The organism is Paracoccus homiensis, assembly GCF_900111675.1.
Lineage (GTDB): Bacteria > Pseudomonadota > Alphaproteobacteria > Rhodobacterales > Rhodobacteraceae > Paracoccus > Paracoccus homiensis.
This window is the reverse complement of the sequence record NZ_FOHO01000008.1, coordinates 1-55,611: the sequence shown is the minus strand read 5'-3', so window position 1 is coordinate 55,611 and position 55,611 is coordinate 1. Positions and strand designations below refer to the sequence as shown.

Genomic DNA, 55,611 nt, shown 5'->3' with positions numbered 1-55,611 from the left:
CCGCGGTCAGCCGGTCCCATTGACGCAGGGTATAGCCGGCCACGCGGATCTGCCCGTCGCGTTCGGCAAAGGTCAGCACCTCTTCCCAAGGGGAACGCCCGACACCGATCTGTTCGGCGCGCAATTGCAGGCTGCCCGTCGCGGACACGGTCAGGGTCGGGATCTGTCCGGCCATCGACCCCATCCAGACCAGGTTGCGGCCGATGGCGATGGGCTGACCCGCAGCCTCGTCGGGCGATGACGCCAGGATCACCAGATCCGCGCCGCCCGCATCCGCGGGATCGCCCGCGACAAGAATGGCGCGTTCCTCACCGATGTGATCGGCAGATATCTCGACCGTGACGGCCTGCAACACGCGCGGCAGGACTGCCGCCTCTTGCGGTGTCAGCCCGTCCGCAGCCGCCTGCCCCGCGGTCAGGGACAGGCACAGCGGCACAAGATGGTGCCGCAGCGGGCTCACAGGGCTTTTGCGGCGGCGCTTTCGGGCAGTTCCTCGTCGAACAGGCGCTGATAGAACTCGGCCACCGTCTGGCGTTCCAACTCGTCGCATTTGTTCAGGAAGGTCAGGCGGAAGGCATAGCCGATATTGTCGAAGATGCGCGCGTTCTGCGCCCATGCGATCACGGTCCGCGGCGACATCACCGTCGACAGGTCGCCCTGCATGAAGGCGGTGCGGGTCAGATCGGCCAGCGTCACCATCTGACCGATGGATTTGCGCCCCTTTTCCGTATTCCAGGTCGGGTTCTTCGACAGCACGATCGCGGTTTCGGCGTCATGCGACAGGTAGTTCAGCGTCGAGACCAGCGACCAGCGGTCCATCTGACCCTGGTTGATCTGCTGCGTGCCATGGTAAAGACCCGTCGTATCGCCCAGACCGACGGTATTCGCCGTCGCGAACAGCCGGAAACAGGGATGCGGCGTGATCACTTCGTTCTGGTCCAGCAAGGTCAGCTTGCCGTCGGTTTCCAGAACGCGCTGGATCACGAACATCACATCGGCGCGACCTGCATCATATTCGTCGAATACGATCGCGGTCGGGTTGCGCAGCGCCCAGGGCAGGATGCCTTCGTGGAACACCGTGACCTGCTTGCCATCGACAAGCTTGATCGCGTCCTTGCCGATCAGGTCGATCCGGCTGACATGGCTGTCCAGGTTCACACGTACACAGGGCCAGTTCAGGCGGGCGGCGACCTGTTCGATATGGGTCGATTTGCCGGTGCCGTGATAGCCCTGGATCATGACGCGACGGTTATAGGCAAAGCCTGCAAGGATCGCCATCGTGGTGTCGGGATCGAACTTGTAGGTGCTGTCGATTTCCGGAACGCGATCGGTGCGTTCGGCAAAGCCTTTCACCTTCATGTCGCTGTCCAGACCGAACACCTCGCGCAGGTCGATCTCTTCGGTAGGTTTCGCGTTCGCGTCCAGCATCCTCGGGCCCTTTCCTCGCATCCGCGCCTTGATCGCGCATTCGCAGCCACAGTGCAAGCCGTGGTCGCGTTGACGCGTGCCGGGACGGTCCATAAGGTAGCCGCAACAATCCCGGAACCACGAGGTTTGGCGTGCAGGATGCCCGCAGGCTAGAGCTGGAAGAAATGATCGCGCGGATCGCGCTTGGCGACCGCGATTCGTTCGAGGCGCTGTATGACGCGACTTCGGCCAAGTTGCATGCGGTCTGCCTGTCGGTCCTGAAGGATCGGCCCGAGGCCGAAGAAACCCTGCAAGAGGTCTATATCAAGATTTGGCAGAACGCGACGCGCTATGCCTCGAACGGGTTGTCGCCGATGACCTGGCTGATCACCATCGCCCGCAATCGCGCAATCGACAGGCTGCGGGCCCGCAGTTCGCGCCCCGCGACCGCCCCGACCGATGCGGCGGCCGTCCTGCCCTCGGGCGAGCCCAGCCCCGAGGCTGCGACGATCCGTGCGCAGGAATGGGAAATGCTGGATGAATGCCTTGCACAGCTGGCCGATCAGCAGGCCGGTGCCGTGCGCGCGGTCTATCTGGAAGGCGTGACCTATGCCGATCTGGCCGAACGCGAGGGCAAACCCGTCAACACCGTCCGCAGCTGGCTGCGCCGCAGCCTTCTGCGCCTGAAGGACTGTGTCACCAGATGACCGAAGACACCCCCCTGACCCCGGATGAACATGACAGCGCCCTTGCGGCCGAGCTGGCGCTTGGACTGCTGGAAGGTCCCGAAGCCGAGGCCGCGACGACCCGCATGACCGAGGATGCGGGCTTCGCGCAGCAGGTCCGCGACTGGCAGGAACGGCTGGCCGGTCTGGCGATGCAGTTGACGCCGGTCATGGCTCCGGCCCGCGCCAAGCAGGGCATCCGCGAAAGGCTGGGCTTCGGGATGGCGCCGCTGGCCGAGGATCCGACCGAAACCCGCCCTTGGTGGCGCGGGCCTATCGGCGCGCTGGCGGGGCTGGTCGCCGTGGCGGCGGTCGCGGCCTTCCTGTGGCTGCCCGGCAACGCGCCGATCACCCCGACGGGCGCGCAGCCCGATTATCAGGCACAGCTGCAATCCGAGGCCGGCGATCTGCGTGTCGCCGCCCGTCTGGATGGACGCGAGATGGAAATCGACCTGCAGGATGGCGCGGCCGGCGAAGGCCGCGACCTGGAGATCTGGTGGATCAAGCCCGATGGCAGCGCGCCGATCTCGATCGGGCTGGTCCCGCGCAGCGGCAATGCCCGGATGGAGCTGCCCGCCGATCTGGACCCCACCGAGGGGATCAAGATCGCGCTGACGGATGAACCCGCCGGTGGTTCGCCCACAGGGCAGGCGACAGGCCCGATCGTCGCCGTCGCGGACCTCACACGTTTGTGATGTCGGTTTTTCAGGGCGGGCAGGCAACTTCTGCCCGCCTTCCTGCGTGGTTGTTGGCATCCGGACCCGATCGGTCCGCTGAAATGCCACACGGAGGAACTTCACATGAACCGTATTTTCACCGCCCTGGGCGCCACTGCCGTCACCGCAACCCTGTCGGTCGCAGCCTTTGCCGCCAACACCATGGTCGGCGGCGCCGAGATGTTTCCCAACAAGAACATCGTCGAGAATGCCGTGAACTCGGCCGATCACACCACCCTGGTCGAGGCCGTCAAGGCTGCCGGGCTGGTTGATACGCTGTCCGGCCCCGGCCCCTTCACCGTCTTTGCGCCGACCAATGCCGCCTTCGCCAAACTTCCCGAAGCCGCGGTGGCGGACCTGCTGAAGCCTGAAAACAAGGATCAGCTGGCCAAAGTGCTGACCTGCCACGTCGTCGCGGCGGATGCGATGTCGCCGGCCATCGGCAAGATGATCATGGATGACGGCGGCCAGCATCCGGTCGAAACGGTGGGCGGCTGCGTTCTGACCGCCTCGATCAACCCCGACAACAACGCGCTGCAACTGACCGATGAAAACGGCAATGTCGCCACGGTGAACATTCCCGATGTCGATCAGTCGAACGGCGTGATCCACGTCATCGACACCGTGCTGATGCCCAAGATGTAAGTCACGCACGGACGCGCCTGCCAGTCCCCGGCAGGCCACTGGCCCGCGCCACCCCTCGGCGCGGGCTTTTACGTGGGGTGAACCGGGTTGCGCCAGCCTGCGTTGCAGTGAAAGGTCGGGTAACTGCGATGAACGGGACAGGTAGGACTGATGAGCGGGCTAATCGCGCTGCTGGACGACGTTGCCAGCATTTCCAAGGTGGCGGCGGCATCGATCGACGATGTGGCCGGACAGGCGGCCAAGGCCGGGGCCAAGGCGGCCGGTGCGCTGATCGACGATGCGGCGGTCACGCCGAAATACCTGCACGGCTTCAAGGCCGAGCGAGAGTTGCCCATCGTCTGGAAGATCGCCAGAGGGTCGTTTTTCAACAAGCTGGTGATCCTGCTGCCCGTCGCGCTGATCCTGTCGGTCTTTGCGCCCTGGCTGATCACGCCGCTTCTGATGATCGGCGGCGCCTATCTGTGCTTTGAGGGCGCCGAGAAGATCGCCCATGTCTTTGCCCATCGCGGCGACCGGCATGACAGCGAAAAGCACACCCATCCCGAAGGCGGCGGCGCCGCGCTGGAGGAACAGCGCGTCGCAGGGGCGATCAAGACCGATTTCATCCTGTCGGCTGAGATCATGACCATTGCCCTGTCCACCATTCCCGCGACCGATACCCTTTTGATGAAGGCGATCATTCTGGCGGTGGTCGCCGTCGGCATCACGATCGCGGTCTATGGCGCGGTGGCGCTGATCGTGAAGGCCGATGACGTGGGGATGCATCTTGCGACCGAACGTGGCGGCCTTCTGGCGGCGCTGGGGCGCGGGATCGTCAAGTTCATGCCGGGCTTCATGAAGGCGCTGACCATCGTCGGCACCGCCGCGATGCTGTGGGTCGGCGGCAATATCGTGAGCCACGGGCTGGCCGATCTGGGCTGGCACGCGCCCTATGACTGGATCCACCACATGGCCGAAATCGCGGGCCATGCCGCAGCCGGCATCCAGGGCCTTGCCGCATGGGCCACCACGGCGTTTTTCGACGGCGTCTTCGGTTTGGCGCTTGGCCTGATCCTGATCCCCGTGGTCGAGCGGGCGATCAACCCGCTGCTGGCCGCGACGGTGCTGCCGCTGATCGCGCGCTTCAAGGGCGGTGACGCGGCGGAATGATCCCCCGTCGCACGGTTGCGCGCTGAACATGCGCGCAACCCATACGAATATCAGGGAAAATTTTCGAAACCCGCCGCAACACAATTCGCACCCAAGCGTTGACCATCCGATCAAATACTGTCACATTTCCTTCACAATAATGTTGTGTGTTCGTCACGCTTGACCGCTAGGCCAGCGTCCGAAACGCAACTCCATTGGGAGGGAACCTTATGAACCGTCTGATCACCGCATCCGCGGTGGCGCTTGTCGCGTCGCTGTCGGCCGCCCATGCCAAAACCGATATCCAGTGGTGGCACGCCATGGGTGGCGAACTGGGCGCCAAGCTGGAAGAAATCGTCAAGGGCTTCAACGACAGCCAGGACGACTATAACGTCATCCCGTCCTACAAGGGCACCTATCCCGAAACGATGACCGCGGCGATCGCGGCGTTCCGCGCCAAGGAACAGCCCGCCATCGTGCAGGTCTTCGAGGTCGGCACCGGCACGATGATGGCCGCCGAGGGCGCCATCGTCCCGGTCTATCAGCTGATGCAGGACAATGACGTCCAGTTCGATCAGAACGCCTTCCTGCCCGCCGTCGTGGGTTATTACACCGATACCGATGGCAACATGCTGTCGATGCCGTTCAACAGCTCGACCCCGATCCTGTATTACAACAAGGACGTGTTCGAAAAAGCCGGCCTCGATCCGGAACAGCCCCCGAAGACCTGGGGCGAGATGGAAGAATTTTCCAAGAAGATCATGGAAAGCGGCGCGGCCAGCTGCGGCTTTACCACTGGCTGGATCAGCTGGATCCAGACCGAGAATTTCAGCGCCTGGCACAACCAGCCCATCGGCACCAACCAGAACGGCTTCGGCGGTCTGGACAGCGAGCTGACCGTCAACGGCCCGGCCCAGGTGCAGCACTGGACCACGCTGAAGAAATGGGCCGATGAAGGCATCTTCAAATATGGCGGCCCGGTCGGCGGCGACAACGCCCCCCCGATGTTCTATTCGCAGGAATGCGCCATGATCATGAACAGCTCGGCCAGCCGCGCCGGTGTCATGGCCAACGCCCAGGACTTCGAAGTCGGCTTCGGCATGCTGCCCTATTACGACGATATCGAGGGCGCACCGCAGAACTCGATCATCGGCGGCGCGACCCTGTGGGTGCTGTCGGGCAAGTCGGACGAAGAATATGCCGGCACGGCCAAGTTCTTCGAATACCTGTCCAGCCCCGAAGTTCAGGCCGACTGGCACCAGTTCTCGGGCTATCTGCCGATCACGCAGGCGGCCTATGACCTGGGCAAGGAACAGAACTACTATTCCGAAAATCCGGGCGCCGAAGTCGGGCTGCAGCAGATCACGCTGAACGCGCCGACCGAGAACTCGAAAGGGCTGCGTTTCGGCAACTACGTCCAGATCCGCGGCATCATCGACGAAGAGTTCGAGCAGTTGCTTTCGGGTGCCAAGGACGCGCAGGGCGCATTGGACGGCGTTGTCGAGCGTGGCAACAAGCTGATCCAGGAATTCGCGGCGCAGAACCAGTAAGCCCGTCTTACCCCACAAAGGGGGCCGCGCAGCCGCGTGGCCCCTGTTCCTATTCTTCCGACCGGACATCCGATGAAGCGCACCATCTTCAGCAACCAATTGCTGCCCTGGCTTTTGCTGGCGCCGCAGCTTGCCATCACCTTCATCTTCTTTCTGTGGCCGGCGGGTCAGGCCATCTGGCAAAGCTTTCTTCGCGAGGACGCTTTCGGCATCAAGACCAGCTTTGTCGGGCTGGCCAATTTCCGGGCGCTGGTCGACAGCCCCGAATACATGAATTCCCTTCAGGTGACGGCCGTCTTTGCGGTGTCGGTCACGCTGTTGTCGATGGGGGTATCGCTGCTGATGGCGGTCTCGGTCGACCGGATGCTGCGGTCTTCGCGCATCTATACGACGCTGCTGGTCTGGCCCTATGCGGTCGCGCCGGCCGTTGCGGGTATCCTGTGGTGGTTCATCTTCAACCCCACCATCGGCGTCCTGCCCTATGCGCTGGACCTGATCGGCTATGACTGGAACCACATCCAGAACCCCAATCAGGCGATGGGCCTGGTGGTGATCGCCAGCGCGTGGAAGCAGATCAGCTATAACTTCCTGTTCTTCGTGGCGGGTCTTCAGGCGATCCCGGCGTCGCTGCGCGAGGCTGCGGCGATCGACGGCGCAGGCCCGATCCGGCGCTTTTTCGACATCACCTTCCCGCTTTTGTCGCCGACGACCTTCTTCCTGCTGGTCGTCAATATCGTCTACGCCATGTTCGACACCTTCGGCGTCATCGACGCCACGACAGAAGGCGGACCGGCGCAGGCCACCAACATCATGGTCTACAAGGTCTATTTCGATGGCTTCGTGGGTCAGAATATCGGCAGTTCGGCGGCGCAATCGGTTGTGCTGATGCTGCTGGTGATCGCCCTGACGGTCGTGCAGTTCCGCTGGGTCGAAAAGAAGGTCGAATACTGATGATCGAGAACCGCCCCGGACTGAACATCCTGTCCCACCTGGTGCTGATCCTTGGCGTCGTCGTCGTGGGTCTGCCCCTGTGGGTGGCCTTTGTCGCCTCGACCCATACGGCGACCGACTTCATGTCGGGCACCATCCCCCTTTTGCCCGGCCCGCATCTGATCGAGAATTACAGCCGCATGCTGGATTCCGGCGTCTCGACCAGCGGCACGCCCCCGGTCGCGCGGATGATGCTGAACAGCCTGATCATGGCGCTGGCCATCGCATTGGGCAAGATCGCCATCTCGATCCTGTCGGCCTTTGCCATCGTCTATTTCCGCTTTCCGCTGCGCGGGCTGGCCTTCTGGTGCATCTTCGTGACGCTGATGCTGCCGGTCGAGGTGCGGATCGTGCCGACCTTCCAGGTCGTGGCCGGTCTGGGCCTGTTGAACAGCTATGCCGGCCTGTCGATCCCGCTGATCGCCAGCGCCACAGCGACCTTCCTGTTCCGGCAGGTGTTCCTGACCATGCCGGACGAGCTGGTCGAGGCCGCACGCATCGACGGCGCGGGCCCCATGAAATTCTTCCGCGACATCCTGCTGCCATTGTCGCGGACCAATATGGCGGCGCTGTTCGTCATCCTGTTCATCTATGGCTGGAACCAATATCTCTGGCCGCTGCTCATCACCACAGACGCGCAGTACTATACCATCGTCGCGGGCATCAAACGCATGGCCGACGCGGTGGATGGTCTGCCGCAATGGCATCTGGTCATGGCGACCGCTGTCATGGCGATGCTGCCGCCCGTCGCGGTCGTCATCGGCATGCAAAAGCTGTTCGTCAAAGGTCTGGTCGAGACGGAGAAATAAGAACGTGGCCTCAATTACCCTCGACAATGTCGGCAAGGTCTATCCCGGCGGCACCCGCGCCATCGGCGATGTGAACATCCAGATCGCCGACGGCGAATTCATCGTGCTGGTCGGCCCCTCGGGCTGTGGCAAATCCACGCTGCTGCGCATGGTCGCCGGTCTGGAAACCATCACCGACGGCGAAATCCGCATCGGCGACAAGGTCGTGAACAAGGTCGAACCGGCCGATCGCGACATCGCCATGGTGTTTCAGAACTATGCGCTTTACCCGCATATGTCGGTGCGCCAGAATCTGGCCTATGGCCTGAAGAACCGCCGCACCCCCAAGGCCGAGATCGACCGCCGCGTCAATGACGCCGCCGAGATCCTGCAAATCGGCCAATTCCTTGACCGCAAGCCGCGCGCCCTGTCGGGCGGTCAGCGTCAGCGCGTGGCGATGGGCCGCGCCATCGTGCGCGAACCGGCGGCGTTCCTGTTCGATGAACCGCTGTCGAACCTTGACGCCAAGCTGCGCGTGACCATGCGCCTAGAGATCAAGGAATTGCAGAAACGTCTGGGCACGACCTCGCTTTACGTGACCCACGACCAGCTAGAGGCGATGACGCTGGCCGATCGGCTGGTGGTCCTGAACGCGGGCCGGATCGAACAGATCGGCACCCCGCTTGAGGTGTATCGCAAGCCGGCCTCGACCTTCGTGGCAGGCTTCATCGGTTCGCCCGCGATGAACCTGATCGACGCCCGTGCCGTCCCCTATCTGCCGGGCACCGCCCATGCAGGCACCGTCGGCATCCGCCCCGAGGATCTGACCGTCGCCGCCGATGGCCCGATCGAAATGCAGGTGCAGGCGGTCGAGGAACTGGGCGCACAGCGACTGGTCCACGGCCACACGGCGGGCGAGGCGATCACGATCACCATGCCCCCGACCGCTCCCCTGTCCGACACGCTGCGACTGACCGCGGCGCAGGACAAGCTGCATCTGTTTGATCGGCAAAGCGGCGCGCGGATCGAATAAAGGGCGTTCGTTCTCGATGTGTTCCGTGCTACCATAGCGCGAACCATCTGGAACGGAGTTGCCCATGTGCCTGTCCCTTGGCTGTTCGTCGCCGCACAACCCGCTGAACTGCATCGTCCCGCCGCATATGCTGCGGGTGATGGCGCTGCGGGGCGATGACAAGACGGCGCGCATGGCGCGGTCGCTTCTGAAACAGAATGCCGCCCTGCGCGACGAACGCGCCGAACATGTCAGCCCGCCGCCACCCGCGCAGGATGGCGGCACCTTTGCCCCCCACGCCGTCAGCCCTGCCGAGGGGCTTTGCTGTCCCGACCGCCGCATTCACGATGGCGACGGCAAGGCCGCCCTGCCTGGCAGGCTGGTGCGGGCCGAAGGTGACGACGCGACCGGGGATGCGGATGTCGATCTGGCCTATGACGGCGCGGGTCAGGTGTTTTCGCTGTTTGCCGATGAATATGGCCGCAACTCGCTGGACGGGGCGGGCATGCCGCTGATCGCGACGGTGCGGCACCGGCGCAATTACAACAACGCCTTCTGGAACGGCGACCAGATGGCCTATGGCACCGGCGACGGCGAAGTGTTCCGCACCTTTCTGGAACTGTCGGTGATCGGCCATGAAATGGCCCATGGCGTGATCCAGCATTCCGGCGGTCTGATCTATGAAAACCAGTCGGGCGCACTGAACGAAAGCATCGCCGACGTGTTTGGCGCCCTGTCGTTGCAACGCAGCCTGGGCCAGCAGATCCACGACGCCGACTGGCTGGTCGGTCGCGGCATTCTGGGCCCTGGCATCAACGGCGTCGCGCTGCGCAGCATGAAGGCCCCCGGCACGGCCTATGCCGACGATCTTCTGGGCCAGGACCCGCAGCCCTGGCACATGGACCATTTCGTGACCACGACCGAAGACAACGGCGGCGTGCATATCAATTCGGGCATTCCGAACCACGCCTTCTACCTGTTCTGCAACTATATCGGCGGCAAGTCCTGGGAACTGCCCGGTCAGGTCTGGTACCGTGCCCTGCAACAGCTGAACAATCCGATGGCCAGCTTTCAGCAATGGGCCGATCAGACGATGGATGCCGTCACCGCCATCGCCGGGCGCGGCACGATCGAGGCGGTCTTGCTGCGCCGTGCGTGGAAACTTGTCGGAATCGCGATCTAGCCCTATTTTACGGGGATGAGCAGCTTACTTGGTGGATGCGTTGCCATGATCATCGACATCACGGCGCAGGGCGGCTTTGGCGGGATCACCGCCGCCGCGATGAAAAAGACCATCGACGTGGATCAGCAACCCCGTCAGATGCAGCAGGAACTGTGCGACGCGTTCGAACCCCGCGAATTGCAGCGTCTGACACGCACGCCCTGCCCCGATTGTGCCGACCGCCTGACCTATCGCATCACCGTGACCGAGGGGCAGGAAAACCCGCAGGTCTTTACCCTGCGCGAAGATCAGTTGCCGCCCGAAATGCTGGACCTGATCGACCAGATGTAGCGCGGGCTACAGCCATTTCCGCCAGCGCAGCACGAACCAGACGGCGGCCGCCGTGGCCGCCATCAGACCCAGAGCCATCGGATAACCCCACGGCTTGTCCAGTTCCGGCATATTGGCAAAGTTCATTCCGTAGATGCTGGCAATCAGGGTCGGCGGCAGGAACAGCGCCGCGACCACCGACAGGATCCGGACCGTGTTGTTTTGCTGAAGGTTGATCATGCCAAGCGTCGTGTCCACGCCCAGACTGACGCGCGAGGACAGGAAATCGGCATGCACCTCCAGCGCCTGAACATCGCGCAGCTGTCCCTTGATGACCGGGCGCAGGCGCTTGGCCTCGGGGCGTTCGTCGATGATCGAGATATAGAAGGCCAGGATCCGCTCGATCGTCAGCAGGCCAAGGCGCACCCGCGACAGCAATTCGGCCTCGCGCCCGATCTCCTGCAACGCCTCTTGCAGCCGGTCCGAGGCGGCGCTGCTGGCGCCGCGCTCGAACACACTGGCCATCGAGCGGTCCAGAACCCGCCCCGATCCTTCCAGAATGTCGGCCAGCCGGGCGATGATTTCGTCGATCAGGCCCATGAACAGGCGATCGGGGGTCGAACAGCCCAAGGTCGAACGCTCGGCACGCTCCGGGAAGGTCAGAAATGGCCGCGGCGAGTGGTGGCGCACCGTGACCAGACGCTGATCGGACAGGATAAAGCTGACGGGCATCGCCTCGCGCCCGCCATCCGCCCGTTCGCCGGGGATCACCCCGGTCATGTAGTCCAGCCCGTTTTCGCGATACAGACGGTTCGAGATCTCGATCTCTTCCATCTCGGCAAGGCTGGGCACATCGACGCCGATCTCGCGCAGCTGGCGGATCTCGGCATCGCCGGGCTGCACCAGATCGATCCAGATCGCGGATTGCAGTTCATCGCCCGGCTGAAGCCGCACGATCTTTCCCGCACGGGTGGTATAGGCATACAGCATCGACATCTCCTGACCCGGACGGGAATCCTGCCCGCCCGGCATAGCACCAGCCCTGTCCGAAGTGCCACCCGCGACGTGAAAGGGGCGCCCGTTGCCGGACGCCCCCGAATGATCTGACATCCGCGACCTAGACCTTGTCGCGGAAATAATCGTCGACCTCACGCTCGGCCTCGTTCTTGGTCCAGCCATAGCGTTCCTGCAGCTTGCCGACCAACTGATCGCGGTCGCCCTCCATCTGGGCGACCTCATCCTCGGTCAGTTCGCCCCATTTTTCCCGGACGGCGCCGGTCATCTGCTTCCATTTTCCTTTGACGATATCCCAGTTCATGTCATCCCCTTTCGGATGTCTGCCTGTGTATGGTCAGGAAACAAGCGCGCAGGGCCGACAGTTCCGGGATATTGCCTTTGTTAAGTCACAAGATCCTGAGGTCGCTGCCCCTCCAGAAATGCCAGCAGGTTCTGCATGGCCCGCATCGCCATCTCGGTCCGGACTTCATCGGTGGCGGTGCCCAGATGCGGCAGCAGCGTGGCATTCGGCGCGTCGATCAGCGCCTGCGGCACCTGCGGTTCGCGTTCATAGACATCCAGCCCGGCACCGGCGATGCCGCCCGCGTTCAACGCCTGGATCAGCGCCGCCTCATCGACGACATCGCCGCGGGCGATATTCACCAGATAGCCGCGCGGACCCAGCTTGCGCAGTTCCTCGGGGCCGATCAGGTGGCGGGTGCCCGCCCCACCCGGCACGGCGATGACCGCCACGTCGCAGGCATCAAGCATCTGGGGCAGATCGGCCATCTGCCGCGCCGGCACGTCCAGCGCGGACACGTTCGAGCGGTTGTGAAACACCACCCGCATGCCAAAGCCGAAATGACAGCGGCGGGCAATGGCCTTGCCGATCCGGCCCATGCCGATGATGCCGACCGTGCGACCGGTGACATTGCCCCCCAGAAGCTGCGTCGGGTTCCAGCCGGTCCATTCGCCCGCGCGCAGGATCCGCTCGCCCTCGCTGGCGCGGCGCAGGGTCATCAGGATCAGCGTCATCGCGATATCGGCGGTAGCATCGGTGACGACATCGGGGGTGTTGGTGACCGTCACCCCGGCCTGCCGCGCGGCCTCGATATCGATATGGTTGAAGCCCGCGCCGAAATTCGCCAGCACCTTGCAGCGCAGATCGCCCGCAAAGGCGGCGGCGGCAAATCCGTCGCCCAGGGTCGGGATGATCGCGTCGTAATCGCGCATCGCCTGCGCGGCCTGTTCCACGGTCAATGGCGTGTTGTCACGGAAGGTCACGTCAAAGCGTGCGGCAAGCGCGGTGGTGGCCGTTTCGGTCATGGGCCGGGTAACAAGCAGCTTCATCAGAACAACCTTCCGCCATTCGGCACATTCAGATCGGGCCCGATCAGCACCACCTCGCCATCCTCGTCGGGCACGCCCAGCACCAGAACCTCGGACCGGACGGGGCCGATCTGGCGCGGCGGGAAATTCACCACGCACAGGACCTTCTTGCCGACCAGCGATTCGGGATCGTAATGTCGCGTGATCTGGGCCGAGGATTTCCGCTCGCCCATCTCACCCAGATCGACCCACAGCTTGATGGCGGGCTTGCGGGCTTCGGGGAACGGCTCGGCGCGGGTGATCGTCGCGACGCGGATATCGACCTTCAGGAAATCATCGAAACTGATCGTCACGCGTTGCCCTTTCCCAATTCGCGGCCACGTTCGGTCGCCGCCGCGACGGTGCGCGCCATCAGGGGCGGCAGACCCGCATCCGCATCCATCAGCACCGACAGCCCTGCCGCGGTCGTTCCGCCGGGCGAGGTGACGTTCTGGCGTAGAACGGCGGGATCCTCATCGGCATCGATGGCCAGCGCCCCTGCCCCGGCAACGGTCATCCGCGCCAGTTCCAGTGCCAGATCGGCCGACAGGCCCTGCGCCTCGCCCGCCTTGGCCATCGCCTCGATCATGTGAAAGACATAGGCGGGGCCGCTGCCGGACAGCCCGGTCACGGCGTCCATCTGATCCTCGCTGTCCAGCCGCACGACACGCCCCACGGCCCGCATCAGCGTTTCCGCCAGATCCAGATGCGCCGCGCTGGTCTTGTCATTGCCGATCATGGCGGAAATGCCCTTGCCGATGGCGGCGGGCGTGTTGGGCATCACGCGCACGATCGGCGCGGTGGGAAAGCTGTTCTGGAAGGTCGCGATCGTGGTGCCCGCGGCCACCGACACGACCAGCGTGTCGATCAGGACGGGCACCTCGCCCAGGGCCTCGGCCATCATCTGCGGCTTGACGGCCAGCACCAGCACGGCGGGATTTTCGGGCAGTTCGGCATTCACGCGCAGGCCCTTGTCCTGCCATTCGGGCGCAAGCCGGGGGTCGATCACCGTGACCGCGCCGGGTTCCAGCCCGCGTGCCAGCCAGCCCTTCAACATGGCCCCGCCCATCCGGCCGCACCCGACCAGAACCAGACCGCGCGTGTTGATATCGTCGAAATCGCTCATCAGACCCCCCATGCTGCATTGCCGGGGGCGACGGCCCCCTATGCCCGTCCGTAGGCCTCGCCCAAGGCGATGTCCAGCGCGGCGGCCGGTTCGGTATTGCCCCAGCCGACCAGCTGGAACGAGGGATAGAAGCGTTCGCAGGCGATCAGGGCGTTGCTGATCATCTGGTTGATCTGCTCGGTCGAGGCGATGGCCTCGCCCGCCAGAACCAGGCCATAGCGCCACACCATCAACCGCTGCTGCGCCCAATAGGTGAAGCCGCCGTCCCAGACCTGATCGTTGGTCAGGTTCAACACCTCATAGATCTTGGGCAGACGGTCGGCCGGGGGCTCCATGTCGAAGGTGCAGATCAGGCGCAGAACCTCTTCGCGCGCCGACCAGGCCAGCGTCAGCGAATAGTTGCGCCACTGCCCTTCGACAACCATGGCGATCTGATCATCGGCCAGCCGGTCGAAATCCCATTCGTGATGGGCCGCGACGGCCTCGACGATGTCGATCGGGTGGATCTCATCGCCGGCGATGAAATGATCGGTCTGAGCCATGCCTGCATCCTGCCTATGTCTAAGGACGCGGTTCTGCCGCCGCTATTCCTTGTGGGTCACACTAGACCGGGCATAGGTGCCCGAATGTTCTTACCAGATATCGTGGTCGTGAATTGCCAGCGTGTAAAGTGAAATTTCCATGCCGGATTGCGGAAAGCAGGGGATAAATCTACCAGATAGCGAAGAAACTTGGGGATAAGATACAAGATGCAGCGCGACCACGGCGGCGATATCGACAGGGCAAGGGCGATTTTTGGGGCGGGCGACTGGATCGATCTGTCCACCGGCATCAATCGCAGACCCTGGCCGGTCCCCGTTCTGACGCCCGAGGCATGGACCGCCCTGCCCACCCGCGCCGCCGAAGAAAAGTTGCAACAGGTCGCGGCGACATGGTTCGGCTGCGATCCGGCGCGGGTGCTGCCGATGGCCGGCGCATCGGTCCCGATCCAGCTGTTGCCGCAGATCCTGCCCACGGGGCGCGCAGCGGTGCTGACGCCCAGCTATAACGAACATGCCGCCAGCCTGCGCGCGGCGGGCTGGCAGGTCGGCGATGCGGCGGGGATCGACCAGATGGCCGGTGCCGATCTGGCGGTGGTGGTGAATCCCAACAACCCGGATGGTCGCGAGTGGCAACCACAGGCGCTTGCCGATCTGGCGCGTCAGGTCGGGCATCTGATCGTCGATGAAAGCTTTGCCGATCCGCGCCCGGATCTGTCCCTTGCCCCCACCGCGCCCGACAACGTGCTGATCCTGCGCAGTTTCGGCAAGTTCTGGGGGCTGGCGGGCGTGCGGCTGGGCTTTCTGATCGCCGCGCCGGACCTGATTGCCCGGTGTCGTGCGGCCATACCGCCCTGGTCGGTCAGCGGCACCGCGCTGGAAATCGGCACCCGCGCCATGGCCGATCTGGACTGGGCCGACGCCGCCACCGTCTATCACGCCGAGGCCGGGCTTCGGCTGGACCGCCTGGCCAGCCTTGCGGGATGGCATCCGGTCGGTGGGACGCATCTGTTCCGGCTGTACGACACTCCGGACGCAAAGGCCGCGCAGGACCAACTGGCCGCCGCCCATGTCTGGAGCCGGATCTTCCCTTATTCCGACCGTTGGGTGCGGCTGGGGGTTCCCGGCACGCGGGCCGAATGGGACCGGATGGAACAGATCATATGCTAGGCGCTGTTCGGTCGCGATGCGATTTGGCATGATGCGCCCATGCAGCCCCGAAAGGATATCATGCGCGCCGCGACCCTGCTGACCTGCCTGTTCCTGATCGCCCCGCCCGGCCCGGCAATGGCGGACGTCCCGCTAATCATCCTGGACCCGACGCAACTGCCCTTCGATCTTGGGCCGGGCCATCCAGCCAACAACCCCGCGAAGGCCGCCAATTCGCCCAATGCGGCGTGGAATTCATCGGGAAACACCGCCAATTCCGGCGCGGCCTGGGAAAACAGGCCCACCAATCCGGCCAATGAAAAGCGGCTGATCATCACCGCCGATGGCGGCGTTCTGGGCTATTACGCGACCAATGCGGGGGGCGTGCTGAACCTGTTCGACATCAATGGCAACCGCATCGCCTATCGGCCCGCACGCGGCACCCGCAGCCTGTTCACCACCAAGGGCAGCTGGTGCGGCACGGTCGATGGCAATCGCGGCGGCATGGTTCTGGCCGTGACGCGCAGTTGCGCACAGGCTTTTGGCCGGTAGCGACGCAAAAGCCGTAATTCCGTTACATATCTGTCCTAAAGGGGGCGCAACAGGCGGAGAGATTCATGGACGATACACCCAAGGACTGGTTGCAGGCCGAACTTCAGGACACGCTGGACGAGGATATCGAGATCGAGATGGAGGACGCGACCCTGTCCGCCGAGATCCGTCGCATCTATCGCAGTCACCATCCCAACCAGATGGACCGCAAGCTGTATTTTCAGGATTTGCTGCGCCTGCAGGCCGAACTGATCCGCCTGCAGGACTGGGTCAGCTATTACAAGGAAAAGGTCGTCGTCATCTTCGAGGGCCGCGATTCCGCAGGCAAGGGTGGCGCGATCAAGCGGATCACCCAGCGCCTGAACCCGCGCGTGGCGCGTGTGGTGGCCCTGCCCGCGCCTTCGGACCGGGAAAAGACGCAATGGTATTTCCAGCGCTATGTCCCGCACCTGCCCGCCGGGGGCGAAATCGTGCTGTTCGACCGCAGCTGGTACAACCGCGCCGGGGTCGAGCGGGTCATGGGCTTTGCCGATGAGGATCAGGTCGAACAGTTCTTCCAGGACGTTCCCGAATTCGAACGGATGCTGGTGCGGTCGGGGATCAGGGTGATCAAATACTGGTTCTCGATCACCGACGAGGAACAGCAGATGCGCTTTCTGATGCGCGTTCACGACCCGCTGAAACAGTGGAAACTGTCGCCGATGGACCTGCAATCGCGCGTGCGCTGGGAAGGCTATACCAAGGCCAAGGAGGACATGTTCGAGCGCACGAACATCCCCGAGGCGCCCTGGTATATCGTACCCGGCAACGACAAGAAGCGCGCCCGCCTGAACTGCATGAGCCATCTTCTGGGGCTGATCCCCTATACCGACGTTCCCCATGAAGAGGTCAAGCTGCCCGAACGGGTCTTCAATCCCGACTATGAACGCGAGGTTCTGCCACGCGAGCTTTACGTGCCGCAGAAATACTGATCCATTGCCCGACAGGCAGCGTTGCGGGGGCTGTCTGCCCCCGCAACGCTGACGCGCGACTCCCCCGAGGGGTATTTCGCCAAAGGAGAAGCGCAGGGTGCTGGAATTTCACATCTACGACGTGTTCACCGACCGCCCTTTCAGCGGCAACCCCCTGGCGATCGTCATGGGGGCCGACGATCTGAGCACGGGGCAGATGCAGATCATCGCGCGGCAGTTCAACCTGTCGGAAACGATCTTCGTCATGGCCCCCCGCAATCCGGATCATGATGCGCGGGTGCGGATCTTCTTTCCGACCGCCGAGATTCCCTTTGCCGGTCATCCCACCATCGGCTGTGCCCTGCATCTTGCACAGGGCCAGCCGGGTCGGATCGTTCTGGAGGAAGAGGCCGGGCTGGTGCCCGTGACCATCGCCGATGGCAAGGCCGAGCTGGTCGCCCCGAAGCTGCCGGTGCCGCATCCGGGCGAGACCGAGCGCGGGTTGATCGCGCAGGCCCTGGGGCTGCCAGTGGATGCGATCGGCTTTGACGGGCATCAACCGATGATCTGGCAGGGCGGGCCCGCCTTTCTGTATGTACCGCTGCGATCGTTGCGGGACCTGGCGGCGGCGCGGCCGATCCAGCCCTACTGGGCGCAGCTGATGCAGGCAGCCCATGTCGACAGCGCCTATTTGTATCTGTGCGAGGGCAGCGGTTACCGGGCGCGGATGTTTTCACCTGATGCGGGGATCCCCGAGGATCCGGCAACCGGGTCGGCATCGGCCATTCTGGCGGCGCAACTGCTGGCCTCGGGCGCGTTGCCCGAGGGCGAGACGCAGCTGCTGTTGCAGCAAGGGATCGAAATGGGCCGCCCATCGCGCATCGGCTTGACGGCGGTCGTCCGGCAGGGGCGGCTGGTTCAGGCGCGTGTCGCCGGGCGCGCGGCGCATATCGCCAGCGGACAGATCAGGATACCGGAGAAACCATGAGCAAAGCCTATTGGATCGGGCATGTCGATGTCACCGACCCCGCCGCCTATGAAGCCTATCGCAGGGCCAACGCCGTGGCATTTCAGAAATATGGCGGGCGGTTTCTGGTCCGTGGTGGCGCGCAGGATGTGGTCGAGGGCGCGGCAAGGGCCCGCACCGTCGTGATCGAATTTCCGTCGCTGCGGGCGGCGCAGGACTGTTATCACAGCGTCGAATATCAGCATGCCAAATCGTTGCGCGCACCGGTCAGCGATGCCGATCTGGTGATCGTGGAAGGCTGGGACGGCTAGGCATTGCCGCTTGTGACGGGCCGCAAAGCCATTATGTTGGACCCATGTTCAAGAACCTGATCGCAAACCTTTTCGCGGATGACCGCCAGCAACCCTTGCTGGACGCGGAGGATGCCGAGATCGCGATCGCGGCGCTGCTGGTGCGGATTGCCCGTGCGGACAACCATTACGAGCAAAGCGAAAAGGACCGGATCGACCTGGTTCTGGCCCGCCGCCGTGGCCTGTCGCAGGCCGAAGCAACCGCGCGGCGTCATACGGCCGAGGCGATCGAGGCCGAGGCCCCCGATACCGTGCGCTTTACCCGCCAGATCAAGGATCGGATCGCGCTGGACGATCGCGCCGGCGTCATCGCAGCCCTGTGGGAGGTGTGCTATGCTGATCTGCGACGCGACGCCGATGAGGAAACGATGATCCGGCTGGTCGCAAGCCTGCTGGGCGTGAATGACCGCGACTCGGCGCTGATCCGGCAGCGGGTCCTGGCCGATCTGGGGATCGAGGGCTAGATCCCCAACCGGTCGCGCAGACCATACCATGCCATCCCCGCAACCAGCAGCGGCGCGCGCAGGAAGCGGCCACCGGGGAACAGCCGTGTCGGCACGGCGGCCATTGCGTCGAACCCTTCCGCCTGCCCTGCGACCGCATCGGCCATCAGCCGCCCCGCCAGGGTCGCCATCGCCACGCCATGCCCGGAAAACCCGCTGGCCGACAGGCAGTTCTGCGCAGGCCGCGCGAAATACGGCATCCGGTTCATGGTGATCGCCAGCGTGCCACCCCAGGCATGGGTCAGTTCGACATCGCTCAACTGCGGATAGACCGACAGCAGATGCGGGCGCACGACGCCCCGGATATCCTTCGGAAATTTGTAGGTCGCGGTTTCGCCACCGCCGAAGATCAGCCGCCGCTGATCGTCCATGCGCCAGTAATTGACCACGAATTTGGTGTCGGCGACGGCGGTGTCGCGGGGCAGGATCTCGGGGAAGTCATCGCCAAGCGGGCGGGTGGCGACGATATAATTGTTGATCGGCATCACCCGTGCCGAGACCTTGGGTGCGATATTGCCCAGATAGCCGTTCCCCGCCAGAACCACATGATCGCAGATGACCTTGCCGGTGTCGCAATGCACCACGCTTTTGTCACCCGCGCGGGTGGCATGGGTGATGCGATGGACGTGGCTGTTTTCGTAGATCCGCGCCCCGGCCCCCTGCGCCAGCCCTGCCATACCGATGGCAAGGTTCAGCGGGTGCACATGGGCCGCACCCCAATCGACATCACCGCCGATATAGGCCGGGCTGCCGATCAACGCGGACAGGCCCTCTGCATCCAGCGGCTGCACCTTGTCATAGTCGTAATCGCGGGCCAGACGATCCGCCAGCGCACGGGCGTGATCGACCTCATCCTTGCTGCGGCAGGCATGGGCGATGCCGTCGCGGACCGGAACGTCCGCCTGACCGGCCAGATCGCGGACCAGCGCCTTGGCATCCTCGGCCAGTGACCACAGCCGCGCGGCGGCCTGCCTGCCCAGATTGTCTTCCAGCCAATCGACCTCTTGCCGCTGACCGGAACCGATCTGACCGCCATTGCGCCCCGAGGCCCCAAACCCCACGCGATGAGCCTCGAGCAAGGCGACCTGAAAACCGCGCCGCGCCAGATGCAGGGCCGCAGACAACCCGGTATAGCCACCGCCGACCACGGCGATATCGGCGCGCAGTTCACCCCGGATCCGGGGCTGATCGTCGAAGGGCAGCCGCGTATCGGCATAGACGCTGCCGGGATACTGCCCGCGCCGGTCGTTCAGATACAGCAGGTTCATACGTTCAGCAGCAGATGTTCGCGTTCCCACGGGCTGATGACCTGAAGGAACTCTTTGTATTCATTCCGCTTCACGGCTTCGTAAACATCGGCGAACTCTTGGCCCAGAACACCGCGCATCGCCTGATTTTCCGACATCAGGTCCAGCGCATCGCCAAGGTTATAGGGCAGTTCATCCTGCGACATATAGGCGTCGCCCAGATATTCGGCGCGCGGGCCTTCCTGTTCGATCAGTCCCAGATATCCGCAGGCAAGGGACGCCGCGATCCCCAGATAGGGGTTGCAATCCATCCCCGCCAGACGGTTCTCGATCCGCCGGGCGGCAGGCCCCGAGATCGGCACGCGCAGGCCCGTGGTGCGGTTGTCGCGGCCCCATTCCAGATTGATTGGCGCGGCAAAGTCGGGGACATAGCGGCGATAGCTGTTCACATAGGGTGCCAGCAGGGCGATGGCCGCCGGCAGATGCCGCTGCATCCCGCCGATGAAATGCAGAAAGGCGTCGGTTTCCTGGCCCTGCGGGCTGGAAAAGATGTTCTGCCCGTTTTCGATATCCACGACCGAATGGTGGATATGCATCGCGCTGCCGGGTTCACCTTCGATGGGCTTGGCCATGAAGGTGGCAAAGCAGTCATGGCGCAACGCGGCCTCGCGGATCATCCGCTTGAAATAGAAGATCTCATCCGCCAGCGCGACGGGATCGCCATGATTCAGGTTGATCTCGATCTGGCCGGCGCCGCCTTCCTGAAGGATGCCGTCGATTTCGAACCCCTGCGCCTCGGCGAAATCATAGATGTCGTCGATCACCTTGCCATATTCGTCGACAGCCGACATCGAATAGGCCTGCTTGGCGGCGGCGCGGCGGCCCGTGCGACCCATCGGCGGAATGATCGGCTGGTTCGGGTCGACATTGCGGGCGACCAGAAAGAACTCCATCTCGGGGGCGACGACGGGCTTCCAGCCACGATCGCGATACAGCTGCACGACGCGCTTCAGCACGTTGCGCGGTGCGATGGGCACCGGGTTGCCCTGTTGATCATGGGCGTCATGGATGACCTGCAACGTCCAGTCCGCCGTCCAGGGCGCGGCCGTGGCGGTCGTGTAATCCGGCGTCAGGATCATGTCGGGTTCGGTAAAGGCCCCGGCGGGATTGTCGGCCCATTCCCCGGTGATCGTCTGCAGAAAGATCGAGTTCGGCAGGTAGAACTGATCCTGATGCGCGAATTTCGACGCGGGCATCGCCTTGCCACGGGCCACGCCCGCAATATCGGCAACGATGCATTCCACCTCGTCCAGGCGGCGCCCGGCCAGATATTCGCGCGCGGCGGCGGGGATCTTGTCGGTCCAGGCGGCACTCATGCGGCACCTTTGGCCAGCGGGCGCGGCTGTTTGAAGAACGCCTCGATCTGATCGGCCAGCAGGGTCGAGCCGTCGGCCTGCCCCATTCGCGCCGCTGCCTGATCCAGAAGATCCTGGGGCACGACGCCCTTGGCGCGGGTGTCCATCAGCCCCTGCACGAATGCGTCCTGAAATTCGGGATGCGCCTGCACGGTAAAGGCACGATCGTCATAGACCAGCGCGGCATTCTCGCAGAATGCGTTGCGACCGGTTACCTGCGCGCCTTCGGGCAGGGTGACGACCTGATCCTGATGCCAGGCGTTCAGCGTCACCTGCTGCCCGCCGAAATCGTAATCCTGCGCCCCGACGGCCCATCCCTCGGGGTGCTTCACCACGGTCCCGCCAAGTGCCTGCGCGATGATCTGATGGCCGAAACAGATGCCCACCATCGGCACCGCAGCCTGATAGGCGCGGCGGATGAAATCCTCTAGCGGCGGGATGAAGGCATGATCCTCATAGGCCCCGTGCCGCGACCCGGTCAGCAACCAGCCATCGGCCTGCGCCACGTCATCGGGGAACTGCATATCCTCGACATGCCAGATGGTGAATTCGAAGCCACGCCCATCCAGCAGGCGCACGAACATGTCGGGATAGTCGCCCAGTTCGTCCTTCAATTGCGCGGGCGACTGTCCGCATTGAAGTATGCCGATATGCATGAAAAACCTGTCAGCTTGCCTGTGCCTGAAAGGTAGTCCTCATCTGCGGGTCGCCGCAAGGGGGCAGCCCCTGATAGTTGCGGCACCCATGGAAAAGGCGGGGCGCGGCCATCGCCACACCCCGCCCCGATCACCTGACAGCGATGTCAGCCGCGCGCCTTGACCACCTGCAACAGCGGCATGAACTGCGACATGTCCGGACCATGCGCCTGACCGGTCACGGCCTTGCGCAGCGGCATGAACAGCCCCTTGCCCTTGCGGCCGGTCGCCTCTTTGACCTGCTGGGTCCATTCCCCCCAAGTCGCGTCCGTATAGGGCGGCGGCGGCAGCATCGTCATGGCCTGCGCGATGAATTCGGCGTCCTCTGGCTCGACCTGCGGATCTGCGCCTTCGCTGCAAATGCGCCACCAGCCCGCAAGATCCTCCAGCGTGGTGATGTTCTGCGAGGCCACCTGCCAGAAACGCTCGGCCTGATCTTCGGGCACACCAAGCGCCAGAATACGGTCACGCAGGGTCGCGAAGGGCAGCGACTGGTTCCGTTCGCGGGTCAGCGGCCACAGATCCTCGGCATCGAATTTCGTGGGCGATGCGCCGAATTGCGACAGATCGAAAGCCTCGGCCAGCTCATCCAGACCAGCCAGCGTCACCGGCTGTCCCGAACCCAGCCGCGCCATCAGCGACAGCAGCGCCTCGGGGGCGACACCGGCCTCGCGCAGATCCTTCAGCGACAGCGCGCCGATGCGTTTGGACAGTTCTTCGCCCTTCGCGCCGGTCAGCAGGCTGTGATGGGCAAAGCTGGGCGGCGTGCCGCCGATCGACTTGATGATCTGGATCTGCGTCGCGGTATTGGTGACGTGGTCGGACCCGCGCACGATGTCGGTCACGCCCATATCCGTGTCATCGACGCTGCTGGCAAAGGTGTACAGAACCTGACCGTCGGCCCGGATCAGCACCGGATCGCTGACCGAGGCCGCGTCGATCGAGATGTCGCCCAGAATGCCATCGACCCATTCGATACGTTCCAGGTCCAGCTTGAAACGCCAATAGCCCTCGCGCCCCTCGGCCCGCAGCCGGGTCTTGTCGTCATCCGACAGGTGCAGGCCGGTGCGGTCATAGACCGGCGGCTTGCCCATGTTCAGCTGCTTCTTGCGCTTCAGGTCCAGTTCGGTCGGGGTTTCGAACACCTCGTACAGACGCCCGTCGGCACGCAGTTGCCGGGCCACCTCGGCATAGCGGTCCAGCCGCAGGGACTGACGCTCTTCGCGATCCCAGTGCAGGCCCAGCCATTCAAGATCGCGCTTGATGCCGTCGACATATTCCTGCTTGCTGCGTTCCTGATCGGTGTCGTCGAGGCGCAGGATGAACTGCCCCCCCGCCTTGCGCGCGATCAGGTAATTGAACAGCGCGGTGCGCAGATTGCCGACATGGATGTGGCCCGTGGGTGACGGGGCAAAGCGCGTGGTGGTCATTTGCAGATCTCCTGTTGCCCGCTGCTCTTTCACAGACGGCGATTTTTGTCCATATCAGGGACGACTCGCAGGAGGTGCGAATGACCGATTGGGAAGGGGTTTCCGCCCCCGACGCCGCCGAAATCGAGGCCCTGGCCCATCAGGCCGTGGCCAGCCTGCCCGCAAGGTTCGCCGGGCACGCCAAGGATGTCGCGATCCGGGTGGCGGAATTCGCCCCCGAGGATGTGCTGGACGAATTGCAGATCGACGACCCGTTCGAACTGACGGGCCTGTATGACGGCATCCCCATGACCGAAAAATCGATCGCCGATCAGTCCGGCGGCCCCGATGTCGTATGGCTGTTCCGGCGGCCGATCCTTGACGAGTGGGCATCACGCGGGGGTGTCGCGCTGAACGAACTGATCGCGCATATCGTCGTGCATGAACTGGCCCATCACTTCGGCTGGTCCGACGAACAGATCGCCCGCATCGACCAGTGGTGGGAATGACGCAGCAATCGCCGATCCTGACCGTGACCCTGAACCCGGCGCTGGACCTGTCCACCGCCGCCGATCAGGTCCGGCCCGATCTGAAGCTGCGTTGCGACAAGCCGGTGGCCGATCCGGGCGGCGGCGGCATCAATGTCAGCCGCGCGATCAAGATCATGGGCGGGCAATCGACCGCGATGGTCGCGCTTGGCGGGGCGACCGGCACCCGCATCGCCGAGATGCTGAAGGCCGACGGCCTGTCGGTGACCCGCCTGACCGCCCCCGGCGAAACCCGGCAATCACTGGCAGTGACCGACCGCCAGACCGGCGGGCAGTATCGCTTTGTCATGCCGGGCCCGGAATGGCACACGACCCATGTCGCCGACATGATGTCCGCGATCACCGAATCCGCGCGGGCGGGCGGCTGGGTGGTGGTTTCTGGCTCGAACCCGCCGGGGGTAGCGCCCGGATTTGAACAGATGCTGACGGTGCGGCTGAACGATGGCCGCGCCAAGCTTCTGGTTGACACCTCGGGCGATGCGCTGCGCGCGCTGGCCGGTTCGTCGATCCCGGTCGATGTCCTGCGCATGGACAGCCACGAGGCCGAGGGGCTGGCCGGTCGCCCCCTGCCCCTGCGCAGCGACAGCGCGGCCTTTGCCGCGGGGCTGGTCCGCGACGGGGCGGCGAAATCGGTGATCGTGGCCCGCGGGGCGGATGGCTCGGTCGTGGCTGGGCCGGATGGCGCCTGGCATGCCGAGGCCGCAAAGGTGCGCGTGGTCAGCGCCGTCGGTGCGGGCGACAGCTTTGTCGCGGGCTTCGTGCTGGCGATGGCGCGGGGCGAACATGTCAGCGAGGCGCTGGCCCTTGGCGCGGCGGCGGCCTCGGCTGCGGTGATGACACCGGCGACCGAACTGTGCCACGGCCACGATGTCGAACGCTTTCACGCCGAACGGGTTGTCACCCGCCTGTAACGGGTGCCGCCACCAAAAAAGGCCGCCCCGATGGGCGGCCTGAAAAGGACGGCGCAGGTTGGATCAGGCTGCTTCGGCTTCCTCGGCAGCCATGCGGCGTTCGCTTTCCTCGCGCGACAGCGCGACCGAGGTGCGGACGCCCTTCGACACGAATTCCATCAGGCCCTTCACGACCCGTTCGTTCGGGTCGATGCCGGCACAGCTCAGAACCTCGCGTCCATCGCGCGAACGTGCCCAACGTGCAATCTGTTCAGGCCCGTTGCCGTATTTTTTGTCATCTGCGATTGCGTCGTCCAGTGCTGCCAGCACGACGGCCGCAAAAAGCTTGCGGGCACGCTGGCCTTGTTCAAAATTGAAAGCCGAACCATCAACAAAATCGCGCATATCTATTCGTCCATCTGCTAGAGTCTGAAACGCCGCAACCATTCGGGTCAGCACGGCGCCAGCCCTTCGTTTTCTTTTCCGTTTCTTCGACGGTGCCGCCTGCCTTAGCCCAACACAGCGCCGATTCGATATTACCTGCCTCGCATAACTGCCATGCAAATTGTGCAAGTCGTGTAAAAATCGGGGCAACACCCCAAAATCAGCCCTGTTTCGGCGGTGTTTTGCCGCCGCCACCGCTTGACAACGCCGACCAAGCGTTTTGGTTGCCTCGCAGCCGAGTGCCAGATATAGGGGCGCGACTGCGCCGTTCAACGCCCGGACGGTCGGAATTTCCGCAATATTCGACGAGTGCTTTCATGCCCAAGATCAACGGCAACGAAATCCGCCCCGGCAATGTGCTGGAGCATGACGGCGGCCTGTGGGCCGCTGTGAAGGTCAACCATGTAAAGCCCGGCAAGGGCGGCGCATTTGCACAGGTTGAACTGAAAAACCTGCGCGACGGCCGCAAGCTGAACGAACGCTTCCGCAGCGAAGACAAGGTCGAGCGGGTCCGTCTGGACCAGAAAGACCAGCAATTCCTGTACGAAACCGATGGCAAGCTGGTCTTCATGGACAGCGAAACCTTCGAACAGACCGAACTGGACGCTGAACTGCTGGGCGAACGCCGCCCCTTCCTGCAGGACGGCATGACCGCGACCATCGAATATTACGGCGACGAGGCGCTGTCGGTGTCGCTGCCGCAGAAGGTCACCTGCAAGGTCGTCGAGACCGAGCCGGTCGTCAAAGGCCAGACCGCCGCCAACAGCTACAAGCCGGCCGTTCTGGACAACGGCGTTCGCATCATGGTCCCGCCCTTCATCGGTCAGGACGAAGCCATCATCGTGAACACCGAACTGTTCGAATACAGCGAGCGCGCCTGATACCGCTGCGCTGCGCAAAACTGTTTCAAAAGCCCCGCAATAATCCGCGGGGCTTTTTCATGCGCGGCTCAGCCCATCCGCTCACTGGAAAATGAACCGGGCGACGCGGGGAACACGACCGTCTTGTTGCCATTCAGGAACACGCGATGGTTGGCATGGGCATGGATCGCGCGGGCCAGCACCTGGCTTTCGACGTCACGGCCAAGGCTGACATAGTCCGAAGCGCTTTGCGCATGTGTGACGCGCACGATGTCCTGTTCGATGATCGGGCCTTCGTCCAGATCGGCCGTGACATAGTGGCTGGTCGCGCCGATCAGCTTCACCCCCCGTTCATAGGCCTGCTTATAGGGGTTCGCGCCCTTGAAGGACGGCAGGAAGGAATGGTGGATATTGATGATCCTGCCCGACATCTTCTGACACATCCGGTCCGACAGCACCTGCATGTAGCGCGCAAGCACGACCAGTTCCGCCTCGGCCTCTTCGACGACGCGCAGCAATTGCGCCTCGGCCTCGGGTTTGTTCTCGCGGGTCACCTTGATGCAGTGAAACGGAATGTCGTGGTTCACCACCAGCTTCTGGTAATCCATGTGATTGCTGATCACCGCCACGATATCGATGGGCAGCGCCCCGATCCGCCAGCGGTACAGCAGGTCGTTCAGGCAATGCCCGAAGCGGCTGACCATGATCACCACCTTCATCTTGCGCGATTCGTCATGGAACTGGTGGACCATGTCGAAGGGCACGGCCTTGGCAAAGCCGGCATCCAGATCGGCCAGGGTGACGCCGGTTTCCGACGCAAAACTGACCCGCATGAAGAAGCGCCCCGTTTCCGGGTCGTCATATTGCGAGCTGTCGGTGATGTTACAGCCGTTTTCGGCCAGATAGCCCGCGATAGCAGCCACAACCCCGCGCTTGGATGCGCAAGTGACGGTCAGGCAGAATTTGGTCATTGTCCCTCCGGTGGAAACCAGTCCGGCGCGAGGCGCGCGTCAGCACAGCTTTTGCCGCCTCGCAGCCCCGGTGACCAGCCATCTGCGACCCCGGAGGAACATTTTACGCCGTTTCGCGACCTCAGGCCGCAGCCGCGCCCGGCTCGGCCAGGGTCACGATATCCATCATGATGGTGTTCAGCTGGAAATCCTTGGGCGTGTAAACCCGCGCCACCCCCATCGCCAGAAGCCGCGTGGCATCCTCGTCCGGGATGATGCCGCCGACGATCACCGGAATATCGGTCAGCCCGGCCTCGCGCATCCGCGCCATCAGATCCTCGATCAGCGGCAGGTGACTGCCCGACAGGATCGACAGCCCGACGACATGGGCCTGTTCCTCTTGCGCACGGGCGACGATCTGTTCCGGCGTCAGGCGGATCCCCTCATAGGTGATGTCCATGCCGCAGTCGCGGGCGCGGAACGCGATCTGTTCGGCGCCATTGGAATGCCCGTCCAGCCCCGGCTTGCCGACCACGAATTTCAGCCGGCGGCCCAGACGGGCGCTGACGGCATCGACCGCCTCGCGGATGTCGTCCAGCCCTTCGGTCCGGTTCGACGGGTTGGCGGACACGCCCGTCGGGCCGCGATATTCGCCATGAATGCGGCGCATGACGCCGGCCCATTCCCCGGTCGTCACCCCGGCCTTCGCCGCCTGAATAGAGGCCGGCATAACATTCGCGCCACTCTGCGCGGCATCGCGCAGCGCGGCGAGGGCGGCCTCGACGGCCCCCTCGTCGCGCGCCCCTTTCCACGCGCGCAGACGTTCGATCTGATCCTGCTCGACCGCCGGATCGACCACCATGATGCCACCATCCCCCGCCGTCAGCGGCGACGGCTCGCCCTGCTCCCAGCGGTTCACGCCGACCACGACGGTTTCGTTCGATTCGATCCGGTTCAGACGCTCGGCATTCGATTCGACCAGCCGCGACTTCATATAGTCGATGGCCGCGATCGCCCCGCCCATATCGTCCAGCAGCTTCAGTTCATCCCGTGCACCCTGCTTCAGTTCCTCGACCTTGGCGGCGACTGCCGGGTTTCCGTCGAACAGATCGCCATATTCCAGCAAGTCGGTTTCATAGGCCACGATCTGCTGCATGCGCAGCGACCATTGCTGATCCCAGGGACGCGGCAGGCCAAGTGCCTCGTTCCAGGCCGGCAACTGCACCGCCCGCGCCCGCGCGTTCTTCGACAGGGTCACGGCCAGCATTTCCAGCAGGATGCGATAGACGTTGTTTTCGGGCTGCTGCTCGGTCAGGCCAAGGCTGTTGACCTGCACGCCATACCGAAAACGGCGGAATTTCGGATCCTCGATGCCATAGCGTTCTGCCGTGATCTCATTCCACAGCTCGGTAAAGGCACGCATCTTGCACATCTCGGTCACGAACCGGATGCCCGCATTCACGAAAAAGCTGATCCGCCCCACCATCGCCGGAAAATCGGCTTCGGGCACCTTGGTCTTCAGATCGTCCAGAACCGCGATCGCCGTGCCCAGCGCATAGGCCAGTTCCTGCTGCGGCGTCGCCCCGGCCTCTTGCAGGTGATAGGAACAGACATTCATCGGGTTCCATTTGGGCAGGTATTCGCGCGTATAGGCCGCGACATCGGTGATCATGGCAAGGCTGGGCTTGGGCGGGCAGATATAGGTGCCGCGCGACAGGTATTCCTTGATCAGATCGTTCTGCACCGTGCCCTGCAACGCGGCGATGTCGGCGCCCTGCTCTTCCGCGACGGCGATATACAGCGACAGCAGCCAGGGCGCGGTCGCGTTGATCGTCATCGAGGTGTTCATCTGCTCCAGCGGGATCTGGTCGAACAGCGCGCGCATGTCGCCCAGATGGCAGACGGGCACGCCGACCTTGCCCACCTCGCCCCGCGCAAGGATGTGGTCGCTGTCATACCCGGTCTGTGTCGGCAGGTCGAAGGCCACCGACAATCCCGTCTGACCCTTGGCCAGATTGCTGCGATACAGCGCGTTTGATTTCTCGGCGGTCGAGTGGCCTGCATAAGTCCGGAACAGCCACGGTTTGTCTTTGTCAGCCATGCAGTCGCCTCGCAATAATCTTACGGTTGCGATATCGTTACCGAAACAAAGATGCGCCGTCAATTCGCTGCATCGCGGCATGTTCGAAATCGGCACTTAACCTTATCGTCACCGCCATGATATGCACCCCCAGATGCAGGCAGCCCTTTGCCCGGGCAGCCAGCCGATCCCCAAGCGGGCGCGCTTTGTTCTTATTTCGTAACCAGGTTGACACTCATGCGACAGATCCGATGTTCCGCGCCCGGATAGAGCCTGTTCGATTGCTGGCAGTGCTGATGCTGGTGACCTACCACGTGGTCGGGGACACTGCGGAAAGCGGGCTACAAATCGCCGACACGCACCCTCTCAGGCTGGTTATGAGCCTGCTGGCCGATCTGCGCATGCCGCTTTTTGCCTGCATCTCCGGGTTTCTTTACGCGCTGAAGCCGGTATCCCCGGCCGCCTACCCGACATTCATTCGTGGCAAGTTCCGTCGCCTCGCAGTTCCCGCGACCATCTGCATTGCGGGCTTTCTTGGGGCGTCGCAGGTCATGGGCACGAAGTTCATGCCGCAGGGGCCGATCTGGCATGCGTTCGTCTTTCCCTACGCCCATTTCTGGTTCCTTCAGGCGATTTTTCTGATCTTCGTCTTCTATTGCGGATTCGACATCCTGACGCGCGGTCGGCTGCTGCTGGTCAGTCTTACGGTTGCATGCGCGGTCTACTTGCTGCGACTTGGCTTCCCCAGCAATGTCATGTCGGTCAATCATGCGCTGTATCTTCTGCCCTATTTCCTGACCGGTATCGTCATGGCGCGACACGAAGAACGGGCCGCGCGCTGGCGACCCCTCGTGATTCTGCTGTCGGCTGCGATCCTGGCGCTGGGGGTCGGATGGGTCCTGCGTGACCCAGGCCAGAACACTGCAATGCTTGCCTCGCGTCATGATCTGCAAAGCTTGATGGTCGGAATGTCCGGTGCCGTTCTGTTGCTGGGAATCGCCCCGCGGGTCACCTGGCTGAACGGATTCGGCAGTCTCGCCTTCACGATCTATCTTTACCACATTTTCGGAACATCGCTGGCCCGCAGGGCACTGGACGCGGCGGGCATCGACGATCTTACGGTTCATATCTGCGCCGGTCTGATCTGCGGACTTGCGCTGCCCGCGGCCCTGTATCTTTTGGCGGCGCAGCATAATTTGCTGAATTTTGGCCTTCATGGGCGCCTTCCAACAAGGCCGGTGCGACATAAAATTTCCACCTAGGCCAAATAATCGTTGTATTGTTGCGCATCGACCTTTACCAAGCAGGACATGAGGCCGCTTGATTCTGCGCTGCGGCAATTAAGAAGGAGACACCGATGGCTCTGGATGCCCCGACCCCGATCGCACCCTATGATGCGCCCGTGAAAGACCTGTATGAAATGGGCGAGATGCCGCCCCTGGGTCACGTTCCCAAGCAGATGCATGCCTGGGCGATCCGCCGCGACCGCCAGGGGGAACCCGACAAGGCGATGCAGCTTGAGGTCGTCGAGACCCCGCAGATCGACAGCCACGAAGTGCTGGTTCTGGTGATGGCCGCAGGCGTCAACTACAACGGCATCTGGGCCGGACTCGGCGTTCCGGTCAGCATGTTCGACGTCCACAAGCAGCCCTATCACATCGCGGGTTCGGACGCCTCGGGCATCGTCTGGGCCGTCGGTGACAAGGTCAAACGCTGGAAGGTCGGCGACGAGGTCGTGATTCATTGTAATCAGGACGATGGCGACGACGAGGAATGCAATGGCGGCGACCCGATGTATTCGCCCACCCAGCGAATCTGGGGCTACGAGACGCCGGATGGCAGCTTTGCCCAGTTCACCCGCGTTCAGGCGCAACAGCTGATGCCGCGTCCGCGCCACCTGACCTGGGAAGAATCCGCCTGCTACACGCTGACGCTGGCCACCGCCTATCGGATGCTGTTCGGCCATGAACCGCATGAGTTGAAGCCCGGCATGAATGTGCTGGTCTGGGGTGCCTCGGGCGGTCTGGGGTCCTATGCGATCCAGCTGATCAACGCGGCGGGCGGCAACGCCATCGGCGTCATCAGCGAAGAGGACAAGCGCGACTTCGTCATGTCCCTGGGTGCCAAGGGTGTCATCAACCGCAAGGAATTCAATTGCTGGGGCCAGCTGCCCACGGTGAACACCCCCGAATACAAGGAGTGGTTCAACGAGGTCCGCAAATTCGGCAAGGCCATCTGGGACATCACCGGCAAGGGGAACAACGTCGACATCGTCTTCGAACATCCCGGCGAGGCGACCTTCCCGGTGTCCACCTTCGTCTGCAAGAAGGGCGGCATGGTCGTGATCTGCGCGGGCACCACCGGCTTCAACTGCACCTTCGACGTGCGCTACATGTGGATGCACCAGAAGCGCCTGCAGGGCAGCCATTTCGCCCATCTGAAACAGGCCAGTGCCGCGAACAAGCTGATGGTCGAGCGTCGTCTGGACCCCTGCATGTCCGAGGTCTTTCCCTGGGCCGAACTGCCGCAGGCTCACCTGAAGATGTATCGCAACCAGCACAAACCGGGCAACATGTCGGTTCTGGTTCAATCGCCCACCACCGGCCTGCGCACCTTCGAGGACGCGTTGGAAGCCGGCCGCCGCTAAGCGGAGCAGAGCGGATCACATCACGGCATCGTGCGGGACACCGCGCGATGCCTTTCCTGTTCCGGGCCCTCCGCCGATCACGGTCAGATCGCTACCCCATCTTCGCGGGCGGTCCGGCATTTCCACTCGCGCAATGTCTCGCGCGGATGCGTTTCCAGCCATTTCGCAATTTCGGACTGGCCCCGCAGCATGCAGGTCCTCAGGCCCATTTCATCTGTGAACAGAAGGCTGCGGTCCTGGCAACTGGCCGGGGCCACGGACAAGCAGGTCACGAAGAACAGTTCGATCATCGGATCGCCCTTTCATTTGCCCTCCCTGTGTCAGATCCCCAAACCTCATACTAAAGGATGATACCGCGAATCGCCCAAGCCGCCCTAGCTGCCTAAACGATCAGTTCGGCATCTGCATGCGGGCCGACCGCGAATTCGGAAGTTCTGGCGCTGAAACCCGCAGGATTGGGTCACTCTCGGCGCTTCCGATTCTGCGTTTTGGCAGGCGGGCGCCCCCTTCCGCTGCCTTCCCCACCACCCAGCAGGGATAATCCGGCGACCGCGATCCCCTCCTGAACGCGGCATCCCCCTTCGCTTTCGCGCCGGGGCGGGATATGCCTGCCCCATGACCGGACAAACGCCTGCCAGCACCGCCCCTGCCCCGACCCTTTCGCCCGATCAGGCCGAGGCATGGGACGCCCTGTCCGACGCGTTTCAGCAATCCGGGGTCGATCTTCTGGCCGAAGAAGTCCACGCCCCGCAGCCGGGCAAGGGTCGCGTCATGGCGGTCATCGGCAAGGCGGGGTCGGGCAAGACCCTGATCCTGGCGCAGATCACCAAGGCCCTGCAAGAGGCCGGCGTCGACCTGATCAGCGGCGATTACGAAGGCCGCCGCCGCAAGGATCGCCGCACCGTCGCCATCTTGGCCCCCACCAACAAGGCAGCCTTCGTCCTGCGCACGCGCGGCGTGCCGGCGACCACGATCCACCGCATTCTCTACACCCCGGTCTATGACCCGGAATATGAACGGATCGCCGAATGGCTGACCGGCGAAGGCAGCCGCCCGACCATCGACAGCCTGCCCGACGAGGCGCTGGATCGCGCCCGCGCCTTCTATGACCAGCATGCCTCGGTTCCGGGGGCCTTGGCCGCTGCGGGCCTGCGCGGCTCGGACTTCATCAGCGGATGGAAACGACGCGAGGAAGGTCTGGACATCGGGTTGATCGACGAAGCCTCGATGCTGGACGAAAAACAGTTCGACGACCTGCGCGAGATCTTTCCCCTGTTGATCCTGTTCGGCGATCCCGCGCAGCTTGCCCCGGTCGGATTGTCCGGTGAAATGGTCTTCGACCGGCTCGCACCGCAACAACGCCTGATGCTGAACCGCATCCACCGTCAGGCCGATGACAGCCCGATCCTGGACCTGGCCCATGCGCTGGCCGACGACAAGCTGCTCTTCGAGGATTTCGAAAGCATGGTCCGCGCCGCTGCCCGCAAGGACGACCGGGTCATCTGGTCCGAACGCGTCGAATCCGACCTGATGGCCCGTTCCCCGGTGCTGGTCTGGCGCAACGCCACGCGGATCCGCCTGATCCACGCCTTCCGCTCGGCCTTCGGCGCACCGGGCGATGCCCTCCTGCCGGGCGAACCGCTGATCTGCGACGGCCTGGAACTTCCGCTAAAATACCGCAAGAAACGCATCGATCTCGAGGCGCGCGGCCTGATCAAGGGCGCACAGGTCGTCTATCTGGGACCGGGACGCAAACCGGGTTTCTCGCGCCTGCATGTGATCGGCGCCGAAGATCCGCGCCTGTCCGCCGCCTCGATCGTCAAGATCGAGATGCCCGAGACGGAAGAGCCCTTCATCCCATTCGCCGCCCGCATGGGCGCGGCCTTCCTGCACGGCGCGGCGGTCACGATCCACAAATCGCAGGGCAGCCAATGGCCCGATGTGCAGGTCTTCGCCCCCGACATCGCCGCCGCCGCGTGGTCGAACCGGACCGAAGCCGGAATTCCGCTGTGGAAACGCCTCGCCTATGTCGCGATCACCCGCGCTCAGGAACGGCTGCACTGGGTGGTCCGCCCGCGCCTCGCGCGACCGGCAGGCCCGCTCTCGACCGCCGATCTCGAAGCCCCGGTCGCGCCCCTTTCACTGCAAGCGCAGGATCAGGACGACTAGCGTCTTCTTTGGTCAAATACCCCGGGGGTCCGGGGGCTGGCCCCCGGCGGCCGCGGGACGCCGATCACGCCCGTCGGCCACCCAGATGCGCGATCTCGATCCGCAACGCCTCGACCAGCGCCTCATGCGGCATCCCGGTTTCGCGCGACAGGCGCAGCAGGCCGAAATGGACCCGCGCGATTTCCTGATAATATCGCGCAAAAGTAAAGTTGATCGAGGCGCCGACCACCGCGCCGAAGACCGGCGCCGATTGGGCCGCCAGCTTCTGACCCAGCGACACCGACAGGCGCGGCGCGACCTTGCTGATCAGTCCTTGTACGGTCTGGCCGGTCACGGTCATGCGCGCGGCCAGCAGGCCCAGATCGGTGCCGTCATCCTCTTCCATGGGCCCGGCGGCCGCGAAGATGCGCAGACATTCCTTGCGCACCTCCTCGCTTTCGGGGTCCAGACCGTGCTCGGCGGCGATGTCCAGCATCGCCCGCAACAGCAGCGTGACCGTGAAAGGCAGCTCGACCACCGCACCCGGCAACCCCGCCGCACCCCCTGCCGCCCCGCTGACGGTCGAGGCCATGCGGTTGAACAGATCGCCCCGATCGCGCATCATCCTGCGGCTGCCCGAGGCGGCGCTGAAGGCGCGGCTCAGCGCGATCCGGGTCATCCGGTCCAGCCGGTTGCGCACGAAACCCGGCAACCGCTCGATCAGGTTTTCCGCGCTGTTGCCGACCATCGACATGATTTCCATGCCAAGCCCCCCCGCCTCGACATGGCGGCGGGCCAGCCGCGCGATCTGTTCGCGCATCGCCGGGTCGGTAATCGGTGGCAGCACCAGTTGCGGTTGCGATCCCATCGCGTCGATCCTTCAGCAGGCCAATCGGGTCTTCTTCGATCATAGATGGGGCCTGTCGACCACGCTGACCAGCCCCGATCTCAGGGCAAGGCGCGCTCGACGACCCCTTCGACCCCAACCCATGCCCCGTCGGCAAGTTCCAGCCCCAGAACCCGGTCCGGGTTGGTCGGCGGCGGCATTTCGACCGCGTCCAGCCGTTGAAAGCCGAAACGCGAATAATAGGGCGCGTCCCCCACCAGCAGCACCCGCCGCCAGCCAAGCTGCGCCGCGCGGGTCAGGCTGTCGCGCATCAGCAGCGCGCCCAGACCTTCGCCCTGCGCAGTCGGGTGCACCGCGATCGGGCCCAGCAACAGCGCATCATGCCCACCGATCCGCACCGGCCAGAACCGGATCGCCGCCAGAACGATCCCGACCTCGTTGCGCAGAACCAGACACAGCCCCGCGACCCTGGGCACGCCATCACGCAGCCGATAGGATGACAGCGCCGTGCGTCCGGGCGCGAAACACAGGTCGTAAAGCGCCTCGACCTCGTATTCGTCGGACGGCGTCTCGGGGCTGATCTGATACATGGCGCCTCCGGTTTTTTGCGCGCCTTAGCATGGCTTTCGCCCATGCGGAACATTGCAGCGCAGGAAAAGCGGTGGCAGTTTGTCGGCAACCAAAGGGAAAGGCATCGCCATGTTCTATCGTCCCGAAGCCGGCCACGGGCTGCCGCACAACCCCTTCAACGCATTGGTCGCGCCGCGCCCGATCGGCTGGATCTCAACGCGGGGGCGGCGGGGCGACAACCTTGCGCCCTATTCCTTCTTCAATGCCGTCGCCTATGTGCCGCCACAGGTGATGTTTGCCTCGACCGGGGCCAAGGCCGACCGTCTGGGCACCAAGGACAGCGTGGCCCAGATCACCGAAACCGGCGTCTTCTGCGTCAATATCGCCAGCGGCGACATGCGCGATGCGATGAATGCCAGTTCCGCCCCGCTGCCTGCGGGGCAAAGCGAATTTCAGGCCGCTGGCATCGAGGCGGTCGAGTGCGAAACCATCGAATGCCTGCGCGTGGCGAGGGCCGCCGCCTCGCTGGAATGCCGGATGACCCAGATCGTGCCGCTGGCCGGTCAGTCGAATTTCGCGGTTTTCGGCGTCGTGACCGGCATCCATATCCGCGACGACTGCATCGTCGAGGGGCGTTTCGACCCGCGTGCCGCAGGGGGATGGTTGTCGCGGCTGGGCTACAAGGATTATGCCGCCGTCACAGAATTGTTCGAAATGGACCGCCCCACATGACCAAGACCGTCAAGGATTACATCCGCGCCATCCATGATTTCCCGCATGAGGGCATCATCTTTCGCGATGTGACCACGCTTTTCGCCGACGCACGCGGCTTTCGCATGGCCGTGGACCAGCTTTTGCACGCCTATGCGGGCCAGCGCATCGACAAGGTCGTCGGCCTTGAGGCGCGCGGATTCATTCTGGGCGGCGCGGTGGCGCATCAGCTTTCGACAGGCTTCGTACCGATCCGCAAGAAGGGCAAACTGCCCGGCACGGTGATTTCAGAAGCCTACCAACTGGAATATGGCGAAGCCGTGATGGAAATCCATGACGATGCGCTGGCCAAGGGCGACAAGGTGCTGATCGTCGACGATCTTCTGGCCACCGGCGGCACCGCCGATGCGGCGATAAAGCTGTGCAAGCGGCTTGGTGCCGAACTGGTCGGCTGCGCCTTCGTGATCGACCTGCCGGAACTGGGCGGGCGCAAGCTGCTGGAAGATCAGGGCGTGACCGTCGAAGCCCTGTGCAGCTTTGACGGCCACTAGGCGGCATCACGGGACCATCTTCACCGGGCCATCGCCCAGCTATCAACCTGTGCGGCGGCCCAGTATTTCGCGAAGGCCGGATGGGTCATCTGCCCCTCCAGCAGGGCCGCGGGGGCCAGCCAGTCGTAAAGGCTGGCCGCGGATCTGACCTCTCGCGGGCTGGTGCGGATCATCAGGTGATGCGGGGTGAACGCATCGGGATGATCCAGCCCCGAACTTTCGCACGCCTCTTGCACCGCATGCATCGTCGCCTTGTGGAACCGCGCGGCCCGGGCGGCCTTGTCGGGCACGACCAGCGCACGATAGCGGTCGGGATCCTGGGTGGTGATGCCGGTGGGGCATTTCCCGGTGTGGCAGGCCTGCGCCTGAATGCAGCCGATCGCGAACATGAAGCCGCGCGCCATGTTCACCCCATCCGCCCCCAGCGCCGAGATCCGGCAGATGTCGAATGCGGTGATGATCTTGGCCGACGCGATCAGCTTGATCCTATCGCGCAGGTCAAGCCCAACCAGCGTGTTATGCACCAGCATCAGCCCTTCGCGCAGCGGGGCACCCTTGTGATCGGCAAATTCCACCGGCGCGGCGCCGGTTCCGCCCTCGCCCCCATCGACGGTGATGAAATCCGGGGTGATCCCGGTTTCATGAAACGCCTTTGCCATGGCGAACCATTCCCACGGATGCCCCACGCACAGCTTGATGCCGACCGGCTTGCCACCCGACAGATCGCGCAGTTGGGCGATGAAACCGCATAATTCGCGCGGCGTGGAAAAGGCCGAATGGGACGAGGGGCTGACACAGGCCTGCCCCACGGGCACGCCACGCGCTTCGGCGATGGCTTCGGTCACCTTGGCGCCGGGCAGGATGCCGCCGTGACCGGGCTTGGCGCCCTGGCTCAGCTTGATCTCGATCATCTTGACCGCCGGGTCGACGGCCTGCGCGCTGAAGCCCTGCGGGCTGAAACTTCCATCGGGATTGCGGCACCCGAAATAACCCGAGCCGATCTGCCAGACCAGATCGCCGCCCATCCGGTGATAGCGCGAGATCGACCCCTCGCCCGTGGTATGGGCAAACCCGCCCGCCTTGGCAGCGCGGTTCAGCGCCTCGATCGCATTGGGCGACAGCGCGCCATAGGACATGCCGGAAATGTTGACGACCGAACTGTCATAGGGCTGACGACAATCCGGCCCCCCGATGCGGATGCGGAAATCATGGCCGGGCAGATGCGTGGTGGCGATCGAATGGTTCAACCACTCGTAGCCGTCGCCATAGACATTGCGCAGCGTGCCAAAGGGCCGCACCCCTTCGACCCCCTTGGCGCGGCGATAGACCACGGCCCGCTGTTCCCGCGAGAATGGCGTCTCGTCGTGATCATTCTCGACGAAATACTGCCGGATCTCGGGGCGGAAATGTTCCAGCAGATAGCGCATCCGCGACGACAGCGGATAGTTTCGCATCAAGGCATGCTGGGTCTGGAACAGGTCATAGATCCCGGTGCCCGTGCCCAGAAGGCCAAGGATCAGCAGAAACGCCCCCAGAACCGGGAACGACCCGATCAGCAACAGACCTACGGGGATCAGCAGGATCGCCAGCACGAACGGGATATAGCGTTCGTAGTAACGGGCGCGCTCGGCGGCGCGGGTGAAACGCAATCGCATGGTCAACATCCCTCCCTTGGCCCAAGCATGGCCCAGAAAGGCGACGGATTTAAAGCGTTTATCCGACAGCTTGCCTAACCGGCCGGAAAGATCACACCCGGATTCATGATGCCCGCCGGGTCCAGCGCCTGTTTGATCGTCCGCATCGCCTGCACCCGGACCGGATCGCCCCAGCGCGCCAGATCGGCCGCCTTCAGCCGGCCCACACCATGTTCCGCCGAGAATGAGCCACCACGTTCGACCACCATTTCATGGATCATCCGCGACAGATCGCGGCGGATATCGTCGTATTCCTCGCGGCGGCGACCTTCGGCGGGAAACAGGTTGAAATGCAGGTTGCCGTCGCCCAGATGCCCGAAACAGTTGATCCGCATGTCGCCCTGCTGCGCCAGCCGGACCTGCGCGTCGCGGATGAACTGGCCGATCACCGACAGCGGCAGGCTGATATCATGGCTGGCGATCGCCCCGACCGCGCGATTTCCAAGCGGGATATGTTCCCGCAGCCCCCACATCTCGGCCGCCTGCTGGCCGGACTGGGCGATCACGCCATCGCTGACCAGGCCAGACTCCAGCCCCGCCGCGAACAACCCTTCCAGCGCGGCATCGGCGCCAAGACCTGCAGGCAACCCCACCTCGATCAGGGCGATCCAGTCGGGGATGTCATCGAAAGGCTGGCGGATCTGGGGAAAATGCTGTCGCAGAAAGCGCAGCCCCTGCCCCGAGATCAGCTCGAACGCGGTGACGCCGCCGGCCATGCGCCCCTGCGCAAGGGCCAGCAGGTCCAGCGCGGCCTCGGGATCGGCGACCTGCATCATCGCGACACCGTTTTCCGCAGGCAGCGGGGCCATCACCAAAGAGGCCGCCGTGATCACCCCCAGCGTGCCTTCCGCGCCGATCAGCAGGTCGCGCAGATCATAGCCGGTATTGTCCTTACGCAGCCGTTTCAGGTCACGCATGATCTGCCCCGAGGGCAGCACCGCCTCGATCCCCAGGCACAGCGCACGCGCATTGCCATAGCGCAGCACATTCACGCCGCCCGCATTGGTGGACAGCACGCCGCCGATCTGTGCCGTCCCCTGCGAGGCCAGCGACAGCGGAAACTGTCGCCCGACCTGCGCGGCGGCATCGCGGGCCTGTTGCAGCGTCACCCCGCTTTCCGCGATCATCACGCCCTCGCTGGGGAATACGTCGCGGATCGCGCTCATCCGTTCCAGCGACAGGATCAGCGGCGCGGGGCCGTCGGACATGATCTGCCCCGCCACCAGCCCGGTGCCGCCGCCACGCGGCACGACCGCGACGCCCGCCTCGGCGCAGGCGCGGATGATTGCGGCGGTTTCCTCGACATCGCGGGGCGCGGCGACCAGCCCCGCCCGACCGTGAAAACGGCCACGCGGTTCTTCCAGATAGGTCGGCGCAATCTCTCTCAGCACGCCGGATGGCAGGCGGGCGGCAAGGCGATCATCGGCGGCGGACAAGCTCATCGGGGCAGCCTTATTCCAAAGGTTCAGCGGGCCTCGCTGCGGCCGCGTCGGTCGTTGCGCAAATTGGCGTATAGCACATGGTTGCGCCAGCGTCCGTTGATCTGAAGATAGCTTTGCGCCACGCCTTCATATTTGAAGCCCGATTTTTCCAGAACCCCGCGCGAGGCGACGTTTTCCGGCAGGCAGGCGGCCTCGACCCGGCTAAGGTCAAGTTCGACAAAGGCGTGGTGGACAAGCGCGCCGATCGCCTCGCCCATGAACCCATGACGGGCAAAGGGCTTGCCGATCCAATAGCCGATGGTGCCTGTCTGCGCGGGGCCGCGCCGGATGTTGTCCAGCGTGATCGCCCCCAGCAGCACACCATCGCGGCGCAGCACGAACAGCGGCAGGGCGGTGCCGCCCTTGCTGGCCCGCGCGGCCCAGTAGACGCGGTTGGTAAAGCTTTTGCGCGACAGGTGGTCGGCCGACCAGACCGGTTCCCAAGGCGTCAGGAACTCGCGACTTTCGATGCGCAGCGCGGTCCAGGCATTGTAATCGGAATGCGCGGGCAGGCGCAGCACGGTGCGTTCGGTTTCCAATCGGACCGGACGCCGCCGCATAAACATCAGGCGGCAAGCCTTTCGGCCAGACTGTCCCGAGAGGGCGCCGCCTTGACCGGTCCGTACAACGCAAGGGCCGGTCGGGCATTCGCGATCAGCCGTTCGGCATGGCCGCGAACCTCGTCCAGCGTGACCGACGAGATACGCTCGGCCACCTCGGCCGGGTCCAGCACCCGTCCCCAGATCGCCAGCACCCGCGCGATGCGTTCGGCCTGCGCCGACGGGCTTTCCAGCCCCATCAACAGCCCCGCCCGCAACTGCGCCTTGGCGCGATCGACCTCGACCTGCGTCATGTCGCCCGCGGCGCGCTTCAGTTCGTCGACGGTCAGATTGGCCAGATCGGCCACGTCATCGCCACCTGTGCCCGCATAGATGGTCATCATGCCGGTATCGTCGTGAAAGCCGGATTGCGCAAAGATGGTATAGCACAGGCCCCGTTCTTCGCGGATCTTCTGGAACAGCCGCGAGGACATGCCGCCCCCCAGTGCCGCCGAAAAGATCTGCGCGGCATAGAAGTCGGGCGACAGATAGCCCGAACCTTCCAGCGCCAGCGCGAAATGCGCCTGTTCCAGCTTTTTCACGCGCCGCGCCTCGCGGCCCTGCCAGGACGCGCCTTCGCGCGGCTTTTGCAGGATCGGGCGAAGATGGCCAAAGGCCGTTTCGGCCAGACGCACGATGCGGTCATGATCGACCGAGCCTGCGGCCGCCACGATCATCTGGCCCGGCCCGTAATGTTCGGACACGAAACCGGCCAGATCCTCGCGGGAAAAGCTGCTGACACGTTCGGCGGGCCCAAGGATCGGCCGACCTATGGCCTGATCGGGATAGGCGGCTTCCTGCAGCCAGTCGAAGATGATGTCGTCGGGCGTGTCCATCGACTGCCCGATTTCCTGCAGGATCACGCCGCGCTCGACCTCGATCTCGCGCTGATCGAAGATCGGGTTCAGCACGATGTCGGAAATCACGTCAAAGGCCAGATCGACATCGTTTTCCAGCACGCGGACGTAATAGGCCGTCGCATCGCGCGAGGTATAGGCGTTGATGAAACCGCCCACATCCTCGATCGCCTCGGCGATCTGCAGGGCGGTCCGGGTCTTGGTGCCCTTGAACGCCATATGTTCCAGGAAATGGGCGATGCCGTTCTGTTCGACCCGTTCATTGCGCCCGCCGGCATTGACCCAGATGCCAAGGGCCGCGGAATGCAGGCCGGGCATGTCGCGGGTCGCGATCCGCAGGCCGTTGGGAAGCGTCGTCAGGCGCAGATGAGGGTCGATCGTCAATTCGTTCTCCGTTCAAGGATCAGCGATTTAAGCGCATCGACGTCATTTTCAACCCTGCTGACACGTTCGGGCAGATCGAACAGGTCGGCCATATGCGGCGGCAGCGGCGGGCGCAGGCCCACCGCCTTTTCGACGGCATCGGGGAATTTCGCCGGATGCGCGGTCGCAAGCGTCACCATCGGCACGCCGGGCTGGATATGCTGACGCGCGACGGCGGCGCCGACGGCGCTGTGCGGGCACAGGACCTCGCCGGTTTCGGCGCGGATCGTGCGGATCATCTGGATCGTCTCTTCCTCGCTGACCCGGCCTGAAACATACTGCTCGCGCAGCGCCTGCAAGGCGCCTTGGCTGATGGTGAAGCCACCGGTTTTCATCTCGTCCATCAGCTGCGCGATGGCCGCGGCATCGCCGCCATAAGCCCAGTACAGCGCCCGTTCGAAATTCGAGCTGACCTGGATATCCATCGACGGGCTGATTGACGGCGCAACCTCGCCAATGCGGTATTCGCCGGTGGTCAGCGCGCGGTGCAGGATGTCGTTCTGGTTGGTCGCGACGATCAGGCGGCGGATCGGGGCGCCCATGGCCCGCGCGATGCTGCCCGCGAAGATGTCGCCGAAATTGCCGGTCGGCACGGTAAAGTCGGTGGGCCGCATGCCAAGGCTGGCGGCGGCGGTGAAGTAATAGACGATCTGGGCCACGACGCGCGCCCAGTTGATGCTGTTGACACCCGCAAGCCCGACCTGATCGCGGAACTGATGATCGTTGAACAGATCCTTCAGCCGGGCCTGACAGTCATCGAAATGCCCGGTCACGGCCAGCGCATGCACATTCGATGCATCCGGCGTGGTCATCTGGCGGCGCTGCACCTCGCTGACGCGGCCATGGGGGAACATGATGAACACGTCCACATTGTCGATGCCCTTGAACGCCTCGATCGCGGCGCTGCCGGTATCGCCCGAGGTCGCGCCGACGATCGTGATCCGCTGCCCCGACCGCTTCAGCGCGATTTCGAACAGCTGGGCGATCAGCTGCATCGCGAAATCCTTGAAGGCCAGTGTCGGGCCGTGGAACAGTTCCAGCAGGTGATGGCCGGGGGCCAGCTGGCGCAGCGGCGCCTTGGCGGCATGTTCGATCCGGCCATATGCGCGGTCTATGGCACCGCGCAGCTCGTCCTCGGTAAAGCTGTCGCCGGTGAAGGGGCGAATGACGCGATAGGCCACCTCGGCATAGGGCAGGCCGTCCATCTCATCCAGGCCCGAGATCGCGGGAACGGTTTCGGGCAGGTACAGCCCCCCGTCACGGGCAAGGCCCGACAGCATCGCCTGTTCGAAATCCAGCACCGGGGCCTGTCCCCGCGTCGAGACGTAACGCATCGTCATTCCTTCAGTAGGTCCGTCGCCTGATACGCCAGATCAGGGCGACTGTCATCCCTGCCCAGACAGCGGCAATCATGAACCATTGCACGGCATAGGACAGGTGGTTGTTGGGGATACCCTCGATCGCGACCGGGATGGGTTGAACGCCCTGCGCATCGCCGGTGACATGGCTGGCCACCACAAGCACCGGCATCGTGTCCAACAGCTGTGCCATGGCGGGCACGTCGCGGGCAAACCAGATGTTTTCGTCCAGATTGGGCTCGGGGGTCGCGCTGCCCTTTTCGTCGGGCCAATGCAGATTGCCGCGCACCTCAAGCCGGGTCGGCCCGCGTTCCAGACGGCGACCCTCTTGCGGGACGAAACCGCGATCCAGCAGGATGTCGCGGCCGTCATCGGTGATGAATCGCGACACGATCTGATAGCCGCCGCCCTGATCCTTGGTGCCGGACAGGACATGGATTTCATCGCCCGTGGTGGTGCCGCTGACCTCGACGGGCATGTATTTCATCGCCGGATCAAATGTGTCGGGCAGAGGGACGGGGGCCGCGTCGATCTGCGCCTGAATTTGCGCCAACAGCCCTTCCTTCCACGCCATGCGACGCAACTGCCACGATCCCAACGAAATCAGGATCGCACAGCCGACAACACCAAGGATAAGCGGGAACAGATAGCGGCGCATGGGCGCGTCAGGGCCTTTGGCTCAGCAGAAACGAAAAACGCGCGGGGACTGGCCCCGCGCGTCGATCAGGCAGGGGCCGAAATCAGCTGCCCCAGATATAGACGGCGCCGAACAGGAACAGCCAGACGACATCGACGAAGTGCCAGTACCAGGCGGCAGCCTCGAACCCGACATGCTGTTCCTGGGTCATCTGACCCTTCAGCAGGCGGAACAGGCAGACGGCCAGGAAGATGGTCCCGACGATGACGTGGAAGCCGTGGAAACCCGTCGCCAGATAGAAGGCGCTGGCATAGGAGGTGTCGGCCAGACCGAAGGCGGCGTGGCTGTATTCATAGGCCTGCAGCACCGAGAAGATCGCACCCAGAATGATCGCGACGATCAGGCCGTTGATGGTGGTCTTGCGGTCACCTTCATGCACGAAGGCATGGTGGGCCCAGGTCACGGCGACACCCGACAGCAGCAGGATCAGCGTATTGATAAACGGCAGGTGCCAGGGGTCGAAGGTGATGATGCCTTCGGGCGGCCAGACGCCGTCCTTGATCGGGCTTTCCGGCCCCATCGGATACATCACGTTCTTGAACCAGTTCCAGAACCACGCGACGAAGAACATCACCTCGGAGATGATGAACAGGATGAAGCCGTATTGCAGGCCGATCCGAACGACCGGGGTGTGGTCGCCGGCCTCGCCTTCGCGGATGACATCGGCCCACCAGCTGTACATGACATACAGCACCCCGACAAAACCGATCAGGAACAGCCACGGCCCGGCGACCGGAATACCCAGCAGATGCACGTCGTCAGCCATCCAGCCAACGGCGCCGTACAGCATCAGGAACGCCGCAATCGCCGAGATGAAGGGCCAGATGGACGGCGGAAGGATGTGATAGTCGTGGTTCTTAGCATGCGCCATGATCGGTCCCCGTCGGCTCCTCGTAAGTCGTATCAGTTGACGTTCTTGGCCGGGGCAGCGTCAAGCGCTGCCTGCTTCGGCTCGGTCAGATGAAAGGTGTAGGACAGCGTGATATCACGCACCCAAGCGGCATCGCCATCCTCGATCAGTTCGGGATCGACGAAGAAATTGATCGGCATTTCGATACGCTCGCCGGGCTTCAGCGTCTGTTCGGTAAAGCAGAAGCACTCGATCTTGTCGAAATAATAGCCCGACACCTCGGGCGCGACGTTATAGCTTGCCGTGCCGGTAATGGTCTGGTCGCTGTTGTTGATCGCCTCGTAATAGGCCATCGCACTTTCGCCCAGACGTACATCCATCTTGGTCTGCATCGGGCGGAACGTCCAGGGCACGTCCTTGTCGATATTGGCGTCAAAGCGGACGCGGATCACCTCGTCCAGTACCTGATCGGGCGCCGCCGTCGAAACCTGCGTGGTGCCCCCGAACCCGGTGACGCGGCAGAACCAGCTGTAGAACGGAACGGCGGCCCAGGCCAGCGCACCCATGGTCACGACGACGCCCACAAGCGCCAGAACGGTCCGGGAATTGCGGCTCATTGCGACACCTCTTCTTGCGGGACGACCGAAACGCGCGGCTGGTGGTCATAGGCCTCCATCAGGTCGCCCTGACGCACCTTGACCACGGTCAGCGCAAAGACCAGCGCCACGAAAGCCACCAGCACCAGCCCAAGCCCGACATTGCGGGACCGGCGGCGACGGTGCAGTTCATGTTCCGTCTGCATCGGCATCACCATCCCCCGACCCAGGACTGGATCAGCAGCGCAAGGAAATGCGCGAACAGATAGTATAGCGACAGTTTGAAAACGCCACGCTCGGTCGCGTAATTGTCGGCGATCGCGGCGTCTTCGCTGCGGCGCAGGACGCGCCAGCCGCCGATGATGAACAGCAGGTTGGCGATCACGGCCACGGCCATGTAGATCGGCCCGCCGACGGATGTCAGGCCCAGCCAGATGGCGAAGGGTGCCAGGACCAGCGTATAGCCAAAAATGTGGCGGCGGGTGGTTTCGCGACCGTGGGTCACGGTCAGCATCGGCACGCCCGCCTTGTGATAATCTTCCTTCATGAACAGGGCCAGCGCCCAGAAATGCGGCGGCGTCCAGAAGAAGATCAGTGCGAACATCAGCAGCGATTCGACGCTGATGCCGCCGGTCGCACAGGCCCAGCCGATCATCGGCGGAAAGGCCCCCGCAGCGCCGCCGATCACGATGTTCTGCGGCGTCCAGCGTTTCAGCCACATCGTGTAGATGACGGCATAGAAGAAAATGGTGAAGGCCAGAAAGCCCGCCGCGAACCAGTTCGCCGCAAGCCCCAGCATCATGACCGCGAAACCGGCCAGCACAAGACCGACGCCCAGTGCCTCGCCGCCCTGCACGCGACCCGACGGGATCGGGCGGCTTTGGGTGCGCTTCATCACCGCGTCGATATCGGCGTCATACCACATGTTCAACGCGCCCGAGGCACCGCCGCCAAGCGCGATGAACAGGACCGAACAGAACGCGACGAAGGGATGGATATCCACCGGTGCGACCCACAGCCCGACAAAGGCGGTGAACACGACCAGCGACATCACCCGAGGTTTCAGCAGGGCGATATAATCGCCGAACTCTGCCTCGGGGGTGCGGTCATATGCGTGGGTATCGGTCATCGCGTTCTTCGGTCGGCCTTAGTCGGCTTTGGCAAGCTGCAGACGGGTTTCTTCGGACAAGCCAAGGGCGGCCTGCTGTTCCTCGGGCATGGTGCCGCCCTGCTCGGCGACCCAGGCGGCGTAGGTTTCGGGCGACACCGCCTTCACCACGATCGGCATATAAGCATGGTTGATGCCGCACAGCTCGCTGCACTGGCCGAAATACACGCCCTCTTGTTCGACATTGAACCACGCCTGCGCGATCCGGCCCGGAACGGCGTCCTGCTTGACCGCAAAGGCGGGGATGGTCCAGCTGTGGATCACGTCATTCGCGGTGACCTGCAGCAGGACGGTCTTGCCGACCGGGACGACCACGGCGGTATCGGTCGCCAGCAGGTGTTCGTCCTCGCTATAGCCGTATTCGGCCAGCTCATCCTTGGCCAGCATGATCGAATCGAAGCTGACGTCATTGTCGGGATATTCGTAGGACCAGTACCACTGGTTGCCGATCGCCTTGACGACGATATCGGGATTGGCGGGCATTTCCTGGCTGCGGAACAGCGCCGGCAGCGAGAAGGCACCGATCACCACCAGAATCAGCACCGGCACCAGCGTCCATGCGATTTCCAGCGGGGTGTTGTGGGTGAACTTGGCCGGAACCGGGTTCGCGCGGCTGTTGAACCGGAAGATCACCGCCAACAGCAGGCCGCAGACGAAAATCGTCACCACGGCAATGATGATCAGCACGAAATGGTCCAGCCACTGCTGATCGCGGGCCAGCTCGGTCGCTGCGGGCTGAAAGCCCGTCCCCGCCGCATGCGGCTTACCGATCGTCGGCAGCTCACCCAGTACATCCTGCGCCATTGCGGCCGCGCCCAGCATGCCCGCCGTGGCGAACCCCGTAGCTGCCGCAACTGCACGGCGAATCATCGCTTTTGCCATCAATCCATCCCGTAGCGTTGGTGCGGCCATACGACCGCAAGAGCCGCCAAAGGCCGCCCCTTTCCCTTTCACATGGTCCGTTCTATGACCATATCTCGACCTCTCGGGCAAGTGATACCTCGGATGCAAAACGAAATTCACGCCTTGCCGCCGCAGCAATGTCACGCCATTCCGGCCGCCCGACCGCCGCGATCCGACGAAGGGATTTCCCATGACCCGCGACAGTTTCGACCCGTTCACGCAGCATCTGGACCGCGATCGCGCGCTTGCGATCCTTCGTGAGGCGGTCGCCGGTGCCGATGACGGCGAGTTGTTCATCGAACGCAGCGTCGCCGAAACGCTGGTTTTCGATGACGGCCGGCTGCGCAATTCGGGCTACACTGCGGATCAGGGCTTTGGCCTGCGCGCGGTCCGGGGCGAGGTCACCGGCTATGCACATTCCACCGAACTTTCCGAGACTTCGCTGCGTCGCGCCGCCGAAACCGCACGCCTTGCGGTCGGTGGCGGCGGCGGCACGCTTGCCGATCCGGCGTCGATGATCTCGCAGAACCTGTATCCGGCGATCGACCCGGCTGCGGGCATTCCCGTCGCACAGCGAATCGACCTGCTGCGCCAGATCGACGATTACGCCCGCAGCCGGGACCCGCGCGTGGTGCAGGTCACCGCCTCGATCGCGACATCGCTGCAAGAGATCGCGATCCTGCGCCCCGAGGGGGGGCTGGTCACCGATATCCGCCCGATGGCGCGACTGAATGTCGCAGTCATCGTCGAGAACAACGACCGCCGCGAATCCGGCAGTCATGGTGGCGGCGGGCGCATTCCCCTGGACGGGCTGATGCAGCCGCAGCACTGGCAGGCCGCCGTTGATGAGGCGTTGCGCATCGCGCTGGTCAATCTGCGCTCGGTCCCGGCGCCTGCGGGGCTGATGGATGTGGTGCTGGGCGCGGGCTGGCCCGGCATTTTGCTGCACGAGGCCGTCGGCCACGGGTTGGAAGGCGATTTCAACCGCAAGAAGGCCAGCGCCTTTGCCGGTCTGATGGGTCAGCGCGTCGCCGCCCCCGGCGTCACCGTCGTCGATGACGGCACCATCCCCGACCGTCGCGGCAGCATCAGCGTCGACGACGAAGGTACGCCGCCAGCCCGCAATGTCCTGATCGAGGACGGGATTCTGGTCGGCTACATGCAGGATCGCCAGAACGCACGCCTGATGGGCGTGCAGCCGACCGGCAATGGCCGCCGCGAAAGCTTTGCCCATGCCCCCATGCCGCGCATGACCAATACCTACATGCCCGGCGGCGACGCCGATCCGGACGACATCCTCGCCGATCTGAAGGACGGCATCTATGCCGTCGGTTTCGGCGGCGGTCAGGTCGATATCACCAATGGCAAGTTCGTGTTTTCCTGCACCGAGGCCTATCGCGTGACGAACGGCCAGATCGGCGAGCCGATCCGCGGCGCCACGCTGATCGGTGACGGCGCCACCGCGCTGCAACAGGTCCGCGCCGTGGGCAATGACATGGCGCTGGATCCCGGCATCGGAAATTGCGGCAAACAGGGGCAATGGGTGCCCGTGGGCGTGGGTCAGCCGACGCTGATGATCGGCGGGCTGACGGTGGGCGGCTCTGCTGCGTAGGCAGCGCTAACCATATCTTAACCGAATCTCCGCTATCCCGGTGTCTGGATGAGGCGGAGGCAACATGGATACCGGGTTCGTTTCTTTCGGCACCCCCCAAACCCCACCAACCGCAAGGGACGACGACCTGTCCTTCCTGCGCCTCATCCGTTCACGCCGGGTGGGGCCTGCGACATTTCATCGGCTTGTGGCTGAACATGGCACGGTGACGGCCGCGCTGGATGCCCTGCCGCAGGTTGCGGCGCAGGCGGGCATGACCGATTACGCGATCTGCCCCGAAGGCGTCGCCGCCGCGGAACTGAACGCAGGGCGCAAGGCCGGGGCGCGGATGATCCGCTGCGATTCGCCGCTTTACCCGGCGGCGCTGCGTGAAATCGACGGCGCCCCCCCGGTCCTGTGGCTGCGGGGCAATCCCGAATTCCTGACCCTGAACCCGGTCGCCGTGATCGGTGCGCGCAATGCCTCGTCGCTGGGGTTGCGCATGGCGCGGGGCATGGCCACGGGACTGGGCGAGCTGGGCCACACCGTCGTGGCCGGGCTGGCCCGTGGCATCGATACCGCCGCCCATAACGCGGCCCTGCCGACCGGGACGGTTGCCGTCATGGCGGGCGGTGTCGATGTGATCTACCCGGCGGAAAACGTCGTACTGGCCGCGCAGATCGTCGAACAGGGGGCGCTGGTATCGGAACAACCGCCCGGCACCGAACCTGCCGCGCGACATTTCCCCATGCGCAACCGAATCATCTCGGGCTTGTCGCGGGCCGTCGTCGTGATCGAGGCCGCGCATCGGTCCGGGTCGCTGATCACGGCCAGAAATGCGCTGGATCAGGGACGCGAAGTGATGGCCGTGCCTGGACATCCGATGGATGCACGGGCCGCGGGCTGTAACCAGTTGATCCGCGATGGCGCGATTCTGGTGCGCAATTCGCAGGATGTCGCCGATGCGCTGCAACCCGATGGGCTGGCGGAACAGCCTGCCCATCGGCCGGAACCACAAATCCAGGCAAGCCCGGCTGTTGCCACGCGCCCCGGTCGCGACACCGGTGGTCCGGTACAGCTTGAGGCACGGATCCTGTCGCGCCTGACCCCCAGCCCGACCGAGGAAAACGACCTGATCCGCGATCTGGGCGTGACCGCCGCCACGGCCAGCGCCGCGATCCTGTCGCTGGAATTGCAGGGCCGCCTGACACGTCTGGCGGGTGGGCGATTGGCCCTGTCCTGACGCGACATCGGGCCCGTGTGCGACAACCGCCCGGCGATGCCCGCAACCGTCAGCCGTTGACACTGCGAGGCGGCGGACCCATGTTGCCGCCCCATTGAAGGGTCCCCGAGGTCACTATGCCTGTTGTCGTCGTCGAATCTCCGGCAAAAGCCAAAACCATCGAGAAATATCTGGGTGGCGATTATCGCGTGCTGGCCAGTTTCGGCCACGTCCGCGACCTGCCGCCCAAGGATGGCAGCGTCGATCCGGACGCCGATTTCGCCATGAAATGGGAAGTCGCCAGCGACAGCAAGAAACACCTGAAGGCGATCAAGGATGCGCTGAAGGACGACCAGAACCTGATTCTGGCCACCGACCCCGACCGCGAGGGCGAGGCGATCAGCTGGCACCTGCTGGAGGCACTGGCCCCTGCCCTGAAGAAGGGCAGTGAGGTGAACCGCGTCACCTTCAACGCGATCACCAAGACCGCCGTCAGCGAAGCGATGGCGCAGCCCCGCCAGATCGATCAGGCGCTGGTCGATGCCTATCTGGCACGCCGCGCGCTGGATTATCTGGTTGGCTTCAATCTGTCGCCGGTCCTGTGGCGCAAGCTGCCGGGCGCGAAATCGGCGGGCCGCGTGCAGTCGGTCTGCCTGCGGCTGATCGTCGACCGGGAAATGGAGATCGAGGCCTTCAAGCCGCGCGAATACTGGTCGGTCCATGCCCGTCTGGCCACGCCCGGCGGCGACGAATACGACGCCACGCTGACCTCGCTGGCCGGGGCCAAGCTGGACCGCTATGACCTGCCCGATGCCGAAAAGGCCGCGATGGCCGTCAGCGCGGTGTCCAGCCGCGATCTGAAGGTGACGGGCGTCGCCGCCAAGCCCGCCAGCCGCAACCCCTGGCCGCCCTTCATGACCTCGACCCTGCAACAGGAAGCCAGCCGCAAGATGGGCATGGGCGCCAAGGCCTGCATGTCGGCGGCGCAGCGCCTGTATGAGGCCGGGTTGATCACCTATATGCGGACCGACGGCATCGACATGGCCCCCGAGGCCGTCCATGCCGCCCGCGACGCGATCAAAGCCAAGTTCGGCGACAACTACGTCCCGAAAAGCCCGCGTATGTACAAGAACAAGGCCAAGAACGCGCAGGAAGCCCACGAATGTATCCGCCCGACCGACATGATGCTGTCGCCCGACAAGCTGAAGGTCTCGGCCGAGGATCAGCGCCGCCTGTACGACCTGATCTGGAAGCGCACCATCGCCAGCCAGATGGAAGCCGCCCGGATGGAGCGCACGACGGTCGAGATCGCCAGCCCCGACAACCAGGTCGGCCTGCGCGCCACCGGTCAGGTGATGCTGTTCGACGGCTTCCTGAAAGTCTATGATCAGGGGCGCGACGATGACGATGCCGAGGACAGCGCCCGCCTGCCCGCCATTGCCGAGGGCGAGGCCGCGAAACTGGTCCCCAAGGCGTTCGAACCGGAACTGGCCAAGGCCCGCGACAAGGGCGGCGACCTGCCCGATGCGCCCGCGACCCAGCTGGCCGCACCCGGCATGCTGGCCGATCAGGCCGCCGCGACCGCAGGCCGTCAGCATTTCACCCAGCCGCCCCCGCGCTATACCGAGGCGACGCTGGTCAAGCGCATGGAAGAACTGGGCATCGGCCGTCCCTCGACCTATGCCAGCATCGTTACGACGATCCAGGACCGCGACTATGTCCGCAAGGACAAGAACCGCCTGATCCCCGAGGACAAGGGCCGTCTGGTGACGACCTTCCTGGTGAAATACTTCCCGCGCTATGTCAGCTATGACTTCACCGCCGATCTGGAAAACGAACTGGATGAGATCAGCGCCGGCGATCTGGTGTGGCGCGAGGTTCTGGGCCGGTTCTGGAAGGATTTCTCCAAGGCGCTGGAAGGCACGTCGGAACTGCGCATCACCGAGGTGCTGGACGCCATCGACGAGGCGCTGGCCCCGCATCTGTACCCGCCGCGCCCGGATGGCAGCGACCCGCGCGTCTGCCCGCTTTGCGGTCAGGGGCGTCTGAACCTGAAAACCGCGCGTTCGGGCGGCGCCTTCATCGGTTGCACCAATTACCCCGACTGCCGCTTTACCCGCCCCCTGTCTGCCCCCGATGGCGAGGAACCGGTGGGCGACCGCGTTCTGGGGCATGACGGCGGCGACGAAATCAGCCTGAAGACCGGGCGCTTCGGCCCCTATATCCAGCGCGGCGAGGCGACCGAGGAACAGCCCAAGCCGCCGCGTGCCTCGATCCCGAAAGGGTGGGACGCGGGCAGTGTCGATCTGGAAAAGGCGCTGCAGTTGCTGTCCCTGCCGCGTCCCGTGGGCAATCACCCCGAAGATGGCGAACTGGTCGAGGCCGGGATCGGCCGCTATGGCCCCTATGTCAAGCACGGCCCGAAATATGCGAACCTGCCCGATGTCGATGAGGTCTTCACCATCGGCATGAACCGCGCGGTCGAGGTTCTGGCCGCGAAACAGACCCGGGGCCGGGCGGCGGCCGCCGCGCCGCTGAAGGAACTGGGCGACCACCCAGATGGCGGCAAGATTCAGGTGATGAACGGCCGCTATGGCCCCTATGTGAAGTGGGAAAAGATCAACGCCACCCTGCCGCGCGATGTCACCCCCGAGGACATCACCCCCGAACAGGCGCTGGAACTGATTGCCGCGAAGGCCGCCAAGAAAGGCACGCGCAAGCCTGCCGCCAAGAAGACGGCGGCGAAAAAGCCCGCGGCCAAGAAAACCACGGCAAAGAAAACGACCGCCAAGAAGGCCGCGACCAAGAAGGCGGACGACAAGACCGACGAATGATTTAGATCGCAGCCCCCGCCGCGCCGCGCAGAAATTTCTGCCGGATCGCGGCGGCATGGGGGTTTTCGGTCAGGATCGTCCGCAGCAACTCGGGTGAATCCGATTGCACCATCGCGGCGGCCTCGATCAGGCGCTGATAGCTGGCGGTTCCCAGACGACTGGACCCCGCCCCAAGATCGGCCAATCCGCGCGCGATCAGGTGGGTCAGCCCCTGCACCACCGCCATCTCGCGGTCATGATCGTCGGGCGTTGTGGGGATCACGCGCAGCCCAAGCCCGCGCAGAAACCGCGCCAGCCGCAGATGCCCGCGCCCGCGCAGCGGGCACCAGGCGATGCGATGCCCCGCGATCCCGTCACGCGCGCTTTCCGGCCCGAACAGTGGATGCGTCGCAAGGATCTGGACGTGATCCGGCAGCAGGTCGCGCATCATCTGCGCCGGACGCAGCTTGACCGAGGCGACATCCGCGACCAGTGCGCCGGGCCGCAGATGCGGCGCGATCGCGCCGAGAACTCCCTGCATCTGCGACAGCGGCACCGCAAGGATGACGATGTCGCAGCCCGCCGCCCCCGTCAGATCGACCGAGGACAGATCATTCGAGCGCAGCGCCGGATCGCAGATCACGACCCGCGCATGATCGCGCAGGTGCCGTGCGACAAGCTGACCGAACGCGCCGAACCCGATGATGGAAACCGATAAAGACATCAAACGACCCTTTCTGGCGCAAGCCCGTGGTCATCTGTCTGTGTCTCAACCGCCGGTCCCGCGCGGTTGACATGGCTTTGCCCCCGCTATGTCAGCGGGCGATAATAGACGGCAAATGCGGCAAAACCTGTTTTCATGCCCGCTAGGAAACCTGCGCGGACAGGCAAAGTCAAGTCTTGCCGCTAACAGGGGCTGGCGCGATTGACACTGCACAGGCTGCGGGCCATGACTTTGCCCAAGTTTCATCCATAAGGGGGAGGACCGATGAAAAAGGTCTATGCCAACGCGACCGAGGCCCTTTCCGGGCTTTTGCATGACGGGATGACGATCTCGGCCGGGGGGTTCGGTCTTTGCGGGATTCCCGAGCTGCTGATTGATGCGATCGTGGACAGCGGCGTCAAGGACCTGACCATCGCAAGCAACAATTGCGGCGTCGACGGCTTTGGTCTGGGCAAGCTGCTGGACACTAGGCAGATCAGGAAGATGATCAGCTCTTACGTCGGTGAGAACGCCGAATTCATGCGTCAGTACCTGTCGGGCGAGCTGGAGCTGGAATTCAACCCGCAGGGCACGCTGGCCGAACGGATGCGCGCCGGCGGCAGCGGCATCCCGGGCTTTTACACCAAGACCGGCGTCGGCACCCAGATCGCCGAGGGCAAGGAGGTCAAGATCTTTGACGGCGAGGAATATATCCTCGAACGCGGGATCGTCTCGGACCTGGCGATCGTGAAGGCGTGGAAGGCCGACGACACCGGCAATCTGGTGTTCCGCAAGACCGCGCGCAACTTCAACCCGCCCGCCGCCATGTCCGGCCGCATCTGCGTGGTCGAGGTCGAGGAAATCGTCGAACGCGGCAGCCTGGACCCCGATCACATCCACCTGCCCGGCATCTATGTGCATCGCATCATCCAGGGCGATCACGAAAAGCGCATCGAAAAAGTCACCACCCGCAAGCGTGAGGAGGCGTGATCATGGCCAATGAAATGAAAGGCTGGGATCGTGACCAGATGGCCGCCCGCGCGGCCGAGGAACTGGAAGACGGCATGTATGTGAACCTCGGCATCGGGATCCCGACGCTGGTCGCCAATTACACCGGCGACAAGGACATCACGCTGCAATCGGAAAACGGCATGCTGGGCATGGGCCCCTTCCCCTATGAGGGCGAAGAGGATCCCGACCTGATCAATGCCGGCAAGCAGACCATCACCGAATTGTCGCGCACCTCGTATTTCGACAGCGCGACCAGCTTTGGCATGATCCGCGGCGGCAAGATCGCGGCGGCGATTCTGGGCGCGATGGAAGTGGCCGAGAACGGCGATCTGGCGAACTGGATGATCCCCGGCAAGCTGGTCAAGGGCATGGGCGGCGCGATGGATCTGGTCGCGGGCGTCAAGCGCGTGATCGTGGTCATGGACCACACCAACAAGGCCGGCGAATCCAAGCTGCTGAAGGAATGCACCCTGCCGCTGACCGGCAAGGGCGTGGTCAATCGCATCATCACCAATCTGGGCGTTCTGGACGTGGTCGAGGGCGGGCTGAAGATCGTCGAGACCGCCGATGGCGTGACCGAAGCCGACCTCCGCGCCGCCACCGAAGCCACCATCGTCACCTGACCGGCATGATCACAACCAAACGCAAACGGGGGGCAAAGCCCCCCGTTCGCTGTTGTA

The 55,611-nt window shown here is 64.0% G+C and carries 59 protein-coding genes (1 of these 59 only partly in view); 29 read left to right on the top strand and 30 right to left on the bottom strand.

Translation table 11 applies throughout. The features are described 5' to 3' along the window. A protein-coding gene (locus BMX67_RS11900) for a hypothetical protein (protein ID WP_090735186.1) crosses the window boundary here: on the bottom strand, positions 1-460 show its 5' portion. 179 nt of this gene lie to the left of the window's left edge; 460 of the gene's 639 nt are visible here — the first part of the coding sequence; its start codon is at positions 458-460; its stop codon lies beyond the left edge, outside the window. Next, positions 457-1,428 (bottom strand): cobaltochelatase subunit CobS, encoded by a 972-nt coding sequence (gene cobS, locus BMX67_RS11895; RefSeq protein WP_090735184.1) that lies wholly within the window; start codon positions 1,426-1,428, stop codon positions 457-459. The genes BMX67_RS11900 and cobS overlap by 4 nt, the downstream gene beginning before the upstream one ends. A gap of 131 nt (positions 1,429-1,559) precedes the next feature. On the opposite strand from cobS, the gene BMX67_RS11890 reads away from it, so the two are divergent. From BMX67_RS11890 to BMX67_RS11845, 10 genes are all read left to right on the top strand, one after another. Continuing rightward, positions 1,560-2,114 (top strand): sigma-70 family RNA polymerase sigma factor, encoded by a 555-nt coding sequence (locus BMX67_RS11890; protein WP_342707920.1) that lies wholly within the window; start codon positions 1,560-1,562, stop codon positions 2,112-2,114. After that, the gene (locus BMX67_RS11885) at positions 2,111-2,827 is read left to right on the top strand and encodes an anti-sigma factor (protein ID WP_090735178.1); all 717 of its coding nucleotides are present in this window, start codon (positions 2,111-2,113) and stop codon (positions 2,825-2,827) included. Before BMX67_RS11890 ends, BMX67_RS11885 begins: the two co-directional genes overlap by 4 nt. Positions 2,828-2,932: 105 nt before the next feature. Continuing rightward, the gene (locus BMX67_RS11880; RefSeq protein WP_090735175.1) at positions 2,933-3,493 is read left to right on the top strand and encodes a fasciclin domain-containing protein; all 561 of its coding nucleotides are present in this window, start codon (positions 2,933-2,935) and stop codon (positions 3,491-3,493) included. Between the two features lie 150 nt (positions 3,494-3,643). Continuing rightward, the gene (locus tag BMX67_RS11875) at positions 3,644-4,642 is read left to right on the top strand and encodes a DUF808 domain-containing protein (protein WP_090735172.1); all 999 of its coding nucleotides are present in this window, start codon (positions 3,644-3,646) and stop codon (positions 4,640-4,642) included. 209 nt (positions 4,643-4,851) lie between these two features. Then, positions 4,852-6,171: a sn-glycerol-3-phosphate ABC transporter substrate-binding protein UgpB gene (gene ugpB, locus BMX67_RS11870; RefSeq protein ID WP_090735169.1), complete on the top strand. Its 1,320-nt coding sequence runs from the start codon at positions 4,852-4,854 to the stop codon at positions 6,169-6,171. 72 nt (positions 6,172-6,243) lie between these two features. After that, positions 6,244-7,122 (top strand): sn-glycerol-3-phosphate ABC transporter permease UgpA, encoded by an 879-nt coding sequence (gene ugpA / locus BMX67_RS11865; RefSeq protein WP_090735167.1) that lies wholly within the window; start codon positions 6,244-6,246, stop codon positions 7,120-7,122. Continuing rightward, the gene (gene ugpE / locus BMX67_RS11860; RefSeq protein WP_090735165.1) at positions 7,122-7,970 is read left to right on the top strand and encodes a sn-glycerol-3-phosphate ABC transporter permease UgpE; all 849 of its coding nucleotides are present in this window, start codon (positions 7,122-7,124) and stop codon (positions 7,968-7,970) included. The genes ugpA and ugpE overlap by 1 nt, the downstream gene beginning before the upstream one ends. 4 nt (positions 7,971-7,974) lie before the next feature. Beyond that, positions 7,975-8,982 (top strand): sn-glycerol-3-phosphate import ATP-binding protein UgpC, encoded by a 1,008-nt coding sequence (locus BMX67_RS11855; RefSeq protein ID WP_090735163.1) that lies wholly within the window; start codon positions 7,975-7,977, stop codon positions 8,980-8,982. A gap of 64 nt (positions 8,983-9,046) precedes the next feature. Next, on the top strand, positions 9,047-10,144 hold the full coding sequence (locus BMX67_RS11850; RefSeq protein ID WP_090735162.1) for a M4 family metallopeptidase: 1,098 nt from the start codon (positions 9,047-9,049) through the stop codon (positions 10,142-10,144). Positions 10,145-10,159: 15 nt separating this feature from the next. Next, a complete protein-coding gene (locus tag BMX67_RS11845) occupies positions 10,160-10,474 on the top strand; it encodes a protealysin inhibitor emfourin (protein ID WP_139206512.1) in 315 nt (104 codons plus the stop codon). 6 nt (positions 10,475-10,480) lie between these two features. Here BMX67_RS11845 and BMX67_RS11840 read toward each other — a convergent pair whose 3' ends face one another. From BMX67_RS11840 to BMX67_RS11815, 6 genes are all read right to left on the bottom strand, one after another. Then, on the bottom strand, positions 10,481-11,443 hold the full coding sequence (locus BMX67_RS11840; RefSeq protein ID WP_090735457.1) for a magnesium transporter CorA family protein: 963 nt from the start codon (positions 11,441-11,443) through the stop codon (positions 10,481-10,483). A gap of 127 nt (positions 11,444-11,570) precedes the next feature. Next, positions 11,571-11,771, bottom strand: coding sequence for a CsbD family protein (locus tag BMX67_RS11835; RefSeq protein WP_090735158.1), 201 nt, complete (start codon positions 11,769-11,771; stop codon positions 11,571-11,573). An 80-nt stretch (positions 11,772-11,851) separates the two neighbouring features. After that, entirely contained in the window at positions 11,852-12,799 is a 948-nt protein-coding gene (locus BMX67_RS11830; protein WP_090735156.1) for a 2-hydroxyacid dehydrogenase, read from the bottom strand. Next, a complete protein-coding gene (locus tag BMX67_RS11825; RefSeq protein WP_090735154.1) occupies positions 12,799-13,131 on the bottom strand; it encodes a tRNA-binding protein in 333 nt (110 codons plus the stop codon). Before BMX67_RS11825 ends, BMX67_RS11830 begins: the two co-directional genes overlap by 1 nt. After that, complete coding sequence (proC, locus tag BMX67_RS11820) at positions 13,128-13,943, bottom strand: pyrroline-5-carboxylate reductase (protein ID WP_090735152.1); 816 nt, start codon at positions 13,941-13,943, stop codon at positions 13,128-13,130. Before proC ends, BMX67_RS11825 begins: the two co-directional genes overlap by 4 nt. Positions 13,944-13,981: 38 nt before the next feature. Further along, positions 13,982-14,485, bottom strand: coding sequence for a type III secretion system chaperone family protein (locus tag BMX67_RS11815; RefSeq protein WP_090735150.1), 504 nt, complete (start codon positions 14,483-14,485; stop codon positions 13,982-13,984). Positions 14,486-14,692: 207 nt separating this feature from the next. Here BMX67_RS11815 and cobD point away from each other — a divergent pair, with 207 nt between their 5' ends. From cobD to BMX67_RS11785, 6 genes are all read left to right on the top strand, one after another. Beyond that, entirely contained in the window at positions 14,693-15,652 is a 960-nt protein-coding gene (gene cobD, locus BMX67_RS11810; RefSeq protein WP_090735148.1) for a threonine-phosphate decarboxylase CobD, read from the top strand. 60 nt (positions 15,653-15,712) lie between these two features. Continuing rightward, entirely contained in the window at positions 15,713-16,183 is a 471-nt protein-coding gene (locus tag BMX67_RS11805; RefSeq protein WP_090735455.1) for a hypothetical protein, read from the top strand. Positions 16,184-16,248: 65 nt separating this feature from the next. Further along, entirely contained in the window at positions 16,249-17,154 is a 906-nt protein-coding gene (gene ppk2 / locus BMX67_RS11800; protein WP_090735147.1) for a polyphosphate kinase 2, read from the top strand. A gap of 97 nt (positions 17,155-17,251) precedes the next feature. Further along, complete coding sequence (locus BMX67_RS11795) at positions 17,252-18,121, top strand: PhzF family phenazine biosynthesis protein (RefSeq protein WP_090735145.1); 870 nt, start codon at positions 17,252-17,254, stop codon at positions 18,119-18,121. After that, positions 18,118-18,411 (top strand): DUF1330 domain-containing protein, encoded by a 294-nt coding sequence (locus tag BMX67_RS11790; RefSeq protein ID WP_090735143.1) that lies wholly within the window; start codon positions 18,118-18,120, stop codon positions 18,409-18,411. The genes BMX67_RS11795 and BMX67_RS11790 overlap by 4 nt, the downstream gene beginning before the upstream one ends. 44 nt (positions 18,412-18,455) lie before the next feature. Further along, positions 18,456-18,914 carry a tellurite resistance TerB family protein gene (locus BMX67_RS11785; RefSeq protein ID WP_090735141.1) on the top strand — a complete coding sequence of 153 codons (459 nt, stop codon included), beginning with the start codon at positions 18,456-18,458 and terminating at the stop codon, positions 18,912-18,914. Here the strand turns inward: BMX67_RS11785 and BMX67_RS11780 are convergent. The 4 genes from BMX67_RS11780 to gltX all read right to left on the bottom strand — a co-directional run bounded on the left by BMX67_RS11780 (position 18,911) and on the right by gltX (position 23,740). Beyond that, positions 18,911-20,221: an NAD(P)/FAD-dependent oxidoreductase gene (locus tag BMX67_RS11780; protein ID WP_090735140.1), complete on the bottom strand. Its 1,311-nt coding sequence runs from the start codon at positions 20,219-20,221 to the stop codon at positions 18,911-18,913. The two genes, BMX67_RS11785 and BMX67_RS11780, sit on opposite strands and share 4 nt — an antisense overlap. After that, complete coding sequence (locus BMX67_RS11775; RefSeq protein WP_090735138.1) at positions 20,218-21,576, bottom strand: glutamine synthetase family protein; 1,359 nt, start codon at positions 21,574-21,576, stop codon at positions 20,218-20,220. Before BMX67_RS11775 ends, BMX67_RS11780 begins: the two co-directional genes overlap by 4 nt. Next, entirely contained in the window at positions 21,573-22,271 is a 699-nt protein-coding gene (locus BMX67_RS11770) for a type 1 glutamine amidotransferase (protein ID WP_090735137.1), read from the bottom strand. Before BMX67_RS11770 ends, BMX67_RS11775 begins: the two co-directional genes overlap by 4 nt. A 146-nt stretch (positions 22,272-22,417) precedes the next feature. Continuing rightward, positions 22,418-23,740, bottom strand: a complete 1,323-nt coding sequence (gene gltX / locus BMX67_RS11765) for a glutamate--tRNA ligase (protein ID WP_090735135.1) — start codon at positions 23,738-23,740, stop codon at positions 22,418-22,420. 80 nt (positions 23,741-23,820) lie between these two features. Between gltX and BMX67_RS11760 the strand changes: the two genes are divergently transcribed. Further along, entirely contained in the window at positions 23,821-24,228 is a 408-nt protein-coding gene (locus BMX67_RS11760) for a metallopeptidase family protein (RefSeq protein ID WP_090735133.1), read from the top strand. After that, complete coding sequence (locus BMX67_RS11755; protein ID WP_090735131.1) at positions 24,225-25,178, top strand: 1-phosphofructokinase family hexose kinase; 954 nt, start codon at positions 24,225-24,227, stop codon at positions 25,176-25,178. The genes BMX67_RS11760 and BMX67_RS11755 overlap by 4 nt, the downstream gene beginning before the upstream one ends. Positions 25,179-25,241: 63 nt before the next feature. On the opposite strand, the gene BMX67_RS11750 is transcribed toward BMX67_RS11755, so the two are convergent. After that, positions 25,242-25,562 (bottom strand): DUF6280 family protein, encoded by a 321-nt coding sequence (locus tag BMX67_RS11750; RefSeq protein ID WP_090735129.1) that lies wholly within the window; start codon positions 25,560-25,562, stop codon positions 25,242-25,244. Between the two features lie 356 nt (positions 25,563-25,918). Here BMX67_RS11750 and efp point away from each other — a divergent pair, with 356 nt between their 5' ends. Then, on the top strand, positions 25,919-26,482 hold the full coding sequence (gene efp / locus BMX67_RS11745; protein ID WP_090735127.1) for an elongation factor P: 564 nt from the start codon (positions 25,919-25,921) through the stop codon (positions 26,480-26,482). A gap of 68 nt (positions 26,483-26,550) precedes the next feature. Here the strand turns inward: efp and purU are convergent, their stop codons facing one another. Together purU and BMX67_RS11735 are read right to left on the bottom strand one after the other, a co-directional pair. Then, on the bottom strand, positions 26,551-27,432 hold the full coding sequence (purU, locus tag BMX67_RS11740; RefSeq protein WP_090735125.1) for a formyltetrahydrofolate deformylase: 882 nt from the start codon (positions 27,430-27,432) through the stop codon (positions 26,551-26,553). 121 nt (positions 27,433-27,553) lie between these two features. Then, a complete protein-coding gene (locus BMX67_RS11735; RefSeq protein WP_090735124.1) occupies positions 27,554-29,512 on the bottom strand; it encodes a protein meaA in 1,959 nt (652 codons plus the stop codon). Between the two features lie 26 nt (positions 29,513-29,538). Here BMX67_RS11735 and BMX67_RS11730 point away from each other — a divergent pair, with 26 nt between their 5' ends. Both BMX67_RS11730 and ccrA read left to right on the top strand, forming a co-directional pair. After that, positions 29,539-30,753, top strand: coding sequence for an acyltransferase family protein (locus BMX67_RS11730; protein WP_175479886.1), 1,215 nt, complete (start codon positions 29,539-29,541; stop codon positions 30,751-30,753). Between the two features lie 95 nt (positions 30,754-30,848). Then, positions 30,849-32,138, top strand: coding sequence for a crotonyl-CoA carboxylase/reductase (ccrA, locus tag BMX67_RS11725; RefSeq protein ID WP_090735120.1), 1,290 nt, complete (start codon positions 30,849-30,851; stop codon positions 32,136-32,138). Between the two features lie 83 nt (positions 32,139-32,221). Here the strand turns inward: ccrA and BMX67_RS11720 are convergent, their stop codons facing one another. Continuing rightward, positions 32,222-32,428 (bottom strand): hypothetical protein, encoded by a 207-nt coding sequence (locus BMX67_RS11720; RefSeq protein ID WP_090735118.1) that lies wholly within the window; start codon positions 32,426-32,428, stop codon positions 32,222-32,224. Between the two features lie 325 nt (positions 32,429-32,753). Here BMX67_RS11720 and BMX67_RS11715 point away from each other — a divergent pair, with 325 nt between their 5' ends. After that, positions 32,754-34,307 carry an ATP-dependent DNA helicase gene (locus BMX67_RS11715; protein WP_090735116.1) on the top strand — a complete coding sequence of 518 codons (1,554 nt, stop codon included), beginning with the start codon at positions 32,754-32,756 and terminating at the stop codon, positions 34,305-34,307. Between the two features lie 64 nt (positions 34,308-34,371). On the opposite strand, the gene BMX67_RS11710 is transcribed toward BMX67_RS11715, so the two are convergent. Both BMX67_RS11710 and BMX67_RS11705 read right to left on the bottom strand, forming a co-directional pair. Continuing rightward, a complete protein-coding gene (locus BMX67_RS11710; RefSeq protein ID WP_090735114.1) occupies positions 34,372-35,154 on the bottom strand; it encodes an EcsC family protein in 783 nt (260 codons plus the stop codon). Positions 35,155-35,234: 80 nt separating this feature from the next. Next, positions 35,235-35,723, bottom strand: a complete 489-nt coding sequence (locus BMX67_RS11705; protein WP_090735112.1) for a GNAT family N-acetyltransferase — start codon at positions 35,721-35,723, stop codon at positions 35,235-35,237. A 109-nt stretch (positions 35,724-35,832) separates the two neighbouring features. Here BMX67_RS11705 and BMX67_RS11700 point away from each other — a divergent pair, with 109 nt between their 5' ends. Together BMX67_RS11700 and BMX67_RS11695 are read left to right on the top strand one after the other, a co-directional pair. Further along, entirely contained in the window at positions 35,833-36,435 is a 603-nt protein-coding gene (locus BMX67_RS11700) for a flavin reductase family protein (protein WP_090735111.1), read from the top strand. Beyond that, complete coding sequence (locus tag BMX67_RS11695; RefSeq protein WP_090735109.1) at positions 36,432-36,965, top strand: adenine phosphoribosyltransferase; 534 nt, start codon at positions 36,432-36,434, stop codon at positions 36,963-36,965. The genes BMX67_RS11700 and BMX67_RS11695 overlap by 4 nt, the downstream gene beginning before the upstream one ends. A 20-nt stretch (positions 36,966-36,985) precedes the next feature. Here the strand turns inward: BMX67_RS11695 and BMX67_RS11690 are convergent, their stop codons facing one another. From BMX67_RS11690 to coxB, 11 genes are all read right to left on the bottom strand, one after another. Continuing rightward, positions 36,986-38,620: an FMN-binding glutamate synthase family protein gene (locus BMX67_RS11690; protein WP_090735451.1), complete on the bottom strand. Its 1,635-nt coding sequence runs from the start codon at positions 38,618-38,620 to the stop codon at positions 36,986-36,988. Between the two features lie 74 nt (positions 38,621-38,694). After that, positions 38,695-40,101 (bottom strand): FAD-binding oxidoreductase, encoded by a 1,407-nt coding sequence (locus BMX67_RS11685; protein ID WP_090735108.1) that lies wholly within the window; start codon positions 40,099-40,101, stop codon positions 38,695-38,697. A 23-nt stretch (positions 40,102-40,124) separates the two neighbouring features. Next, positions 40,125-40,706 (bottom strand): GNAT family N-acetyltransferase, encoded by a 582-nt coding sequence (locus BMX67_RS11680; RefSeq protein WP_090735106.1) that lies wholly within the window; start codon positions 40,704-40,706, stop codon positions 40,125-40,127. Next, the gene (locus BMX67_RS11675; RefSeq protein ID WP_281249169.1) at positions 40,706-41,980 is read right to left on the bottom strand and encodes a M16 family metallopeptidase; all 1,275 of its coding nucleotides are present in this window, start codon (positions 41,978-41,980) and stop codon (positions 40,706-40,708) included. Before BMX67_RS11675 ends, BMX67_RS11680 begins: the two co-directional genes overlap by 1 nt. Next, the gene (thrC, locus tag BMX67_RS11670) at positions 41,977-43,353 is read right to left on the bottom strand and encodes a threonine synthase (RefSeq protein WP_090735105.1); all 1,377 of its coding nucleotides are present in this window, start codon (positions 43,351-43,353) and stop codon (positions 41,977-41,979) included. The genes BMX67_RS11675 and thrC overlap by 4 nt, the downstream gene beginning before the upstream one ends. Before the next feature lie 10 nt (positions 43,354-43,363). Continuing rightward, on the bottom strand, positions 43,364-44,035 hold the full coding sequence (locus BMX67_RS11665; RefSeq protein ID WP_090735103.1) for an SURF1 family protein: 672 nt from the start codon (positions 44,033-44,035) through the stop codon (positions 43,364-43,366). Between the two features lie 82 nt (positions 44,036-44,117). Beyond that, a complete protein-coding gene (locus tag BMX67_RS11660; protein ID WP_090735101.1) occupies positions 44,118-44,945 on the bottom strand; it encodes a cytochrome c oxidase subunit 3 in 828 nt (275 codons plus the stop codon). Positions 44,946-44,977: 32 nt separating this feature from the next. After that, entirely contained in the window at positions 44,978-45,541 is a 564-nt protein-coding gene (locus BMX67_RS11655; RefSeq protein ID WP_090735100.1) for a cytochrome c oxidase assembly protein, read from the bottom strand. Further along, positions 45,538-45,732: a hypothetical protein gene (locus tag BMX67_RS11650; protein WP_090735446.1), complete on the bottom strand. Its 195-nt coding sequence runs from the start codon at positions 45,730-45,732 to the stop codon at positions 45,538-45,540. Before BMX67_RS11650 ends, BMX67_RS11655 begins: the two co-directional genes overlap by 4 nt. Then, complete coding sequence (cyoE, locus tag BMX67_RS11645) at positions 45,732-46,649, bottom strand: heme o synthase (RefSeq protein ID WP_090735098.1); 918 nt, start codon at positions 46,647-46,649, stop codon at positions 45,732-45,734. The genes BMX67_RS11650 and cyoE overlap by 1 nt, the downstream gene beginning before the upstream one ends. Positions 46,650-46,667: 18 nt before the next feature. Further along, positions 46,668-47,570 (bottom strand): cytochrome c oxidase subunit II, encoded by a 903-nt coding sequence (coxB, locus tag BMX67_RS11640; protein WP_175479885.1) that lies wholly within the window; start codon positions 47,568-47,570, stop codon positions 46,668-46,670. 211 nt (positions 47,571-47,781) lie between these two features. Between coxB and tldD the strand changes: the two genes are divergently transcribed. From tldD to topA, 3 genes are all read left to right on the top strand, one after another. Continuing rightward, positions 47,782-49,203 (top strand): metalloprotease TldD, encoded by a 1,422-nt coding sequence (gene tldD / locus BMX67_RS11635; RefSeq protein ID WP_090735096.1) that lies wholly within the window; start codon positions 47,782-47,784, stop codon positions 49,201-49,203. A gap of 64 nt (positions 49,204-49,267) precedes the next feature. Then, positions 49,268-50,425 (top strand): DNA-processing protein DprA, encoded by a 1,158-nt coding sequence (gene dprA / locus BMX67_RS11630; RefSeq protein WP_090735094.1) that lies wholly within the window; start codon positions 49,268-49,270, stop codon positions 50,423-50,425. Positions 50,426-50,541: 116 nt separating this feature from the next. Continuing rightward, complete coding sequence (gene topA / locus BMX67_RS11625; protein WP_090735093.1) at positions 50,542-53,238, top strand: type I DNA topoisomerase; 2,697 nt, start codon at positions 50,542-50,544, stop codon at positions 53,236-53,238. 1 nt (position 53,239) lies between these two features. On the opposite strand, the gene BMX67_RS11620 is transcribed toward topA, so the two are convergent. Further along, positions 53,240-53,941 (bottom strand): prephenate dehydrogenase, encoded by a 702-nt coding sequence (locus BMX67_RS11620; RefSeq protein ID WP_090735091.1) that lies wholly within the window; start codon positions 53,939-53,941, stop codon positions 53,240-53,242. 264 nt (positions 53,942-54,205) lie between these two features. Here BMX67_RS11620 and BMX67_RS11615 point away from each other — a divergent pair, with 264 nt between their 5' ends. Together BMX67_RS11615 and BMX67_RS11610 are read left to right on the top strand one after the other, a co-directional pair. Further along, positions 54,206-54,910, top strand: coding sequence for a CoA transferase subunit A (locus BMX67_RS11615; protein WP_090735089.1), 705 nt, complete (start codon positions 54,206-54,208; stop codon positions 54,908-54,910). A gap of 2 nt (positions 54,911-54,912) precedes the next feature. Continuing rightward, the gene (locus tag BMX67_RS11610; RefSeq protein WP_175479789.1) at positions 54,913-55,554 is read left to right on the top strand and encodes a CoA transferase subunit B; all 642 of its coding nucleotides are present in this window, start codon (positions 54,913-54,915) and stop codon (positions 55,552-55,554) included. Positions 55,555-55,611 lie beyond the last annotated feature (57 nt).

What these genes read in the sequence shown, in the direction of transcription:
- ccrA (WP_090735120.1), top strand. Translation starts at nt 30,849, where the DNA reads ATGGCTCTGGATGCCCCGACCCCGATCGCACCCTATGATGCGCCCGTG.
- cobS (WP_090735184.1), bottom strand. Translation starts at nt 1,428, where the DNA reads ATGCTGGACGCGAACGCGAAACCTACCGAAGAGATCGACCTGCGCGAG.
- BMX67_RS11700 (WP_090735111.1), top strand. Translation starts at nt 35,833, where the DNA reads ATGTTCTATCGTCCCGAAGCCGGCCACGGGCTGCCGCACAACCCCTTC.
- BMX67_RS11660 (WP_090735101.1), bottom strand. Translation starts at nt 44,945, where the DNA reads ATGGCGCATGCTAAGAACCACGACTATCACATCCTTCCGCCGTCCATC.
- gltX (WP_090735135.1), bottom strand. Translation starts at nt 23,740, where the DNA reads ATGACCACCACGCGCTTTGCCCCGTCACCCACGGGCCACATCCATGTC.
- topA (WP_090735093.1), top strand. Translation starts at nt 50,542, where the DNA reads ATGCCTGTTGTCGTCGTCGAATCTCCGGCAAAAGCCAAAACCATCGAG.
- BMX67_RS11665 (WP_090735103.1), bottom strand. Translation starts at nt 44,035, where the DNA reads ATGCGCCGCTATCTGTTCCCGCTTATCCTTGGTGTTGTCGGCTGTGCG.
- ugpA (WP_090735167.1), top strand. Translation starts at nt 6,244, where the DNA reads ATGAAGCGCACCATCTTCAGCAACCAATTGCTGCCCTGGCTTTTGCTG.
- BMX67_RS11715 (WP_090735116.1), top strand. Translation starts at nt 32,754, where the DNA reads ATGACCGGACAAACGCCTGCCAGCACCGCCCCTGCCCCGACCCTTTCG.
- BMX67_RS11785 (WP_090735141.1), top strand. Translation starts at nt 18,456, where the DNA reads ATGTTCAAGAACCTGATCGCAAACCTTTTCGCGGATGACCGCCAGCAA.
- efp (WP_090735127.1), top strand. Translation starts at nt 25,919, where the DNA reads ATGCCCAAGATCAACGGCAACGAAATCCGCCCCGGCAATGTGCTGGAG.
- coxB (WP_175479885.1), bottom strand. Translation starts at nt 47,570, where the DNA reads ATGGCAAAAGCGATGATTCGCCGTGCAGTTGCGGCAGCTACGGGGTTC.
- BMX67_RS11830 (WP_090735156.1), bottom strand. Translation starts at nt 12,799, where the DNA reads ATGAAGCTGCTTGTTACCCGGCCCATGACCGAAACGGCCACCACCGCG.
- dprA (WP_090735094.1), top strand. Translation starts at nt 49,268, where the DNA reads ATGGATACCGGGTTCGTTTCTTTCGGCACCCCCCAAACCCCACCAACC.
- BMX67_RS11705 (WP_090735112.1), bottom strand. Translation starts at nt 35,723, where the DNA reads ATGTATCAGATCAGCCCCGAGACGCCGTCCGACGAATACGAGGTCGAG.
- BMX67_RS11680 (WP_090735106.1), bottom strand. Translation starts at nt 40,706, where the DNA reads ATGTTTATGCGGCGGCGTCCGGTCCGATTGGAAACCGAACGCACCGTG.
- BMX67_RS11850 (WP_090735162.1), top strand. Translation starts at nt 9,047, where the DNA reads ATGTGCCTGTCCCTTGGCTGTTCGTCGCCGCACAACCCGCTGAACTGC.
- proC (WP_090735152.1), bottom strand. Translation starts at nt 13,943, where the DNA reads ATGAGCGATTTCGACGATATCAACACGCGCGGTCTGGTTCTGGTCGGG.
- BMX67_RS11650 (WP_090735446.1), bottom strand. Translation starts at nt 45,732, where the DNA reads ATGCCGATGCAGACGGAACATGAACTGCACCGTCGCCGCCGGTCCCGC.
- BMX67_RS11760 (WP_090735133.1), top strand. Translation starts at nt 23,821, where the DNA reads ATGACCGATTGGGAAGGGGTTTCCGCCCCCGACGCCGCCGAAATCGAG.
- BMX67_RS11690 (WP_090735451.1), bottom strand. Translation starts at nt 38,620, where the DNA reads ATGCGATTGCGTTTCACCCGCGCCGCCGAGCGCGCCCGTTACTACGAA.
- BMX67_RS11720 (WP_090735118.1), bottom strand. Translation starts at nt 32,428, where the DNA reads ATGATCGAACTGTTCTTCGTGACCTGCTTGTCCGTGGCCCCGGCCAGT.
- ugpE (WP_090735165.1), top strand. Translation starts at nt 7,122, where the DNA reads ATGATCGAGAACCGCCCCGGACTGAACATCCTGTCCCACCTGGTGCTG.
- purU (WP_090735125.1), bottom strand. Translation starts at nt 27,432, where the DNA reads ATGACCAAATTCTGCCTGACCGTCACTTGCGCATCCAAGCGCGGGGTT.
- BMX67_RS11845 (WP_139206512.1), top strand. Translation starts at nt 10,160, where the DNA reads ATGAGCAGCTTACTTGGTGGATGCGTTGCCATGATCATCGACATCACG.
- BMX67_RS11775 (WP_090735138.1), bottom strand. Translation starts at nt 21,576, where the DNA reads ATGAGTGCCGCCTGGACCGACAAGATCCCCGCCGCCGCGCGCGAATAT.
- BMX67_RS11875 (WP_090735172.1), top strand. Translation starts at nt 3,644, where the DNA reads ATGAGCGGGCTAATCGCGCTGCTGGACGACGTTGCCAGCATTTCCAAG.
- BMX67_RS11655 (WP_090735100.1), bottom strand. Translation starts at nt 45,541, where the DNA reads ATGAGCCGCAATTCCCGGACCGTTCTGGCGCTTGTGGGCGTCGTCGTG.
- BMX67_RS11735 (WP_090735124.1), bottom strand. Translation starts at nt 29,512, where the DNA reads ATGGCTGACAAAGACAAACCGTGGCTGTTCCGGACTTATGCAGGCCAC.
- cyoE (WP_090735098.1), bottom strand. Translation starts at nt 46,649, where the DNA reads ATGACCGATACCCACGCATATGACCGCACCCCCGAGGCAGAGTTCGGC.
- ppk2 (WP_090735147.1), top strand. Translation starts at nt 16,249, where the DNA reads ATGGACGATACACCCAAGGACTGGTTGCAGGCCGAACTTCAGGACACG.
- tldD (WP_090735096.1), top strand. Translation starts at nt 47,782, where the DNA reads ATGACCCGCGACAGTTTCGACCCGTTCACGCAGCATCTGGACCGCGAT.
- BMX67_RS11695 (WP_090735109.1), top strand. Translation starts at nt 36,432, where the DNA reads ATGACCAAGACCGTCAAGGATTACATCCGCGCCATCCATGATTTCCCG.
- BMX67_RS11835 (WP_090735158.1), bottom strand. Translation starts at nt 11,771, where the DNA reads ATGAACTGGGATATCGTCAAAGGAAAATGGAAGCAGATGACCGGCGCC.
- BMX67_RS11805 (WP_090735455.1), top strand. Translation starts at nt 15,713, where the DNA reads ATGCGCGCCGCGACCCTGCTGACCTGCCTGTTCCTGATCGCCCCGCCC.
- BMX67_RS11790 (WP_090735143.1), top strand. Translation starts at nt 18,118, where the DNA reads ATGAGCAAAGCCTATTGGATCGGGCATGTCGATGTCACCGACCCCGCC.
- BMX67_RS11815 (WP_090735150.1), bottom strand. Translation starts at nt 14,485, where the DNA reads ATGGCTCAGACCGATCATTTCATCGCCGGCGATGAGATCCACCCGATC.
- BMX67_RS11710 (WP_090735114.1), bottom strand. Translation starts at nt 35,154, where the DNA reads ATGGGATCGCAACCGCAACTGGTGCTGCCACCGATTACCGACCCGGCG.
- BMX67_RS11840 (WP_090735457.1), bottom strand. Translation starts at nt 11,443, where the DNA reads ATGCTGTATGCCTATACCACCCGTGCGGGAAAGATCGTGCGGCTTCAG.
- BMX67_RS11685 (WP_090735108.1), bottom strand. Translation starts at nt 40,101, where the DNA reads ATGAGCTTGTCCGCCGCCGATGATCGCCTTGCCGCCCGCCTGCCATCC.
- ugpB (WP_090735169.1), top strand. Translation starts at nt 4,852, where the DNA reads ATGAACCGTCTGATCACCGCATCCGCGGTGGCGCTTGTCGCGTCGCTG.
- BMX67_RS11610 (WP_175479789.1), top strand. Translation starts at nt 54,913, where the DNA reads ATGGCCAATGAAATGAAAGGCTGGGATCGTGACCAGATGGCCGCCCGC.
- BMX67_RS11780 (WP_090735140.1), bottom strand. Translation starts at nt 20,221, where the DNA reads ATGAACCTGCTGTATCTGAACGACCGGCGCGGGCAGTATCCCGGCAGC.
- thrC (WP_090735105.1), bottom strand. Translation starts at nt 43,353, where the DNA reads ATGCGTTACGTCTCGACGCGGGGACAGGCCCCGGTGCTGGATTTCGAA.
- BMX67_RS11885 (WP_090735178.1), top strand. Translation starts at nt 2,111, where the DNA reads ATGACCGAAGACACCCCCCTGACCCCGGATGAACATGACAGCGCCCTT.
- BMX67_RS11620 (WP_090735091.1), bottom strand. Translation starts at nt 53,941, where the DNA reads ATGTCTTTATCGGTTTCCATCATCGGGTTCGGCGCGTTCGGTCAGCTT.
- BMX67_RS11770 (WP_090735137.1), bottom strand. Translation starts at nt 22,271, where the DNA reads ATGCATATCGGCATACTTCAATGCGGACAGTCGCCCGCGCAATTGAAG.
- BMX67_RS11755 (WP_090735131.1), top strand. Translation starts at nt 24,225, where the DNA reads ATGACGCAGCAATCGCCGATCCTGACCGTGACCCTGAACCCGGCGCTG.
- BMX67_RS11880 (WP_090735175.1), top strand. Translation starts at nt 2,933, where the DNA reads ATGAACCGTATTTTCACCGCCCTGGGCGCCACTGCCGTCACCGCAACC.
- BMX67_RS11615 (WP_090735089.1), top strand. Translation starts at nt 54,206, where the DNA reads ATGAAAAAGGTCTATGCCAACGCGACCGAGGCCCTTTCCGGGCTTTTG.
- cobD (WP_090735148.1), top strand. Translation starts at nt 14,693, where the DNA reads ATGCAGCGCGACCACGGCGGCGATATCGACAGGGCAAGGGCGATTTTT.
- BMX67_RS11750 (WP_090735129.1), bottom strand. Translation starts at nt 25,562, where the DNA reads ATGCGCGATTTTGTTGATGGTTCGGCTTTCAATTTTGAACAAGGCCAG.